Raw genomic sequence first — 54,952 nt, 5'->3', positions numbered from 1 at the left:
GGCGTCGGGCTCGGCCTCTCGCGCGGCAGCATCTACGACGGCTACTGAGACGCGGCGTCCAGGTCCCGCGTCCAGGTCCCGCGTCCAAGTTCGATCGGTTCGCCGGGGCATGTCCCCGGCGATCTTGATTCGGGCCCACGTCGCCACAGGTCACGGCGTATCGGGGAGGCGCGCGATGGCGACGTTCAAGGCGTGGGTGGTCGAGAAGGGGGCGGGCGGCCAGAGCCTGACCTTCCGCGACTTCGACGAGGCCGACTTCATGGACGGCGACGTCACCGTCCGGGTCACCCATTCCGGGCTGAACTACAAGGACGGGCTGGCGCTGACCGGGCGCTCGCCGGTGGTGCGCCGCTGGCCCATGATCCCCGGCATCGACTTCGCGGGCGTGGTCGAGACCTCCGACGATCCCGCCTACCGGCCGGGCGACACCGTCGTGCTGACGGGCTGGGGCGTCGGCGAGACCCATCTCGGCGCCTACGCGGAGAAGGCCCGCGTGAATGGCGCGTGGCTGGTGCCCCTGCCCGCCGGTCTCAGCGCGGAGCAGGCCATGGCGATCGGCACGGCGGGCTACACCGCGATGCTGTCGCTGATGGCGCTCGAGGCGCACGGCCTCACGCCCGAGCACGGCCCGGCCCTGGTCACGGGCGCCTCGGGCGGCGTCGGCTCGGTCGCGGTCGCGCTGCTGGCCCGCGCGGGCTGGCATGTGATCGCCTCGACGGGGCGCGATGCGGAGGCCGATTACCTGCGCGGGCTCGGGGCCGCCGAGATCATCGACCGGGCCGAATTGTCGGTGCCGGGCAAGCCGCTCGCCAAGGAGCGCTGGGCGGCCGCGGTCGATGCGGTCGGCTCGACCACGCTCGCCAACGTGCTGGCCTCGACCCGGGCGGACGGCGCGGTCGCGGCCTGCGGCCTCGCCCAGGGCATGGACCTGCCGACCTCGGTCGCGCCGTTCATCCTGCGGGGCGTCGCCCTCTTGGGCATCAACAGCGTGACGACGCCGCAGCCGAAGCGCCGCGAGGCCTGGGCCCGGCTAGCGGCCGAGCTCGACCTCGACAAACTCGCCGCCATGACGACGCGGGTCGGCCTTCAGGACGTCGACCGGCTCGGTGAGGAGATCCTCTCGGGCAAGGTGCGGGGCCGCACGGTGGTGACAATCGCCTGAGGCTGCCCGCGGAACCCGTATCGCCCGTGCGGCATTGCCGTTTTCATGAGCATTGCATTCGTCCGCGAGAAGGAGGGCGGGGAGGCCTTCGAGGATCTTCCCGACCGTCCGATCTCCCCGCACACCAACTTCGTGACGCCCGAGGGGCTCGCCCAGATCGAGGGGGAGGTCGCGCGCCTGCAGGCCGAGGTCGGCCGCCTCGCTCCGGATGACAAGGCGGGTCAAGCCCGCCTTGCGCGGGACCTGCGCTACTGGACAGCCCGCCAGGGCTCTGCCCAGCTCGTGGAGCGGGTCGAGGGCGAGACGGTCCATTTCGGCTCGACCGTGACGGTCCTGCGCGAGGACGAGAGCCGCCAGACCTTCCACATCGTCGGCGAGGACGAGGCAGATCCTGCGAAGGGTTCGATCTCCTACGTCGCCCCGCTCGCCCGGGCGATCACTGGCAAGAGCGTCGGCGACGTGGTCGAGGTGAACGGCCAGGAGGTTGAGGTCACCGAGATCCGCTGATCCGGGAGTGACACCGGATCGTGGCGTGCGCGCAACCTATACTTGCATGCGATAGGGCGAGGACGGTGAAGTCCGAGCTTCCGCTAAGGACCACGCAGGGGGGCCTCGCAGGCGCCCCCGGGCAGCGAGCTGCGCGGTTCCCCATCTCCTGCCGTGTTCCGATTGAAGGGTCCGGTCAGACTGTCACCACCCTCATTCCGGGGCGCTGAAGGCGAGACCGGAATCCATGAACACCGTCGTTCCAGAGCTCGAAGCTTCGGTGTGCATGGATTCCGGGCTCCGCTTCGCGGGCGCGCGCGGGACGACGGGGTCGAAACGGTACCGAGGCAATCTTCCGCAAACGGTCTCAGGCCGCGTTGCTGGCCAGCTGGTCGAGGCTCGCGCTGATGCTGCCGAGCTCGCCCGCGGCGGCGTGCATGCTGCCGGAGATCTCCCGCGTTACCGCGCTCTGCTCCTCGATCGCGCTGGCGACGCCGGTGACGTAGCCCTGTACCTCATCGACCGTCAGGCCGATCGCGTGAAGCATCCCGGCGACCTCGTCGGAGATCGTCTGCATCTGCGCGATCTGGTTCGAGATCTCCGCCGTCGCGGCCGTGGTCTGGCTCGCCAGCGCCTTCACCTCGGTGGCGACCACCGCGAAGCCCTTGCCGGCCACGCCGGCGCGGGCCGCCTCGATCGTGGCGTTGAGCGCCAGCAGGTTGGTCTGCTCGGCGACCTTGGTGATCGTCTGGACGACGCCGTCCATCGCGCGCGCGGCGTCCCGCAACTGCCGGGTGAAGGCATCGGAGGCACGCGCCTTGTGGCTGATCCCGTCGACGGCCTCCTTCGAGCGGGACATGTTGGCGCTGATCTCCATCACGGAGGCGCTCAGCTCCTCGGCGGCCGCGGCGACGGCCTGGACGTTGCCGAGGGTGAGGCGCGTCGCGTCGGTGGCGTGGAGCCGGGCCTGGGTCGTGGCGGTGATGTCGGCGGCGAACTTCATCACCCTGTAGGGCCGGCCGGCGGCGTCGAGGATCGGGTTGTAGCTCGCCTGGAGCCAGACCTCCCGCCCGTTCCGGCCGCGGCGCCGGAAGATGCCGCTGCGGAAGCTCCCGCGGCGCAGATCCGCCCAGAACGCCGCGTATTCCGCCCCGGCCGCGTAGGCCGGATCGACGAAGATGCGATGGTGCTGCCCGACGATCTCGTCCGCCCGATAGCCGACCGCGTCGAGGAAGTTGCGGTTCGCCTCCAGGATCGTCCCGTCGAGGTCGAAGGCGATGACGGCCTGCGAGCGGCAGATGGCCTCCGTCTGGCCGCGGACTTCCGCGTCGCGCAGCCGCTGCGCGGTGACGTCGGTGCCGTACTTCACGACCTTGAACGGCCGGCCGGCCTCGTCGAGGATCGGGTTGTAGCTCGCCTGAAGCCAGATCTCGCGGCCGCCCTTGCCGTGGCGCATGAACACGTCGGTCATGTGCTCGCCCCTGTTCAGGCGTTCCCAGAAGGCCTCGTAATCCGCCCCGGTCGTGCCCGGCGGCATGAACATGCGGTGGTGCTGGCCGCGAATCTCCTCGATCCGATAGCCCATCGTGTCGAGAAAGTTGCGGTTCGCGTCGAGAACCCGGCCGTCGAGGCCGAGATGAATCACCGCCTGCGTCTCGTCGATCGCGCCGATCTGGCCTTTCAGGTCGAGGTGCCCACGGAGCCAGTCGGTGGCATCGCTCGCCTGGACCATCACCCGGTCCACCCTGCCGCGGGCATCCGTTACCGGCAGGTAGAGGGCCTGCAACCAGATCGTACGTCCATCCTTGGCGACGCATTGCACGGTCTCGTCACGGCGCTCCCCGCGCGCGAGGGCCGCCCAGAATTCAGCGCTTCCGGTCTCCACGCTCTCGGCGAACTGGCGGTGATGCCGGCCGACGAGCTCGCCGGAAGCGCGGCCCAGCAGGGCGCAGAGGCGACCGTTGACGGCGATGATCGTTCCGTCCGGCGCCAGTTCCGCCGTCAGCAAAGCGCTGTCCAACGCCGCGAGCTTGGCCGCAATCCGGTCTCGTCCGCGAATGGCGCTGAACATCGTTGCTCCTCCCGAATTGCGGCCGACTTGGCAGGTGTCGGGAGCCGAACGCTACCTCCATGGGTAGGTGCCCCGCCCCGGAGGCTGCAACGACAGACTTAGTCGGGAGCGGTTAGGGAATTGCTAATATCGCAGGGCATCAAGCTTTCGTGAAACTGATCCCTTGCCCTATTCGATCGCTCTATCGTGCTGATAAGCTTCGGCTTGCTTCAGCGTGTAGTTGTTGGTGCTAATCTACTGGTGGTTGTAAATCGAATGCCGCCGCAAGGGTGCCCTCGAAGGCGGGTCGCTGCCCGGCGATCGCCTCGGCGGCAAAATCCATGAAGGCCCGCACCCGCGGGGCGTGCCGGAGATCCGGGTGAGTGAGGAGCCAGAGGTCGGCACCGAGTTCCGGTTCAACGGCGCCGAGCCGGCGGAGCGCCGGGTCGGCATCGCCCGCGTAGCAAGGCAGCGGCCCCACCCCGATCCCCGCCGCGACGGCCTCGCGCAGGCCCATCACCGTGTTCAGCTGCAGCACGATCCGGTCGGCGGTGGCGCGGGACCGGACGAAGCGGGCGTAGCGTCCCCCCGCGACGGAATCCGAGAGGCTCACCCAGGGAGGGTCCGACGCGTCGGATTCGTCGGCACGCCCGTACACCGCCCAGGCTATCCCTGAGAGCCGGCGCCCCACGAGGTTCGGCGGTGGATCGTTGCCCGCGCGCAGCGCGACGTCGGCATCGCGGCGCGAGAGGTTCAGGGCTTCCTCGGCCACCACCAGATCGGCCCGCACCTCAGGGTATCGTGCCAGGAAGCGTCCCAGCAGCGGAACCAGCAATGTGGGAACGAAGCTCGCGGCCGCGGTAACGCGCAGCAATCCGGCCGGCGTTGACGCACGGCCCGCGACCGCGCGGCCGAAGCCGGCGACGTCCTCCTCCATGCGCCCGGCCGCAGCGACCATCGCTTCGCCCGCCGGGGTGGGCACGTAACCGGTGCGGTGGCGCTCGAACAGCGTCGTGCCGAGCGCCGCCTCGATCTGGTGCAGGCGCCGGAACGCGGTCGAGTGGTTGATGCCGAGATGGGCCGCGGCCTGCGTGAGGGCGCCGCGATCGGCGATCGCCTTGACCAGGCGGAAATCGTCCCAGACGAGCGGGTCCTTTGCAATCATGCAAGGATCATCTTGCATACGAGGGCATTTCCGCAAGCGCCCGGGCGTATGATATCCGGCTCGCCCAGCCGGAGGCCCGGCTCGACGCGTCATGAGGAGAAACCGCGATGGCGAAGGTTCTGGTGCTCTACTACTCGTCCTGGGGCCATGTGGAGCAGATGGCGCAGGCCGCCGCCGAGGGCGCGCGCGAAGTCGGCGCGGAGGTCACGGTCAAGCGCGTGCCCGAGCTGGTGCCGGATGAGGTCGCGCGGCAGTTCCACTACAAGCTCGACCAGGCGGCCCCGATCGCCAGCCCGGACGAGCTCGATCAGTACGACGCGATCATCTTCGGCACACCGACCCGCTACGGCAACATGGCCGCCCAGATGAAGCAGTTCCTCGACCAGACCGGCGGCCTCTGGGCGAAGGGCGCCCTCGTCGGCAAGGTCGGCTCGGTCTTCACCTCGACCGCCTCTCAGCACGGCGGCCAGGAGACCACGCTGACGAGCTTCCACACCGTGCTGTTCCACCACGGCATGGTGGTGGTCGGGCTGCCCTACAGCTTCCAGGGCCAGAACGGGGTCGAGGCGGTGAAGGGCGGCTCGCCCTACGGCGCCACCACGATCGCGGCCAATGACGGCTCGCGCCAGCCGAGCGCGGTGGAGCTCGACGGCGCCCGCTTCCAGGGGCGCCACGTCGCGACGATCGCGGCCAAGCTCGCTTGAGGCAAGAAAAAAGGCTCGGATCGCTCCGAGCCTCTGAAGGGTAAAGGCCATTGGGGGCTGAACTGGCCTTCGTGATGGAGAAACGGCCCGTCCCGACCCTGGTTCCGCGGCGGCGCGAAAAAATTTCAGCGCGGCGCCGCAGCCCGTTCCAGGCGGTCGCGGATCGCCTCGCCGAGCCCCGTCCCGGGGATCGGCGACACCGCGATACAGGGCGCGCCCGTGGCGTCGAGTTCGCGAAGTGCCCCGAACAGGCGCGCGGCGGCTTCGGCGAGATCGCCGCTTGGGCTGAGGTCGAGCACGGCGCGCGCGCCCGCCAGCCCGTCAGGCCCGGCGCCGCCGAAGAGGAGCGCCGCTTCGCCGGGCTCCAGCGCCGTCGCGTCGAGGCGCACGCGGGCCCGCGGCGCGTAGTGCGAGGCGAGGAGGCCGGGTCCCACCGGCCGGGCCGTGTCCTCGGCCTCCGCCGTCTGGGGCTCCCGCCCCAGCACCCCGGCGAGCGCCGCGCGGGTGATTCCGCCGGGCCGCAGCAGGCGCGGCGCGCCGCCGAGACAGGCCACCACCGTCGATTCCACGCCCACCCGCGTCGCGCCCCCGTCAAGCACCGCCGCGATCCGCCCGTCGAGATCGGCGCGCACGTGGTCCGCCGAGGTCGGGCTGACCCGGCCCGAGCGGTTGGCCGAGGGGCCGGCGAGGGGGCGCCCGAAGGCCGCCAGCAGGTCGCGCGCGAGCGGGTGGCCCGGCACCCGCAGGGCGACGCTCGGCAGGCCGGCGCGGGCGAGGTCGCAGACCGTCGTCCCGTCGGTCGCCGGCACGACCAGCGTCAGCGGCCCGGGCCAGAAGGCCTCGGCCAGCGCCTCCGCGAAGGCGTCGAAGCGCCCCTGGCGCCGCGCCGCCGCGAGATCCGGCAGATGCGCGATCAGCGGGTTGAAGCGCGGCCGCTCCTTGGCGGCGAAGATGCGCGCGACGGCCGCCGGATCGGTCGCGTCGGCGCCCAGGCCGTAGACCGTCTCGGTCGGGAAGGCGACGAGCTGCCCCGCCCGCAGGAGCCGGGCGGCTTCCGCGACGCCGTCCGGGTCCCCGGGCAGGCTCACGGAGTCCTGGGGCGCCGTTGACGCGAGATCGTTCATATATAAACTATCTCCGGTCGTGACGGAGGCCGCGGCTTCGGCTTATGTCGGCGCGAGCGCGTCCGACTAGCCCCAGGGGCTAGCTCCTGAGGCCCGCGCCCGTCAAACGAGCGGACCGGCGCCAAGCCGGCCGGGAGGGACATCCGTGAGCTACCGCGCGCCCGTATCCGAGATGGTGTTCACGCTGGTCCATGTCGCGGGCCTGCCCGAGGCGGAGGTGAGCCGCGCCGACGCCGAGGCGATCCTGAACGAGGCCGGGCGGCTGGCCGCCGACGTGCTCGCGCCCCTGAACCGCGTCGGCGACCGTCATGGCGCGACGCTCAGCGGGGGCGCGGTGACGACGGCGCCGGGCTTCGCGGACGCCTACCGGGCCTTCGTGGACGGGGGCTGGAACGGGCTCGCCGCCGATCCGGACCACGGCGGCCAGGGCCTGCCCCAGCTGCTGGGTGCCGCCGCGACCGAGATCTGGAACGGGGCGAACCTCGCCTTCAGCCTCTGCCCGCTGCTGACCGCGGGCGGCATCGAGGCGCTGGTCGCGCACGGCTCGGACGACCTCAAGGCGCGCTACCTCCAGAAGCTCGTCTCCGGCACTTGGACCGCCACCATGAACCTCACCGAGCCGCAGGCGGGCTCGGACCTCTCGGCCCTGCGCACCCGGGCCGAGCCCGCGGGCGACGGCAGCTACCGGATCACCGGCGCCAAGATCTACATCACGTACGGCGAGCACGACATGGCGGACAACATCGTCCACCTCGTGCTGGCCCGGCTGAAGGACGCGCCCGCCGGCACCCGCGGCATCTCGCTCTTCCTCGTGCCCAAGGTGCTGCCGGATGGCAGCCCGAACGACCTGCGCTGCTCGGGGCTGGAGCACAAGCTCGGGATCCACGCCTCGCCGACCTGCTCGATGGCCTTCGGCGACAACGGCGGCGCCACCGGCTGGCTCATCGGCGAGGAGAACCGGGGGCTGGCCTGCATGTTCACGATGATGAACGCGGCCCGGCTCAATGTCGGCCTCCAGGGCGTGGGCGTCGCGGAGGCCGCCACCCAGCGGGCGCTCGCCTACGCCCACGAGCGCCGCCAGGGGCGGGCACCGGGCGCCGCCGAGGCGAGCCCGATCGTGAGCCACGCCGACGTGCAGCGCACGCTGCTGACCATGAAGGCCTACACGGCGGCCGCGCGCGGCATCTGCTACCTCACCGCGGCGGCCCTCGACGCGGCGCGCGGGCCGGAGGGGCAGGGGGCGAGCGACCGCGCCTCGCTTCTCACGCCCGTCGCCAAGGCCTTCTCGACCGACATCGCCAACGCGGTGACCTCGATGGGCGTCCAGGTCCATGGCGGCATGGGCTTCGTCGAGGAGACGGGCGCCGCCCAGCTGATGCGGGACGCGCGCATCCTGGCGATCTACGAGGGCACCAACGGCATCCAGGCGATCGACCTCACGAGCCGCAAGCTCCCGCTCAACGGCGGCGCCACCGTGCGCGCCCAGATCGCCGCCATGCGGCGGACGGCCGAGGGCCTCCTGAAGAACGCCGACCCGGCCTTCGGCCACGCGGCGGCCCGGCTGCGGGCCGGGATCGAGAGCCTCGACCGGGCGACCAGCCACCAGCTGGCCGCGCTCGCCTCGAACCGGCCGGAGACGGCGCTCGCGGGCGCGACGCCCTACCTGCACCTGTTCGGCCTCGTCCAGGGCGCGGCCTGCCTCGCGACGGCCGCGCTCGCGGCCCGCGCGGCGCTCGCCGCCGGCGAGACCGATCCGGCCCACCGGGCCCGCATCGCGCTCGCCCGCTTCTTCGCCGAGAACCTGCTGCCGGCGGCCTCCGGGCTGGAGATCGAGGTGATCGACGGCGGCGCCTTCGTGGACGAGGCCGCGCTCGTCCTGGCGCAGTGAGGAGCGTGCGATGACCGAGCATGTCCGCGTCGAGGACCTTGAGGGCGGCGTCCGCCTCGTCACCCTGGATCGTCCCGAGAAGAAGAACGCGCTGACCGGCGCGATGTACGACGCGATGCGGGGCGCCCTGGAGGGCGCGGACGCCTCCGAGGCGGTCGGTGCGGTGGTCTTCGCCGGCCAGCCCGGCGCCTTCAGCGCCGGCAACGACATCGCCGACTTCGTCACCCGGGTCGACAGGCCCTTCGGCGAGGCGCCGTCGCTGCGCTTCATCCGACAGCTCGCCCGCACCCGGACACCGATGGTCGCGGCGGTGGACGGCGTGGCGGTCGGCGTCGGCACGACCCTGACGCTGCACTGCGACCTCGTCTACGCGAGCCCGGCGGCGCGCTTCCGCACCCCCTTCGTGGAGCTCGGCCTCGTGCCCGAGGCGGCCTCCAGCTACCTGCTGCCGCGCCGGGTCGGGCGGCTCAAGGCCACCGAGATCCTGCTGCTCTCCGAGATGTTCGGGGCCGAACAGGCCGAGGCGCTGGGCTTGGTCAACGCCGTCATGCCCTCCGACATGCTGGTCGAGCACGCGGTCGCGCAGGCCGCCCGCCTGGCCGCCCTGCCGCGGGGGGCGCTCCAGGCCGCGCGGGCGCTGATCCGGGGCGATCAGGCCGCGGTCGAGGCGGCCGTCGAGTCCGAGGCCGCGGCCTTCGACAGCCGCCTGCGGACCGAGGAGACGCAGGCGATCTTCCGGGCCTTCCTCAACCGCGCCCGGCCCGCTTCCGCGTGAGCGGGCGCGTGAGCCCTCCGGACCTGTCCGGCAAGGTCTGCCTCGTGGCGGGTGCTTCCCGCGGCGTCGGGCGGGGCCTCGCCCGCGGCCTCGGCGAGGCCGGCGCCACCGTGATCGTCACCGCCCGCTCCAGCGAGACCGGGCCCCGCACCGAGATGCGGCCCGAGGCGGTCGAGGACACCGCCCGCGAGGTCGACGCCGCGGGCGGCGAGGGCCATCACTATCTCTGCGACCACCGGAGCGAGCGCGCCGTGGACGAGCTGGTGCGCTGGACGCTCCGCCGCTTCGGCCGGATCGACGTGGCGGTGTCGAGCGTCTGGGGCGGCAACGAGGGCTACGACGGCGACCGCTATCCCGACGGGGCCGCCTGGGGTACGCCGTTCTGGCGCCGCTCGGCGGAGCCCTATCTGGGCTTCCTGCAGAGCGGCCCCTTGGCGGCGCTGCTGCTCGCCCGCGCGGTCGCGCCCGCGATGGTCTCGGCCCGCTCGGGCCTCCTCGCGCTCGTCTCCTTCGACACGGCGGACGGCTATCTCGGCGACGTCTTCTACGACGCGGCCAAGGCGGCGACGAACCGGCTGGCGCTCGCCTGCGCGGCGGAGCTCGCACCCCACGGCGTGACCGCGCTCGGCCTCTCGCCGGGCTTCGTGGCGACCGAGCGCGTGCGCGACCTGGGGCAGGGGGATCTGGCGACGGAGAGCCCGCTCTATGCCGGCCGGGCGCTCGCCGCGCTCGCGGCCGACCCGGAGGTCGCGGCCCATGCGGGCGCGGTGCTGCACGCGGGCGACCTCGCCCGCCGCTACGGCTTCACCGACGCGGACGGCACGCAGCCGGAGCGGTTCCGGGTCGGGGAGGCCGGGTGATCGTGGCGGAGCAGGGAGCGTCGGCCCCTCACGCGACCCCTGCTGACGCAGGGCCCACCCTCCCCCGCAGAGGGGGAGGGGGAATGACGGGCTTCGCCGCTACCGCCCCGCAAACGAACCCACCCGACCCCGGAGGACACGATGAGCGGCACCCTGTCCGGCAAGACCCTGTTCATCACCGGCGCCTCGCGGGGCATCGGCCTCGCGATCGGCCTGCGCGCCGCGCGCGACGGCGCGAACGTGGCGATCGCCGCCAAGACGGCCGAGCCGCACCCGAAGCTCGCGGGCACGATCTACAGCGCCGCCGACGCCGTCGAGCAGGCGGGCGGCCGCGCGCTGCCCCTCGTCGTGGACGTGCGCGACGAGGCGGCGGTGCAGGTCGCCCTCGACCGGACGGCCGAGCATTTCGGCGGCCTCGACATCGTGGTGAACAACGCCAGCGCGATCTCCCTCACGCCGACGCCGCAGACGGAGATGAAGCGCTTTGACCTGATGCACCAGATCAACACCCGCGGGACCTACATGGTCTCGAAATACGCGATCCCCCATCTGGAGAAGGCCGAGAACCCCCACATCCTGATGCTGTCGCCGCCCCTCGACATGGCGGAGCGGTGGTTCGCGCCCCATCTCGCCTACACGATGGCGAAGTTCGGCATGTCGATGTGCGTGCTGGGCCTCGCGGGCGAGCTGCGCCGGAAGGGGATCGCGGTGAACGCGCTCTGGCCGCGCACCACCATCGCGACCGCCGCGATCGAGAACCTGCTCGGCGGCGAGGCCATCATGCGGGCGAGCCGCACGCCCGAGATCATGGCGGACGCCGCCCACGCCCTGTTCCTCAAGGAGGCGCGCGCGGTGACCGGACAGTTCCTGATCGACGACACGTTCCTCGCGGCCGAGGGCGTCACGGACTTTTCAAAATACCGCGTCACACCCGGGATACCCCTTGCGCCGGACTTCTTCGTGCCGGATGCGAGCCCAGCCCCTCCCGGCGCGCTCGCCTGAGCCGCCTGACACCTTGAGCCCCGCGTGATCTTCATTCACCAGCCGGTCACCGGTCCCGGTCAGACGCAGCTTGAGCGCCGCGCCCTCGAACTCCAGGACCCCATCCCCGACGACACCGTGTGGCTCGACCTCGTCCGTCCGAGCCGCGAGGAGGAGCTGAAGGTCGAGGGGTTCTCGGGCATCGAGGTCCCGACCCGCGAGGAGATGAAGGACATCGAGCCCTCCGAGCTCCTCTACGTCGAGGACGGGGCGCGCTACATGACCGGCCGCGTGCTCTCGAAGGTGAGCGATTCCGACGAGCCGGGGCTCGCCGGCATCACCTTCGTGCTGCGCGGCAACCGGCTCGTCACCGTGCGCTACGAGGAGCCGCAGGCCTTCCGGATGTACACGCAGCGCGCGGGCCGGACGACGGGCAACGGGCCGACGCGCGTGGTCTCGGGCGAATCGATCCTCGCCGGGCTGATCGAGGCGGTGATCGACCGGGCGGCGGACGTGCTTCAGCTCCAGGGCGAGCGCATCGACCGCCTGTCGCGGAAGATCTTCGAGGAGCAGGACGACCCCTCCGCCCGCAACACCGCCATGCAGGAGACCCTGAGGGCGCTCGGTCGCCACAACGACCTGATCTCGAAGCAGCGCGAGAGCCTCGTCTCGATGGAGCGCATCCTGCTCTCGCTCTCGGCGACCTACCGCACCAACAAGGCGCCGCGGGAGCTGCGCGAGGACATCCGCTCGACCCTGCGCGACCTGCAATCGCTCGAGGAGCACGCCACCTTCCTGTCGACCAAGATCAACTTCCTGCTCGACGCGACGCTCGGCCTCGTGAACCTCGAGCAGAACAACATCATCAAGCTGTTCTCGGTCATGGCGGTGGTGTTCATGCCGCCGACGCTCATCGCCTCGATCTACGGCATGAACTTCAAGACGATGCCGGAGCTGGAACTGCCCTTCGGCTATCCCATGGCGGTGCTGATGATGATCGTGGCGGCCGTGCTGCCCTACGCCTTCTTCCGCTGGAAGCGCTGGCTGTAGGGCCATGTGCGGACGCTTCTTCATCGCGCAGGCGCCGGAGGTCTTCGCCGCGTTCTACGGCTACCCGGAGCGTCCGAACTTCCCGGCGCGCTACAACGTGGCGCCGACCCAGCCCGTGCCGGTGGTGCTGCACGAGCAGGGCGGGCGGCACTTCCGGCTGGTGCGCTGGGGCTTCTGGCCCGGCTGGCTGAAGGACCCGAAGGATTTTCCGCTGATCATCAACGCCCGGGTCGAGACCGTGCTGGAGAAGGCGACCTTCCGCGGAGCGATCCGGCACCGTCGCTGCGTCTTCCTGGCGGACGGCTTCTACGAGTGGCGCCGCGAGGGGACGGGCCGCGCGGCGACGAAGACGCCCTTCCTGATCCGGCGGGCCGACGGGGCGCCGATGGCGCTGGCCGGCCTGTGGGAGGGCTGGATGGGCGCGGACGGCTCGGAGGTCGACACTGCCGCCATCGTCACCACGGGGGCGAACGGCACGCTGGCGGCGGTCCACGACCGGATGCCGGCGATCCTGGCGCCCGATCAGGTGGAGCGCTGGCTCGACGCCCGCGCCACCGACGCCATGGAGGCCGCCGCGCTCTGCCGCCCCTGCCCGGACGACTGGCTGCGGATGGACCCGGTGAGCCCCCGGGTCAACGACGCGCGCAACGACGATGCCGGGCTGATCGAGCCCGTGGCGCGCCCGCGGGCGGGGACGGCCGATCCGGGCGGGCCACCCGCGGAGAAGCCGCGCTCGTCCGACGAGGACGCGCAGGGCCGCCTGTTCTGAGGGCGCTTCACGGCCATCGGCGGCGTGTCAGCCCCGCCAGAACGGCTTGGCGATCTCGGCCCGCAGGCGGAACGCGTCGAGGCCGGCCTCGCGAACCTGATCCGGGTGCAGGGCGGCGAGCGCCCGCCGGGCGCGGATCCGGCCGAGCCAGAGGCGCAGGAGCGGGGGGCGGGCGGATGTCGCGCGCGCAGGGAAGGCGTCCGCGCGGGTGGGCGATAAGGTCGTGGCGGGCATGGCCGATCCTCCGGTTCGTGGTCAGGGCAGTCCGGCCGGGATTGCGCGGGCAGGATTGATCCGATACGCATCTCGGATCAATCGAAACATTGACCTCGGAGCAATTATGCGGGCGGCCGATTTCCGGGACGTGGCCGACGCAGTGGCCGCAGAGATCGCCGCGGGCGGTTTAAGGCCCGGCGATCGTCTGCCGCCGCAGCGGGACTTCGCCTACGCCCGCGGCATCGCGGTCTCGACGGCGAGCCGGGTCTACGCGGAACTCGCCCGTCGCGGGCTGGTCACGGGCGAGGTCGGGCGCGGCACCTATGTGCGCTCCGACCTGAACGGCCCCGGGCCGATCCAGTCCGAACCGCCGCCCGCCGCGGTCGATCTCCAGCGCACCCACTCGCACCTGCCCGAGCAGGAGGCTCTGCTCTCCGAGACCCTGGCGGCGCTCGCGCGCGGGGGTGGGGCGGAGGCGGCCCTGAACCAGTTCGGACCGGCCGGGACGCCCGCCGCCCGCCGGGTCGCCGCCGCCTTCCTCGGCCGCGACGGCTACGCGCCCGATCCCGCCAGCCTGCTCTTCACCGGCAACGGGCGGCAGGGGCTGGCCGCCGCGCTGGCCGCCTTGGCGCCGCCGGGCGAGCGCATCGGCTGCGAGCCGCTGACCTACCCGGTCGTGAAGGGCATCGCGGCCCGTCTCGGCATCGGGCTGGTGCCGCTGGCGATGGACGCGGAGGGCGTGCGCCCCGAGTCGATCCTGCAGGCGCACCGCGCCACGCCGCTCTCCGGCCTCTACCTGCAGCCGACGCTGCAGAATCCGCTGGGCGCCACCATGGGGCCGGACCGGCGCGCCGCGATCGCCGCGGTGCTGGCCCGGACCGGGCTCACGGCGATCGAGGATACGGTCTACGGCTTCCTCTCGGACGCCGCCCCGATCGCGGCGCTGGCGCCCGCGCGCACGATCCTGGTCGACAGCCTGTCGAAGCGGGTGATGCCGGGCCTGACGATCGGGCTGATCGCGAGCCCGCCCGACCTCGTCGACCGGCTCGCGGCCTCGGTCCGGCAGGGCGGCTGGTCGGCCACGGGCCTGCCGCTGGCCGCCGGCGTGCAGTGGATGGGCGACGGCTCGGCCGCGCGCCTCGTCGCGGCCAAGCGGGCGGACGCGGCGGCGCGCCAGGTGATCGCCCGCGCGAGCCTCGCGGGCCTGGCGGTCGCGGGCGATCCGAGCGCCTACCATCTCTGGCTGGAACTGCCCGAGACCTGGCGGGCGGAGGCCTTCGCGGCGGCGGCGCTGCGCCGCGGCATCGCGCTGATCCCGGCGGCCTCCTTCGCGGTGAACCCGGGCCACGCCCCGAACGCCGTGCGGCTCGCCCTCGCGGTGCCGCCGCGCGACGGCTTGGCGCGCGCGCTCGAGGACCTGCGCCGTCTCGCGCTCGCCGGGGACGACCACGCGGTCGAGTAGGACAGGCGAGCAGGACGGGGCGCGCCCGGATTGCCGGGCGCGCCCCGTCCACGATGCGGGGAGCGTATGGCCCCGCCCGCCCCCTCGGCGACCGGGCCGCCGGAGGGCGGCCCGGTCGCGGACCGGCCCGGTTACTTGGCCGGCGTGCCGCTCTGCGTGGAGCCGGTGGTGTTCGGCGCGGCCTTCGCGTTGGTCGTTGCCGCAGCGGCCTTCGGGGCGCCGACCGCGTCGATCACGTCGAAGCGCATCCGGTTCTCCGTGGTCTTCAGGAGCGCGTTGGCCTCGTAGTACTTGCCCTGGTCGATCAGCGTGGCGGCCTGGTTCACGTCGGCCGCGGTCTTGTCGAGGGGCAGAACCGCCACCGTGAAGTTCACGTCGATGTCGGCGAGCTTGAGCTTCTGGAGGGCGGCCTGCTTGTCGCCCTTCTGGAGACTGGCGTTCGCGTCGGTCACCGCCGCGGCCTTCTGGGGCGTCGCCACGAAGTCCTCGCCCAGCGTCAGCTGCGCGTCGATGGGCAGCCACGCGACCTTCTCGGCGGAGGCCGTCTTGGCGTCGGCCTTGCTGTCCGCCGTGGTGCTCGTCTGGGCCGACGCCTTGCCGGACGCGTTATGGAGCGCGCTCATATCCGCCGTGTTCTTGAGGTCGGCCTCCGCCTTGATGAACACGGCCTCGTCCGACTTCGCCTTGGTCAGCGCGGCCTGGGCCTTGCCGATCAGGTCCTTCGCCTGCGTCGGATCGGCGTCGAAGATCGCGAGGCGGGCGAGGTGCATGTCGCGGAACGCCTGGATGCCGTCCTTGGAGAGCTTGCCGACATCCGCGGCCGCCGTCCGCTGGGCCTGGGTCTCCTGCGTCATCGCCGGCCGCGCGGCCTGATCGGCGGCGAAGGCCGCACCGCTCAGAACAGTGGTGGCAACGAGAGCCGCGGCGAGAGATTTCCGATAGCTCATGATCCTGTCTCCAATCTCTGTCGAAGTCGGGAACTGATGTCCCGAATTCGATGGGGTTGATTTACAGGTGAAGAACGCCGGATGTCTTTTCGTGTTTCGTGTCCGAAAGATTAAAAGAAATTCATCCCGCTGCAGGGCAGCTGGTCTCCGTGAATACAACTGAAAATTGCCGAGTGCTGGATTTGCCCCGTTCCGGGCGGGCCGCGCCGGTCGCGGAGCCGCACGGGGGGCCCCCCGGGCGTTCCTGCTTGCGCGAGAAGCGCGGGATGGCGCGCTCCCGCGCGTCGTCCCCCGCGCAGCCCCGCCCGTCCGTCGATCCGGACGCGGATGCGCCTCAGGCCGCCTTGCGCGGCACCAGCGCCTCGACGGCCCCCACGAGCTCCGCGAAGTCCGAGATGACCCGGTCCGGCCCGAGCTGGTCGACCGGCGTGTCGGTGTAGCCGAAGGTGACGGCCACCACCGGCACGCCCGCGGCCTTGGCGGCGTCGATGTCGGCGCGCGAGTCGCCCACCATCACGGCGCGGGCGGGATCGCCCCCGGCGCGCGCGATGGTCTGCGTGATGTGGCGCGGGTCGGGCTTGTGGAACGGGAAGGTCTCGCGCCCGCAGATCGCCGCGAAGCGCCCCGCGATGCCGAGCTTTTCCAGGAGATCGACGGCGAGGCCCTCGACCTTGTTGGTGCACACCGCCAGCCGGAAGCCCTCCGCCTCCAGCCGGTCGAGCGCCTCGATGAGGCCCGGATAGAGGTAGGACTTCTCGCAGATGTGGCGGCCGTAATGCGCGATGAAGTCGAGGAAGAGCTGGTCGTGCCGCTCCGGCGTCAGCGTCGCCCCGGCCACCGCGAAGCCCCGCGCGATCAGCGCCTTGGCGCCCGCGCCGATCAGGTCGCGCGCCTCCGCCAGCGGCAGTTCCGGCAGACCCTCGCGCGTGAGGAGCGCGTTCAGCGTGCCGATGAGGTCGCCCGCCGTCTCGGCGAGGGTGCCGTCGAGGTCGAACACGGCGATCGGGGGGAGGGACATCGGTGCTCTCGGATTCGGCGGACCGCGCCCTCGCTAGCGGTGCGGCGCGGCGGGGGCAACCCGCGCTGACCGCGCGCAGGGCGTCCGCCCGCTCCCGCGCGCCGGCCCCCGCGCGCCCCACTCGTGCCCGAAATTCCGCCGACACGGGGGCTCCCCTCTCGAGATCCGGCCCCATGACCCGTCGCGTCCCGCTCGCCCTCCTCCTTCTCGGCCTCGCCACGACGGGGGCCTCGGCCGCCTCCTACGAGTTCGTGCCCGCACCCCAGGCCGACCTGAACCGGATGTACCGGGTCGACAAGGTGACGGGCGAGGTCACCTCCTGCCAGTACGGCCTTCAGGAGAGCGGCGGCGGCATCGGCCTCACCGTCTGCTTCGCGGCCGGCGAGGGCGCGGGGCCGCAGACGCCCTCCGAGTACGGGCTGGTGGCCACCCGCCACACCCGCGAGGCCGGCGTGTTCCGGGTCAATTACCGCACCGGCGAGATGAGCATCTGCTTCGTGCTGGTGAAGAAGGAGCAGGTGGTCTGCACCCAGCAGGCCAACCCGCCGGCCGAGGCCGCCGCCGAGGCGGCGCCCCCCGCCCCGGGCCGGGCGGGGGCGGGCGCCACGCCGGCGCAGGGAGGCCGTCCTTGAGGCTCGCCCTGACGAAGCCCCCGCACTCTCGCCCGACGGCCGTTCCGATCCCGGCGCGGCCGTGCTAGGGCCCGCCGAATTGGATCTCGCCAGGGATCTTGCCACGATCTTCGATCGCGCCAGGGATTGTCGCCGATGACCCGCCCCAGCCCCGCCGGAGCCTCCCGTTGAGCGGGCCCGACCTGCGCCGCGCCGCCGCCGCCCGCGCCCTCGACCTCGTCGAGCCGGGCATGAAGCTCGGGCTCGGCACCGGCTCCACGGCCGCGGCCTTCGTAACCCTCCTCGGCGCGCGGGTGCGCGACGGGCTCGACGTCGTCGGCGTGCCGACCTCCGAGGCCACCCGCATCCAGGCCGAGGCCGAGGGCATCCGCCTCGCCACCCTCGACGAGATGCCCCAGCTCGACCTGACGATCGACGGGGCCGACGAGGTCGACGGGCAGCTCCGCCTGATCAAGGGCGGCGGGGCGGCGCTCCTGCGCGAGAAGATCGTGGCGTTCGCCAGCACCCGCATGGTGGTGATCGCCGACGCGGCCAAGCGTGTCGCCACGCTCGGCGCCTTCCCGCTGCCGATCGAGGTGAACCCCTTCGGCCGCACCGCCACCCGCATCGCCGTCGAGGCCGCCATCGCCCGCGCGGGCTGCACCGGCGCGGTCCGGCCGCGCCTCGCCCCGGACGGCGCGCCCCTCGTCACCGATGGCGGCCACCACATCCTCGACGCCCATCTCGGCGCGATCCACGATCCCGAGGCGCTCTCGGCCGGGCTCTGGGCGGTGCCGGGCGTGGTCGAGCACGGGCTGTTCCTCGGGCTCGCCACCGCCGCGATCCTCGCCGAGGACCGGGCCGGACAGGCGCACGTCACCGTGCTGGGCCGGATCGGCTGAGCGCGCCCCCGCCCCGCATGCGACCCTCCACGGATAGGCTTCCATGACCCGCCGCCTCGCCGCCGCCCTGGCGATCCTCGCCGCCGCCCTGCCGGGCCTCGCCAGCGCCCAGGCGCCGAAGCCCGCCGCGAGGCCGGCCGCGCCCGCCGCCCAGCCCGCGCCCGCCGCGCCGAACGCGAACCACCTCGCGCTCGCCCGCGAGGTGATGCTCTCGTCGGGGATCGCCCGCTCGTTCGACTCGATCATCCCGGCCTTCGCCGACCAGATCCGCCAGCAGGCGGTGACCCGGCCGGAACTCGCCAAGGACCTCAACGAGGTCCTGGCGGCGCTCCAGCCCGAGATGGAGCTGCAGAAGCAGCGCATGGTCGACACCGCGGCCAAGATCTACGCCGACAAGCTCACCGAGGCGGAGCTGAAGGACATCGCGGCCTTCTTCCGCTCGCCCGCGGGCAAGCGCTACGTCGAGTCCCAGCCCGCCGTGCTCGACGAGATGGTCCAGGCCATGCAGAGCTGGACCCAGGAGGTCTCCGAATACGTGATGGTGCGGGTGCGCGCGGAGCTCGGCAAGCGCGGCCACCAGCTCCAGTAACCGGTGAGCCCGACCCATCCGGCGAGCGCGCGCCTCTACGGTGCGGGCGGCGCCGCGCTCGCCCTGGTGCCGCTGGCGATGGCGCTCGCCAACCGGTCTAGCCCGGCTCTCGTCGCGGTGGCGGCCCTGTGCTTCCTGGCCGGGCGGCTCGCCGAGGATGCTTTGGGGGCGGCCCGGGAACTCGCGGCGGCCCTCCGCGCGCCGCTCGGGCTCGTCGGGCTGGCGCTCATGGCCTGGGCGCTCGCCTCCTTCGCCTGGACGCCGTTCCCCGCCGTCTCACTCCGGGCGCTCTCCGAGTTCGCGCCGACGCTCCTCGCCGCTGTCCTGCTCGTCCGGCTCGCGCCGGGACGGATCCCGGCCTTCGCCGGCCCGCTCGCCTGCGCATCCGTCGTGCTGGCGGCGCTCGTCATGGCGGCGAGCCTCGCCACCGACCTCCGGGTGCAGGCCTGGCTCGGGCAGCGCGACGCCGCCTTCGTGTTCAACCGCCCGGCCATGACCCTGGTGCTGCTGACCGGGCCCGTCGCGCTGGTGCTGTGGCGGCGCGGGCGGCGCGTCCTCGCGGCTCTGGCGCTCGGCCTCGCGATGGTCGGCGCGCTCCGCTCGATCAGCGGCGCCGCCGCGATGGGGCTGATCGCCGGCCTCGCCATGGCGGCGCTCGCGGCGATCCTGCCCCGGCGGATCGCGGTCGGCATCGCCGGGCTCGGCCTCGGCCTCGCGGTGGCGCTCGCCCCCGTCGAGGGCGACCTGCTGGAGCGGCTGATGCCCGAGGCCGCCCACGCGCGGCTGGTCCAGTCCTCCTCCCGCGCCCGCGTCGCCATCGCGCGGAGCTTCGGCGCGGCGGTCGCCGCCGATCCGTGGCGCGGGGCGGGGTTCGGCGTGGCGCCACGCTTCGCCGAGACGCCGGTCGCCGCCCGCATCGATCCGGAGCTGCGGCCGATGCTGGCGGTCGGGCACCCGCACAACACGTTTCTCCAGGTCTGGGCGGAGCTCGGCCTGCCCGGCGCCGTGCTGCTGGCGCTCGCGCTCTTCCTGGGTCTGCGCCCGGTCGTGGGACTGCGCCGGCCCGAGGCGGTGGCCGCGCTCGGCCTCGCGGCGGCGGCGGCGGCGATCGCCTTCGTGGAGCACAATGCCTGGGCGGCGTGGTGGACGGCGTCGCTCGGCGCTGCCATCACGTGGCTGCGCGAGGCGACGAAACCCGAGAGCGGATCCGCATGAGCGACTTCGACTGCGACCTCTTCGTCATCGGCGGCGGCTCGGGCGGCGTGCGGGCGGCGCGGATCGCGGCCGGCTACGGTGCCCGGGTGCGGCTCGCCGAGGAGTACCGGGTCGGCGGCACATGCGTGATCCGCGGCTGCGTGCCGAAGAAGCTGATGGTCTATGCCGGCCGGTTCAGCGACGCCTTCGAGGACGCGGCGGGCTTCGGCTGGAGCGTCGGGCAGCCCCGCTTCGACTGGTCGGTTCTGAAGCAGCGCCGCGACGCCGAGGTGACGCGGCTGGAGGGCATCTACGACGCCAACCTGATCCGCGCCGGGGTCGAGATCCATCCTGAGCGCGCCGTGATCGAGGACCCGCACACGGTCCGGCTGGTCCAGTCCGACCGCCGCATCACCGCGGCCCACATCCTCGTGGCGGTGGGTGCCCATCCGGTGAAGGAGCCGGCGATCCCGGGGGGCGAGCTCGGCATCACCTCGAACGAGGTGTTCGAGCTGGAGAGCCTGCCCGAGCGCATCCTCGTCGTCGGCGGCGGCTACATCGCGGTGGAATTCGCGGGTGTCTTCGCAGGCCTCGGCTCCAAGACCACCCTGCTGCACCGGGGTGCGAAACTCTTGCGCGGCTTCGACGAGGAGGTGCGCGACGCGCTGGGCGAGGCCTACGCGCAGCGCATGGACCTGCGCCTCGGCCGCACCCTGCAGCGGTTGGAGCGGGCGGAGGGCGGCATCCGCGCCACCCTCGACGACGGAACGAGCCTCGTGGTCGATCAGGTGCTGGTCGCGACCGGCCGGCGCCCGAACGTCGCCGGGCTCGGGCTGGAGCGGGTCGGCATCGAACTGGACAGCGCCGGGGCGATCCCGGTCGATGCGTGGTCGCAGACCCGCGTGCCCTCGATCTACGCGGTTGGCGACGTCACCAACCGGGCGAACCTCACGCCGATCGCGATCCGCGAGGGCCACGCCTTCGCCGACACGGTGTTCGGGGGCAAGCCCGCGCAGGTCGATCACCGCCTGATCCCGACCGCGGTATTCTCCACGCCCGAGATCGGCGTGGTGGGCCACAACGAGGACACGGCGCGGGCCTGCTACGGCGCCATCGACGTCTACCGCGCGGCCTTCCGGCCGATGATGGCGACGCTGTCGGGCCGGCAGGAGCGGGTGCTGATGAAGGTGCTGGTCGAGCCGGAGAGCGACCGGGTGGTCGGCGTCCACGTCGTCGGGCACGACGCGGGCGAGATCATCCAGGCGGTCGGCATCGCGGTCACCATGGGGGCGACCAAGGCCGATTTCGACCGCACCGTGGCGGTCCACCCGACGGCTGCCGAGGAGCTCGTCACCATGCGGGTGCCGGCGGTGACGAAGCGCCCGGTCGGCGTCGGATAGCCGACGTCGCGGAGAGGACTCGACGCCGGGCGGCGGCGGTCTAGATCAGCCGCATGGGCAAGCGGCCGACCAAGAAGGACCAGCCGGATCGGGACGACGCGCACGCGCGTCGCCAGGCGATCATCGACGGCTTGCTCGAAGCGGCGCTCCGCCCGGCCTTCACCTACCGCTTGCCGAGCCTCGACGCGCTGCCCGCCGACATCCGCCGGGCGGTGGACGCGCTGCTGGCCAAGGCCGAGCGCCAGCGCAGCCGAGCCCTGACCTACGAGGATCTCGAGGAGGCGCTGCCCCCGCGCGACGTCTCGGCGGAGGACCTAGAGGCGATCTTCTGGATTCTGGCCGAGCACGGCATCGAGGTGGAGGACGGCGAGGGCTGAGGCGCCGCTTCGCGAGGCGACCGAGCCGGGGCCCTTCCGTCCATCCTCGGATGGCGCGGACCCGTGATGGCTCGTCGCGCGATGGTGCGGTCTCACCCGGAAGCCGCATGACACGGGCTCGGGACCGCGCGGATGTCCGGCCTCATGGGCTGCGGTGCGGCTCGTCTCGCCGCAGAGCAGTGGGAACGGCGTCACACCCGGAGCACCGGGGCGTCCGGACCGCCGGGCCTGCGCAGCGGTCCTACGCCCCGTTCAGATCTCTGCGGCGAGCCCTTCGTGCCCGAGGGCCGAGAGCGTGAGGTGATCGGCGCCGACCTCGGCGCCTGAGTAGCCCAGCATGTGCGCAAGCTGGTCCCGGGCGCGCCAGACGCGGCTCTTCACGGTGCCGATTCGGCACTTCAGGATCTCGGCCGCCTCCTCGTACGAGGCGTTCTCGACCGCGACCAGGATCAGCGCCTCGCGCATCACGGCCGGCAGGCGCTCCAGGGCCGCCTGCACGTCCTGAAGGTCGAGATGGCCGCCCTGCGCCGGGACGGTCGCGAGGCGGGCGGCGTGGTCGCCGTCCGTGTCCGAGACCTCGCGGGCCTGCTTGCGGTGGACGCTGTAGAAGGCGTTGCGCATGATCGTGAACAGCCACGCGCCGAGATTCGTGCCGGCCTTGAAGCTCCCCCGGCTGCGCCATGCCCGCAGCAGGGTATCCTGCACGAGGTCGTCCGCCGCGGTCGGATTGCGGGTCAGCGAGACCGCGAAGTTGTGCAGGCTCGGCACCGCCTCCAGCAGGCCGGCGCGGAAGGCCCGCTCGTCCGCGTCCTGCGCCTTGGCCAGGGCCGCGTCGAGCGTGGCGACGAGGTCCGCGATTCGGGCGGAGGGCGGTTCGAGCCGCAGGGCCGCGTAGGCTTCCTGAAGCTGCGTGCCGAGATGCTGGCGGATCCCCTCGGACAGGGCGGGCGCAGCGGCTACGGCTGTGTCTGTCAGACAGATCTTGCCGGACATCGGACCTCGTGCGCTGGAACGGTGATCGAGAAGCGGTGGCGCCGCTCCCTCGGTGATCGTCCTGTTGTCGCTCCATGCCGGAGGCGCTGCAGCAACATAGGTTACCGGTCCTGTCTCAAGATTTCCTGCAAATATTCGACCTATGCTGGAACTTTTGGGTATTTGCTTGCGCGCGGCCCGCAAGTGGCTCGCTTAACCCTTGTTTATGACGCCCGAATCAACGTGAACACGCTGCGCCGCAGCAACCCCGTGCAACTCGATGGGAGGGACCTCGGGCTGCTCGCGTCCGGGCTGCCGTGGCCGAGCTGCGGGGTGTCCGTGCGCGGATCGAGGCTCGCACCGCACCATAACAGTGCGTCGCAAAACCGTTATGCTCAGTCTCAGCATATCTGGACAGACGCGGCCGGCCCGCCTAAGTTAGGCGGCGCAATGCTCAAAATGAGCATAATGGAGGACGCCATGGCGGCGACCAGTCAACCTGTCTCCCGCGGCCCCGTTCCGGGCGGCTTGGCCCCGCAATCCCTGCCGCTTCCGGAGATCTTCGCCCGCGTCAGCCGGCACGTGCCGGCGATCGAGTGGCCGGCACTCGCCCCCGACATCGAGGCGATCCTGCGGCTCAAGCGCGAGAGGAACGCGGTGATCCTGGCCCACAACTACCAGGCGCCCGAGATCTTCCATACGGTCGCGGACATTGTGGGCGACAGCCTCGCGCTCGCCCGAGAGGCGGTGAGCGTCGATGCCGACGTGATCGTGCTGGCGGGCGTGCACTTCATGGCCGAGACGGCCAAGCTCCTGAACCCGGCCAAGACCGTGCTGATCCCCGACATGGGCGCCGGCTGCTCGCTCGCCGACTCGATCACGGCGGAGGACGTGCGCGGCCTGCGCGCCCGCTATCCGGGCGTGCCGATCGTGACCTACGTGAACACCTCGGCGGCGGTGAAGGCCGAGTCCGACCTCTGCTGCACCTCCGGCAACGCGGTTGAGGTCGTGCGCTCGCTGAACGCTCCGCGGGTGCTGATGATTCCCGACGAGTTCCTCGCCCAGAACGTCCAGGCCGAGGTGCCGGAGGTCGAGATCCTGACCTGGGCCGGGCATTGCGAGGTGCATGAGCGCTTCACGCCCGCCGACATCCGCGACGTGCGCGAGAGCTATCCGGGCGTCACGGTGATCGCGCATCCCGAATGTCCGCCGGACGTCGTGGCCGAGTCCGACTTCTCGGGCTCGACCGCCATGATGATGAACTTCGTCATCGAGAAGCGGCCGGCTCAGGTCGTGCTCGTCACCGAGTGCTCGATGGCCGACAACATCGCGGCGCAGAACCCCGACATCGAGTTCATCAAGCCCTGCAACATGTGCCCGCACATGAAGCGGATGAGCCTGAAGAACATCCGCCGCGCCCTTGAGACGATGACCCACGAGGTGACGGTCGATCCGGCCCTGGCCGAGCGGGCGCGGGCGGCGGTGGAGCGGATGCTGGCGGTGCGCGCCCGATGAACGCGCTCACCCGCAACCCAGCCGACCGCGTCGTCGTGGTCGGCGCGGGCGTGGCCGGCCTCGCGACGGCCCTGCGCCTCGCGCCGCGCCCCGTGACCCTCGTCAGCGCGAGCCCGCTCGGGCTCGGCACCGCCACCGGCTGGGCGCAGGGCGGCATCGCCGCCGCGATCGGCGCCGACGACGCGGCCGAACTCCATGCCGCCGACACGCTGGCGGCGGGCGCCGGCCTGAGCGAGCCCGAGGTCGCCGCGCGCGTCGCCGCCGAGGGCCCGCACCTGATCGACTGGCTGCGCGGCATCGGTGTCGCCTTCGATCGGGCCGAGGACGGGGCGCTCGCGCTCGGCCTCGAAGCGGCGCACGGGCGGCGACGTATCGTGCGGGCGGGCGGCGACGCCACGGGCGCCCGCGTGCTCGAAGGTCTGGTGCGCGCCGTCCAGGCCGCGCCCTCGGTCGAGGTCGTGGTCGCCACGGTCCGCGACCTTCTGCGCGACGCGGACGGCGCCGTCGCGGGCGTGGTCTGCGCGCGGGACGGCGTGCCCTTTCGCATCCCGGCCCGGGCCGTGGTGCTGGCCACCGGCGGGCTCGGCGCACTCTACGCCGCGACCACCAACCCGCGTGGCGCCACGGGCCGCGGCCTCGCGCTCGCCGCGCGGGCGGGCGCCGTGATGCGCGACATGGAATTCGTGCAGTTCCACCCGACCGCCATCGCGGCCGGCGCCGACCCGATGCCGCTCGCCACCGAGGCGCTGCGGGGGGAGGGCGCCCGGCTCGTGGACGAGCACGGCGAGCCGGTGATGGCCGGCGTCGCGGGCGGCGACCTCGCGCCCCGGGACGTGGTGGCGCGCGGCATCTTCGGGGCGCTGGCCCGGGGCCGCACCGTCCATCTCGACACGCGCGGGGCGCTGGGCAGCCGCATGGCGACGCGCTTCCCCACCGTGGCGGCGCTCTGCGCGGAGGCCGGCATCGACCCGGCCGTGCAGGCGATCCCCGTGCGCCCGGCGGCGCACTACCACATGGGCGGCGTGAAGGTGGACGCCCGCGGCGCCACCTCGGTGCCGGGGCTCTACGCCTGCGGCGAGGTGGCCTCCACGGGGCTGCACGGCGCGAATCGGCTCGCCAGCAACTCGCTCCTCGAAGGGCTCGCGTACGCGGGCTTCGTCGCGGACGGGCTCGACGCGGCGTCCGGCCCGGCCCTGCCCGAGGCGACGCCGCCGCGCGCGTCCGGCGACCTCGCCCCGATCCGCGCTCTGATGGAGGCCCGGGTCGGCGTGGTGCGGGACGAGGCCGGCCTGCGCGAGGCCGTCGCCCGCCTCGCGCCGCTGAGCCCGACCTGCGACGCTGCTCTCGTGGCGCTCCTCGTCGCCCACACGGCGCTCGGCCGGCGCGAGAGCCGCGGCGCGCACTGGCGCAGCGACTTCAGCGGGTCGGCGCCCGCCCGCCACAGCGAGATCACCCTCGGCACCGTGCTGGCCGAGATCGAACCGGCGGCCCGCGCGGCCGCGGAGGCCCTGGCCCGATGACCGACCTTGTCCCTCTCCCGCGGCTCCTCGTGGAGCCTGTCGTGCGCGCTGCCCTGCTGGAGGATCTCGGCCGGGCGGGCGACATCACCACGGACGCGATCGTGCCGCCCGAGGCCCGCCTCCAGGGCGTGATCGGCGCGCGCCAGAACGGCGTGATTGCGGGCGTGGACTGCGCCCGGATCGCATTTGAGCTGATCGACCCGGCGGTCTCCGTCACGGTCGAGCGGCCGGACGGCGCCCGCGTCGCGCCCGGCGACGTGGTGCTCCGCCTCGACGGCCCGGCGCGCGCCATCCTCACCGCCGAGCGCGTCGCCCTCAACCTGCTCTGCCGCCTCTCGGGGGTCGCCACCGCCACCGCCGGGCTGGTGGAGGCCGCGCGCCCGCACGGCAAGGCCGCCATCGTCTGCACCCGCAAGACCACGCCGGGCCTGCGCGCCCTGGAGAAGCACGCCGTGCGCGCCGGCGGCGGCTCGAACCACCGCTTCGGCCTCGACGACGCGGTGCTGATCAAGGACAACCACGTTGCGGTCGCGGGCGGCATCGTGCCGGCGATCGAGCGGGCGCGAGCGCGCGCCGGCCATCTCGTGAAGATCGAGGTCGAGGTCGACACGCTGGCCCAGCTCGAAGAGGCGCTCTCCGTCGGGGCCGACGCGGTGCTCCTCGACAACATGGATCCGGCGACGCTCGCCCGCGCTGTCGCGATGATCGACGGCCGGGCCCTCTCCGAGGCCTCGGGCCGCATCACCCGCGAGACGGTGGGCGCCGTGGCGGCCTCGGGCGTGGACCTGATCTCCTGCGGATGGATCACCCACAGCGCCGCGATCATCGATCTGGGCCTGGACGCCTGACCTGAGAAAGACGCGCGCGCCTCCGCGAGGACGGCCGCGGGAGGATCGCGCGCTTCTGAGGTGGCCCGCGGTCTCAGGGGACGGGCGCGATCACTCAACCGTGATTCGCCGTCCAGATCAGCCCTCTTCGCGCGATGATTGTATACATTATGCCGAGCCTGTCGCCTTTCGGGCGGGAGCGGCGCTTTATTCCCGTCTTACGGCTAAGCTGCCACAGTGTTGCCACGGGGTCACGAGCGCGGCGGAAGCGTGGCCGGGGCTGGTTTCAAGCTTGGCTTTGCGCGGGGGTCGTTTACCCGTTGGCGAGACGTCGCGCGCCATCGTGCATGCCGACACCTGTCGCGTCCCCGAACTTCCCGCCTGCCTTCGAGAGACCTCGATGCGTCGTTCCGCCACCGCCCTCGTCGGGCTCGCCTGCGCTGCTGCGGCCTGGGCATCGCCCGCGCTCGCCTACGAGATCGATCCGCTGACCCGTCAGCCCCTCGACAATGCCCTGACGGTGCGCGTGCGCCCGCAGGCCGTCGAGACCGTCGCCGTGCCGGTCGCCAACGCCTCGCTCAACTCGGCCGACCCGCTGGCCGCGACGGTGCCGCAGATGTCGGCGATCCCGCGTGAGACGGTCGCCTATAGCGGCCCCTACGGCGCCGGCACCATCGTGGTCTCGACTGCCGAGCGGCGGCTCTACTACGTGCTCGGCGGTGGTCAGGCCCTGCGCTACGGCGTAGGCGTCGGCCGTCCGGGCTTCACCTGGGGCGGCGTGCAGACCATCACGATGAAGCGCGAGTGGCCGGATTGGCGCCCGCCGGCCACCATGCTGCGCCGCCGGCCCGACCTGCCGCGCTACATGAAGGGCGGCCTCGAGAACCCGCTCGGCGCCCGCGCGATGTATCTCGGCGGCTCCATCTACCGCATCCACGGCTCGAACGAGCCGGAGACCATCGGCACCGCCGTCTCCTCCGGCTGCATCCGCATGACCAACGAGGACGTCACCGACCTCTACACCCGCGCCAAGGTCGGCACGAAGGTCATCGTCCAGCGCTGAGGCGCGGGCGAACCGTTGTTTTCGAGGGGGCCGGCAGAGATGCCGGCCCATTTCTTGTTCTCGTCCGGACGATGCTGGAACCCTCGCTGCGCGGGGGGAGGCCCTCGCGATTGAGCGGATGCGGTCTCAGTGGCAGCCGCAGGAGCCGCCGCCGCACCCGCCGCCCTGGGCGGCCTTCGCCTTGAGATCCGCCTGCCCGCGCGTGTCGCGGTCGAGACCGCGCTCGGCGAGTTCTTTCAGATAGCTCTGCCAGCGACTGCAATACTGCGCCCCCAACTCGTGGAGGTAGCCCCAGCCGTAGATGCCGGTGTCGTGCATGTCGTCGAAAGCGAGCTTCACCGCGTAGTTGCCGATCGGCTGCACCGACAGGATCTCCACGTTGCGCTTGCCGCCGATGATCTTGCGCTCGGCCGGCGAGTGGCCCTGCACCTCGGCGGACGGGCTCGAGACCCGCAGGTACTCGGCCGGCAGATCGAAGTGGCCGCCGTCGTCGAAGGCCAGTTTGAGGACGCGCCTGTCCGCGGACAGGCGGATCTCGGTCGGCCAGCGTTCCTCACTCACGCTCGAATCTCCCTGGAACGGTTCCGTGCCCACGCTTGCTCCGGGGCGCGCGTCCCCTCATATGCCAAGACATGCTAGGTTCGTCACGCGACGCCTCTTCCCTCCCGCAGCAGAGCACCGAGTCCCATATGTGGGGTCCGCGCACCGACACCGCAGCGCCCGTGATGCCGCTGATCGACCCGTTCCAGCGGGCGATCACCTATCTGCGCATCTCGGTGACGGATCGCTGCGATCTCCGCTGCGTCTACTGCATGGCGGAGGAGATGAACTTCCTGCCCAAGCGCGACCTGCTCACGCTGGAGGAGCTGGATCGGCTCTGCGGCGTGTTCATCGCGCGGGGCGTGCGCAAGCTCCGCATCACCGGCGGCGAACCGTTGGTCCGGCGCGACATCATGCACCTGTTCCGGCGGCTCTCGCGCCACCTCGATTCGGGGGCGCTGCAGGAGCTGACGCTGACCACCAACGGCACTCAGCTCGGCCGCTTCGCCGGTGAACTCGCCGATCTCGGCGTGCGCCGCGTGAACGTCTCGCTGGACACTCTCGACCCGGACAAGTTCCGGGCGATCACCCGGCGCGGCGACCTCAAGGTCGTGCTCGACGGGATCGCGGCCGCGCGCGACGCCGGCATCAAGGTGAAGATCAACGCGGTGGCGCTGAAGGGCGTCAACGAGCACGAGATCGCTGACATGATCGCCTGGGCCCACGGGCTCGGCATGGAGATGACCCTGATCGAGGTCATGCCGCTCGGCGAAGTCGAGGGCGACCGCACCGATCAGTTCCTGCCGCTCTCGGTGGCGCGGCAGCGCCTGGAGGAGCGCTGGACCTTGACCCCGCTGCCCGACCGCACCGGCGGCCCGGCCCGCTACGTCCGGGTCGAGGAGACGGGCGGCCGGCTCGGCTTCATCACGCCGCTGACGCACAATTTCTGCGAGAGCTGCAACCGGGTGCGCCTGACCTGCACCGGCAAACTCTACATGTGCCTCGGCCAGGAGGACGCGGCCGACCTGCGCGCGGCGCTCCGCGCCTCGTCCGACGACGCGCTCGTGACGCAGGCGGTGATCGACGCCATCGCCCGCAAGCCGAAGGGCCACGACTTCGTCATCGCGCGCCAGCGGCCCGCGGCGGTGCCGCGCCACATGAGCGTGACCGGAGGCTGAACCGGTCAGGTCGACTGTGCGAGGTCCGGCGGCAGGTAGGGCTGGCCCTCCGCCGTCAGCGCCCGGTCCACGGCCTCGATGGCAAGGAGGATCCGGGTGAGGTCCTCGGCCATCGTGACGGGCGCCAGATCCATGCCGGCGATGCGCCGAGCCAGCGCGTCGCGTTCGCGCACGAGGCTCGCCCGCGCCCGGTTCAGGGTATGGATCGCCTCACCACTCATGCGCCCCCCGCTCGTCCCGACGTAAAGAACGGCCCCGCACGCCGTCGCGTACGGGGCCGGCCGACAACCTGGCGGATCCGATGCCTCAGGGGCAGGAGCGCCGCACGCCGCCCTTGGCGATGTAGGTGCCCGTCCGCGGGTCGTAGGTGCGGAAGCGGCGGGCACAGGCCTCCTCGGCCGAGCTGTCGGAGGTGACGGTCTCCGTCTCGGCGTAGCCGTAGTTCACCGGGGCGTAGCCGTAGCCGGCGGGCGCGTAGCCGCCGTAATAGCCGTCATCGTAACCGTAGCCCGGATAGCCGTAGCCGCCGTAGAGGCTGCTGGCCGCGAGGCCGCCCGCGAGGCCGAGCCCGACACCGACGCCGAGGCCCCCGAGGCCGTAGCCGCGTCGGCCGTAGCCGTACCCGTAGCGATTGCCGTAATAGCCACGGTTGAACCCGTAGCCCCGGTTCAAGCCGTAGCCGCGGCCGGCCAGACCGGCACCGCCGAAGCCGACGCCGCGATTGAAGCCGCCCCCGCCGATTCCGACGCCGCCGCGGTTGAAGCCGCCGCCCCCGATCCCGACACCGCCGCGATTGAAGCCACCGCCGCTGAAGCCGCCGCCGATGCCGCGTCCGGCGAAGCCGCCGCCGGCGGCCGGGCCGCTGAAGCCGCCCGCGAGCGCGTTGCCGCCACGGAAGCCCGAGATGTTCTGAGCCTCGGAGGCGGCCGGGACCAGGGTGAGCGTGCCGGCAATCGCCGACGCGACCAGGAGAGAATGCTTGACCATACGAACCTCGTCGAACGCGATGACTGTCTTGCCGGTCAACGTTCGATCGCGGGATCGTATGCCTGCTACACTTTGTCCGAAGCCCGACAGCGCATGACCCGGCGCGGGCGGACGGTCACTCGACGAACTCGGCCGCGGCGTAGCCCTGCAGGTAGAGCAGCGCCGTCAGGTCGCCGTGGTCGATGCGCACGCGGGCGGCCTCCGCGACCGCGGGCTTGGCCCGGAAGGCGACGCCGAGGCCGGCCTCGCGGATCATGTCGAGGTCGTTTGCGCCGTCGCCGACCGCGAGCGTCTCGGCCGGATCGAGACCGAGGCGGGTGCGCAGATCGATGAGCGTCGCGCGCTTCGCCTCCTTGCCCACGATCGGCTCCTCAACCGTGCCGGCGAGCCTGTCGCCCGCGAGCACGAGACGGTTGGCGTGGTTCTCGTCGAAGCCGATCGTGTCCGCGACCGGGCCGGTGAACAGGGTGAAGCCGCCCGAGACGAGGCAGGTGCGTGCGCCGTGCGCCCTCAGCGTGCGCACCAGGGTGCGGCCCCCGGGGGTCAGGGTGATGCGCTCGGCGATCAGCCCGTCGATCGTGCCGATCGGCAGATCCTTCAGCAGGGCGACGCGCTCGCGCAGAGCCGGCTCGAAGGCGATCTCGCCGCGCATCGCGCGCTCGGTGATCGCCGCGACATGCGCCTTCAGGCCGACCTCGGCGGCCAGCTCGTCGATGCATTCCTGCTCGATCATGGTCGAGTCCATGTCGGCCAGGAACAGGCGCTTGCGGCGGTGGGCGTCGGCCGGCAGCACCGCGAGGTCGATCGGCTCGGAGCCCAGCGCCGCGCGGAGCCGCTCGGTCAGCGCCGGGGCCGCGGCGGGCGCGCCCGGCACCAGGATCTCGGCGGCCACCTCGCCGTGCAGGGGGCGCGGCTGATGCTCGGTCGCGAGAACGCGCCGCGCCTCGGCCAGCACCGCGTCGGTGATGGCGGGCCGCTGCGGGTTTGATATCAGGACCGCGACGAGGGTCATCGGAGGAAGTCCAAGCTGGTGTCGGGAAGCGTCGAGTCACTGGAGCCGCCCGGCGACCGGCCGGCGGCGATCCTCATTGCAGGGCCGACCGCCTCCGGCAAGTCGGCGCTGGCCGCCGCCCTGGCCCTCCGGCACGGCGGCGTCGTGATCAACACGGACTCGATGCAGGTCTACGCGGACCTGCGCGTGCTCACCGCGCGGCCCGAGGCGGCCGAGGAAGCCCGGGTGCCCCACAGGCTCTACGGCCATGTCGATGGGGCGGTGAACTACTCGGCCGGGCAGTTCGCGCGGGACGTCGCCGCGCTGCTCCCCGCGCTCGACGGCCGGATGCCGGTCTTCTGCGGCGGGACAGGTCTGTATTTCCGCGCCCTGGAAGAGGGCTTTTCCGAGATGCCGCCGGTGCCCGAGGCGGTGCGCTCCGCGGTGCGGGACCGCGCCGCGGACCGTCCGACCGAGGCGCTGCACGCCGATCTCGCCGCGCAGGACCCGGAGGGCGCTGCCGCTCTGCGCCCGAGCGACCGCGCCCGGATCCTGCGGGCGCTGGAGATTCTGGCGGCGACCGGCCGGCCCATCGCCGCCTTCCGGGGCGAGCGCGTGCCCGGCCCGCTCGCCGGCCGGCCCCTGAGAAAGATCTTCCTCGCCCCGAACCGCGACGTCCTGCGCGCCCGCATCGACGCGCGCTTCCGCACGATGATCGCGGGCGGCGCGCTGGACGAGGTGACGCATCTGCGCGCGCGCCGGCTCGATCCGCTCCTGCCGATCATGCGGGCCCATGGGGTGCCGGCGCTGACCGCCTATCTCGACGGAACGATGGACCTGGAGGACGCCATCGTCCGTGGGCAGGCCGATACACGCGCCTACGCCAAGCGCCAGTTCACGTGGTTCCGCAACCAGATGGGGACGGACTGGGCCTGGCTCGATCCGGAGACTGCGGGGCGGATGGTGGGGTGATCGAGTGCGGGCCGGTCCCTGCGGACGGCGTGCCCCCCACGCCCTCCCTCCACCGTCTGCGGGGGAGGGAGAGCGGGGTGGGATCCGACGGTGCAGGTCCTGCCGACGCTCAGCGCTCCAGCCGCGCGACGAGGCTCGACGTGTCCCAGCGGCCGCCGCCCATGCTCTGCACCTCGGCGTAGAACTGGTCCACCAGGGCGCTGACGGGGAGCTTGGCACCGTTGCGGCGGCCCTCGTCGAGCAGGATGCCGAGATCCTTGCGCATCCAATCGACCGCGAAGCCGAAGTCGAACGTGCCCGCGTTCATGGTCTTGCCGCGGTTCTCCATCTGCCAGGAGCCGGCCGCGCCCTTGGAGATCACCTCCAGCACCGCCTCCACGTCGAGGCCCGCGCGCTTGGCGAAGTGCACGCCCTCCGACAGGCCCTGGACAAGGCCCGCGATGCAGATCTGGTTGACCATCTTGGTGAGCTGTCCGGCACCCGCCGGGCCCATCAGCCGGGAGGCGCGGGCGAAGCTCATGATTGCCGGCTCGACCTTCGCGTAGGTCTCGGCCTCGCCCCCGCACATCACGGTGAGCACGCCGTTCTCCGCGCCCGCCTGCCCGCCCGAGACCGGCGCGTCGACGAAGCCGATCCCGGCTTCCGCGGCGGCGGCCGCGAGCTCGCGCGCCACCTCGGCGGAGGCAGTGGTGTGGTCCACGAAGGTGGCGCCCCGCTCCATCCCGGCGAGTGCGCCGTCCGCGCCCAGCACGACGCTGCGCAGGTCGTCGTCGTTGCCCACGCAAGCGAAGACGATCTCGGCGCCACGGGCGGCCTCACGCGGCGTCGTCGCATGCGCGCCGCCGTGCTTGGCCACCCAGGCCTCGGCCTTCGCGGAGGTGCGGTTGTAGACCGTGACGTCGTGGCCCTTGGCCGCGAGGTGGCCGGCCATCGGGCTTCCCATCACACCGAGGCCCAGAAAGGCAACTTTCGCCATCGTATCGTCTCCCGCAAAATTCCAACCGGCGCCAGCGGTCTAGATTTGGCCGTGCGGCCGGTCAAACCACACGGCCGAGTGGTCCCACGCTCCAGCGATGCCGCTTGAGGTGGTGCCGGATTTGTTCCCGAAAATTAACCGCTCCCTGTTCTCCCGACCCCGATTTTGCGACAGAAGGGGCGCAGTTTGCCGGCCGCGGAAGAGCCGGTTTGTGGAGTGGGACGCCGATGGGCGCGATCAGCAAGCACGGGCCCTGGGCCCTGGTGGGGGCGCTCGGCGCCGCCGCACTCTCCATCGTCGCGGTGGAGCGCGGCGAGGCCGTCAACGCGCTCTGGCTCGTGGTAGCGGCGGTCTGCGTCTACCTCATCGCCTACCGCTACTACTCGCTCTTCATCGCCGAGAAGGTGATGCGCCTCGACCCGGCGCGCGAGACCCCGGCCGTGCGCCACAACGACGGCCTCGACTACGTCCCCACCAACAAGACCGTGCTGTTCGGCCACCACTTTGCGGCGATCGCGGGCGCGGGCCCGCTGGTCGGCCCGGTGCTCGCCGCCCAGATGGGCTACCTGCCCGGCATGCTCTGGATCCTGGCCGGCGTCGTGCTGGCCGGCGCCGTTCAGGACTTCATGGTCCTGTTCGTCTCGATGCGCCGCGACGGGCGCTCGCTCGGCGAGCTGATCCGCTCGGAGCTCGGCACGATCCCCGGCATCATCGCCCTCATCGGCACCTTCCTGATCATGGTGATCCTGCTCGCCGTGCTGGCGCTGATCGTCGTGAAGGCGCTGGCCGAGAGCCCCTGGGGCACCTTCACGGTGATGATGACCATCCCGATCGCGATGCTGATGGGCATCTACACCCGCTACATCCGCCCGGGCAGGATCGGCGAGGTGTCGATCATCGGCTTCGTGCTGCTGATGGCCGCGATCATCTACGGCCAGAACGTCGCCGCGAGCCCGGTCTGGGGCCCGGCCTTCACCTTCACGGGCACCCAGCTCTGCTGGCTGCTGATCGGCTACGGCTTCGTCGCATCGATCCTGCCGGTCTGGCTGCTGCTCGCCCCGCGCGACTACCTCTCGACCTTCCTCAAGATCGGCACGATCGTCGGCCTCGCGCTCGGCATCGCCGTCGTCGCCCCGCACATGCAGATGCCGGCGATGACGAAGTTCGTGGACGGCACCGGCCCCGTCTGGTCGGGCCAGCTCTTCCCCTTCCTGTTCATCACCATCGCGTGCGGCTCGGTCTCGGGATTCCACTCCTTGATCTCGTCCGGCACCACCCCGAAGCTGATCGCCAACGAGCGGGACGCCCGCTTCGTCGGCTACGGCGGCATGCTGATGGAATCCTTCGTGGCCATCATGGCGCTGATCTCGGCCTGCGTGATCGATCCCGGCGTGTACTTCACCATGAACACGCCCGCCGCGATCGTCGGCACCACGCCTGAGAGCGCGGCCGCCGCGGTGACCAAGCTCGGTTTCCCGATCACCGCTGAGACGATCACCCAGACCGCTCAGGATGTCGGCGAGCACACCATCATCTCCCGCGCGGGCGGCGCCCCGACGCTGGCGGTCGGCATGGCGCACATCATCTCCTCGGCGGTGGGCGGCAAGGCCATGATGGCCTTCTGGTACCACTTCGCGATCCTGTTCGAGGCGCTGTTCATCCTCACGGCGGTCGATGCGGGCACGCGCGCCTGCCGCTTCATGGTGCAGGACCTGATCGGCCTAGCCGTCCCCTCGTTCAAGGACACGGCCTCGTGGGTGCCGAGCATCGTGGCGACGGCGATCGCAGTCGGGGCCTGGGGCTACTTCCTGTATCAGGGCGTGACGGACCCGCTCGGGGGCATCAACACCCTGTGGCCGCTCTTCGGCATCTCGAACCAGATGCTGGCCGCGGTGGCGCTGACGCTCTGCACGGTCGTGATCTTCAAGATGAAGCGCGAGCGCTACGCCTTCGTCACCATCATCCCGACCCTGTGGCTCTGCATCTGCACCCTCACGGCCGGCTGGCAGAAGATCTTCTCCGCCGACCCGCGCATCGGCTTCCTGGCCCATGCCGACCGCTACGCGGCCGCCGCCGCCGAGGGAAAGGTGCTGCCGCCGGCCAAGAACGCCGACCAGATGGCGCAGATCATCTTCAACGACCGGATCGACGCGGCGCTCGCCGTCGTGTTCATCGGCCTCGTCCTGGCGATCGGCGCCTTCGGCGTGCTCTCCTGCATCCGGGCGCTGCGCGCGGTCGGCTGGACGGCGCGCGAGAGCGACGCGACCGCGGGCGGCCGTCCGGTCCCTGCGGAGTGAGGCCATGGGATCGTCGCAGAGCCTGATGGAGCGCTGGAAGACGCTGCAGAAATGCGTCTGCGACGGCGCCCGGCTGATGGTGGGGCAGGGGGATTACGCGGCCTATGCCGAGCACATCCGCCGCACCCACCCGGACCAGCGGCCGATGAGCGAGGTGGAGTTCTTCCGAAACCGGGAGAATGCCCGCTTCGGCGTCGGCAACACCAGCGGCTTCCGCTGCTGCTGACGCCCGTCTCGGCCGCCACGGAAAGAAAACCGGCGCCCGTGCGTTCTCACGCGCGGGCGTTTTTCGTGCCCGCGATTCGATAGGGGGCGAGATGGTGGCTGATCACGCCGACGAAGCGCCGGAGCCGCGGGCGGTGAACACGTCCGAGCCCTGGGAGAGGGCCTACTGGGCGCGCCGCTTCATGGTGCCGGTGGAGCAGGTGATCGCCGCGGTGGCCGCGGTGGGCGACGATCCCGCCCAGGTGGCGAGCCATCTCGGTCGCGACTGGCCTGGCCACGAGACCATCACCTGACGTGTCTCCCGGCTGCGGGTCTTGACTCGGCCGGGACAATCGCCGTCCTTCCACCGCGGGAGAACCGCATGAGCATCCTACAGGACGCAATCCTTCGCTTCGGCCGCACGATCATGTCCTACGCGGGCGACGCGGTATTCCTCGAGGCTGCGGTGTCGGCCGCGGCCAACGTGATCGTGGCCGACGGCGACATCGCCGAGGAGGAGGTCGAGTCGGCCATCGCTGGCATGCGCGCCAACCCGATCCTCGAGAAGTCCTACGACACCCTCCGCATCGAGCAGGAACTCTATGAAGGCATCGCCCGGGCCAAGACCCGCGCTGGCCGGGTCGAGAATTTGCGCCTCGTCGAGGCGGTGGCCGACCGCCCGGTCGAGCAGCGCCAGGACATCTTCCTGATTGCGGCGGATGTCGCCGATGCCGGCGGCATCAAGGAGACCGAGCACCGGGCGCTTAGCGAGATCGCCGCGAGCCTGGACGTGGACAAGGACGCCCTGCTGGGCTGAGGCGGATCCCGCGTCACGGGGCCCGGCCGGTCCCCATCCGAGGGGGCGGACATTCTGCGGAAACAATCGTATCGCTGGTTGAATCGCCGGGCTCGGACATCGCCCGGGATCCGGTAGCGACATGGGCCTCGTTCAGTACGCGCTGAAGTTCCGCATCACCGTCTACGTGCTCGCCGTGCTGATGATGCTCGGTGGCGCGGCGGCGGTCGTGACGACGCCGAAGGACGTGCTCCCCGTCGTCGACATCCCGGTCGTCGTGGTGGTCTGGACCTATACGGGCCTCTCGACGCCCGAGATGGAGCGGCGCGTCACCACCTACGCGGAGTTCTCGCTCTCCAACAACGTCAACAACATCAAGCGGATGGAATCGACCACCCTGCAGGGCACGGCGATCCAGAAGATCTATTTCGACGACGCGGTCAGCATCGATCTGGCGATCTCCCAGACCGTCTCGGCGATGAACTCGATCCGCGCGGCGATGCCGCCGGGCATTCAGCCGCCGATCGTGCTGCGCTTCTCCGCCTCCTCGGTGCCGGTGATCCAACTCGCGCTCACCTCCACGAAGGAGAGCCTGACCAAGGTCAACGACTACGCCCAGTACCGCATCCGCCAGCGCCTGACCCAGGTGCCGGGCTCGACGCTGCCCTCGCCCTTCGGCGGCACGCCGCGCCAGATCATGGTCGATCTCGACCTGCACGCCCTCCAGGCGCTCGGGCTGACGGCGCTGGACGTCACCAACGCGATCACGGCCCAGAACCTCACTGTCCCCTCCGGCCTCGCAAAGATCGGCGAGCAGCAATACCCGATCCAGCTCAACGCCACGCCCGACGCCATCGAGGCGCTGAACACCCTGCCGATCAAGACGGTGGCGGGCCAGCCGGTGCTGGTGCGCGATGTCGCCCAGGTCCGCGACGGCGGTCCCCCTCAGGTCAACGTGGTGCGGGCGGACGGCATCCAGTCGGTGCTGATGCGGGTGTTCAAGAACGGCACCGCCTCGACGCTTGACGTCGTCAACAACGTCAAGAAGGCGCTGCCGGAGATCCGCGCGGCGGCGCCCGAGGGCCTGCAGATCACGCCGCTCTTCGACCAGTCGGTCTTCGTCACGGCGGCGATCGAGGGCGTGCTGCACGAGGCGATGATCGCGGCGGGCCTCACCGGTCTCACCATCCTGCTCTTCCTCGGCTCCTGGCGCTCGACGCTGGTGGTGCTGATCTCGATCCCGCTCTCGATCCTCACCTCGCTGGCGGTGCTGGCCGCGCTCGGCCAGACCATCAACGTGATGACGCTGGGCGGCCTCGCCCTCGCCATCGGCATCCTGGTGGACGACGCCACGGTCGCGGTCGAGAACACCTACCGGCTGTTCGAGGAGGGCGAGCCCTTCCGGAAATCCGTGGTCGAGGGCGCGGCCAGCATCGCCAAGCCGACGCTGATCTCGACGCTCTCGATCTGCGCCGCCTTCACCTCGGTCTTCGCGCTCGCCGACACGCCCCGCTACCTGTTCACCCCCCAGGCGCTCGCGGTCGTGTTCGCGATGCTGACCTCCTATCTCCTGTCGCGCACCCTGGTGCCGGTGCTGATCGACGTGCTCGTGGCGCGGGAATACGCGCAGCACCACGGCGGCGGCACGGAGCCGCCCCGCACCCGGATCGGGCGGGCGCTCGGGCTCGTCGGGCGGCCGGTCTTTCGGGCGGCCGGCGCCTTCCGGCACGGGTTCGAGGCGCGGTTCAGTCGCTTCCACCGCGGCTATCTCGGGCTGCTGCACGCGGTCCTGCGGCGGCGCGTGGTCACGCTCGTCTTCGTCGGCCTTATCTTCGCCGGGACGGGCGTGCTCTTCACCTTCGTCGGCCGGGACTACTTCCCGCAGGTCGCGTCGAGCCAGATCACTCTGCACCTGCGCACCCGCCCCGGCATGCGCATCGAGACCGCCGTGCAGACCTTCGCGGCGGTGCAGGGCGTGGTGCGGGAGGTGATCCCCGAGGGTGAGATCGAGCAGGTGCTCGACAATATCGGCCTGCCCTCGAACAACTACAACTTCGCGTTCTCGGACGGCTCCTTCGTGGCCTACAATGACGGCCAGATGCTGATCAGCCTGAAGGAGGGTCACGGCTCGACGGCGCTCTACACCAAGCGCCTGCGGGAGGTCCTGCGGGAGCGCTTTCCCGACCTCGTCGTCTACACCCAGCCCTCCGACATCATCACCCAGATCCTCAATTTCGGCACGCTGGCGCAGATCGACATCCAGGTCTCCGGCCGCAACACCGAGAAGGACCTCGCGGTCGCCCAGAACATTGTGCGCCGTCTCAAGGAAGTGCCGGGCGCCGTCGACGTGCACCTGCACCAGATCGTCGGCACGCCGCAATTCTTCGTGGACGTCGATCGCCGTCTCGCCTCGGAACTCGGCCTGACGCAGCAGCAGATCGCCCAGGGGCTCAACGTCTCGCTCGCCGGCTCCTTCCAGGTCACACCGAACTTCTGGTCGGACCCGAAGACCGGCATCCCCTACCAGCTCTGGGTGCAGACGCCGGAGTACCGCAACGACTCGCTGACGAGCTTGCGCAACACGCCGCTGATGGTTCGGGGCGAGGGCGACCAGCCGGGCGTGCTCACGCTCCTCTCAAGCGTGGCCGACTTCCGCCGGCAGGGCATCCAGACGGTGATCAACCACGTCAACACCGCGCCGACCTTCAACGTCTACGCCTCCGTGCAGGATTCCGATCTCGGCTCGGTAGCGGCCGAGATCCGGAAGATCGTGGACGACGAGCAGAAGAACCTGCCGGCGCCCGACAAGATCACGGTGCGCGGCCAGATCGAGAACATGGATTCGGCCTTCTTCCGGCTCGGCATCGGCCTCTCGATCGCGCTGGTCGCCGTCTACCTGCTGATGGCGGTGAACTATCAGAGCTGGGGCGATCCCTTCGTGGTGCTGCTCGCGCTCCCGCTCGCCTTCTGCGGCATCGTCTTCAGCCTCTTCGTCACGGGCACGAGCTTCTCGATTCCCTCGCTGTTCGGGGCGATCATGTCGGTGGGCATCGCGTCCGCGAACTCGATCCTGCTCGTCACCTTCGCGCGCGAGCACCGGGAGGCCACGGGCTGCTCGGCCGCCGAGGCGGCGCTGCTCGCGGGCGACACGCGCCTGCGCCCGGTTCTGATGACGGCGGGAGCGATGTTCCTCGGACTGATCCCGATGGCGCTCGGCACCGGCGAGGGCGGCGAGCAGAACGCGGCGCTCGCCCGCGCGGTGATGGGGGGCATCGCCTTCGGCACGCCCGCGACCCTGCTCTTCGTGCCCTTCCTCTACACGCTGCTGCGCAGCGCGCCGGTGCGGGCGCCGAGCGACTATCTGGAGGGCGCCGAGCCGGCGTGAGGCGGCTTTTCGGTCGATCAGGCCGGGGACCTATGAAGCCCCCGTGCCGTCGTGGGGGAGAGTGAGACCCCCGGCGCCGGCAGGGATCGACCGGCGCGCGCTCAATCCTCGCAGCCGGTGCAGATGCTGTTCTCGATGCGATCGATCACGCGCTCTTCTCGGCGCTCTGCTGCGGCCGAGGACATGTCGCGGGGGCCGAGCGCCGCGCCCGGCGGCTTCGTCACGCCCTCCCGGTTGGTGTAGGGCGCGGTGATCGTGGTCGTGGGACCGCCGCCAGTCCCCGTGAGGTCGGGAGCTTGTGCCTGTGCCAGTGCCGAAATGGGCAGGCCGGCGAGCAGCAGGGCGACCGGAAGCGTCGGGCGAGCGAGGGGCATGGCGGACCTCCGTCGAGGACGAGGCAAGTCTACCACGGGATCGATATCAGTAAATCCCTGGTTCAGCGCGGGCGGCGCAGGCCGGGCTTCCGCCGCTCGACTGTACGGCGGAATACGCCGACCATCTCGAGATGGCCCGAATACCGGAACTGGTCCACGGGCGTGACCGCGTCCAGGCTGTAGCCGCCCGCAACCAGGGTCGCGGCGTCGCGCGCGAAGGTGCCGGCATCGCAGGCCACACCCACGACGAGCGGCACCCGCGATTCGGCGAGCTGGTGCACCTGCGCCTGGGCGCCGGCCCGGGGCGGGTCGAGCACCACCGCGTCGAAGGCGTTGAGGTCGTGGGCGAGCAGCGGACGGCGGAACAGGTCCCGGCGCTCGTGGGTGAGCCGATGCAGCCCGCTCTGGGCGCGGAAGGCCCGGTCGAGACCGGCGAGCGGCGCGGCCTCGCCCTCCACCGCATGGACGTCGCACGTCCGCGCCATCGCGAGGCTGAACGGCCCGCACCCGGCGAAGAGGTCGGCCGCGCGGCGCACCTTCTTCGGGAGAGCGTCGAGAACCAGGGCGGTCAGCGCGGCCTCGCCGGCCGCGGTCGCCTGGAGGAAGCCCCCCGGCGGCGGGTAGAGCCGGGCGGGGCCGGACGGGACGCTCGGGGGCGTGCGCTCCACCACCACGTCGCCGTGCAGCGAGAGCCGCGCGAGGCGAAGCTCCTCCGCCAGCCGCACCAGGACCGCGCGCACGCCCGGGGCGACCGGGCCGTGCCCGCGGATGTCCACATCGAGTCCCGGCTCGGTCGCGGTCACGGCGACGTCGAGGGGCTTGCGGCCGTGGCCGAGGGGCGCGCTGAGCGCCCGCGCGATCGCCGGGGCCGGGTGAAGCGCCGGCACGGTGATCGGGCAATGGTCGATCGCCACGAGGTCGTGGCTGCGCGCGGCCATCAGCCCGGCCTCAGCCCGGCCGTCGCGCTCGCGCACGTGGAGCGTGATCCGGCGGCGCCCGTCCCCGTGCGCATCGATCAGCGCCCCGGGCTCGACCGGGAGCCCCGCCTGCGACAGGGCCTGGGCGAGCAAGCCCCGTTTCCAGGCCGCGTAGGGCTCGCGGGCGATATGCTGCGTCGCGCAGCCGCCGCAGCGACCGTAATAGGGGCAGAACGGCTCGATCCGGTCGGGAGAGGCCGCCTCGACTGCCTCCAGCACCCCGCGCCCGCCCTCGCGGCGGATCGCGACCCGCTCGCCCGGCAGGGCGCCGGCCACCGGCGTGCCGTCCTCGGCAATGCCGTCGCCGCGCGCGCCCAGACGGCTGATCGTGACGGTCTCGCTCATGTCGTGTCTCTCAAGGCCGGCCGGCGGGCGCCGACCAGGAATTCGGTGTTGCCGTCGCCGCCCTGGATCGGAGACGGCAGGAGGCCGAGGATCGCGAAGCCGAGGCCTTCGAGGGCGGCCCGCACCTCGGCGCAGACCGCATCGTGCACGGCCGGGTCGCGCACGATGCCGCCGCGCCCGACCCGGGCCCGGCCCGCCTCGAACTGCGGCTTGATCAGCGCGACGAGATCCGCCCGCGGCGCGAGGAGGTTCGCCACCGCCGGCAGGACGAGGCGCAGCGCGATGAAGCTGACGTCGATCCCGCAGAGATCGGGTACCGGATCGAGCGGGCCTTCGAGTGCCCGGATATCAGTGCCCTCGCGGCACGAGACACGCGGATCGGCGCGCAGCGAGGCGTGGAGCTGGTCGCGCCCGACATCGACGGCGTGGACCACGGAAGCGCTCCGTCGCAGCAGCAGATCGGTGAAGCCGCCCGTCGAGGCGCCGACATCGAGGGCGGCGCGGCCCGCCGGATCGAGTCGGAACGTGTCGAGTGCCGCCTCAAGCTTGAGGCCGCCGCGGGAAACGTAGGGGTGCGGCGCCTCGGCCTCGACCCGGGCCCCGGCCGGGATCGGCTCGGAGGCGCGGGCGAGCACGCGGCCGTCCACGCGCACGAGTCCCGCCGCGATCGCGGCCTGCGCCCGCGCCCGGCTCTCGAAATGCCCGTGCTCCACCAGGAAACGGTCCGCCCGGAGGCGCTCGCCCGTCATCGTCCCTTGCTACCTGCGTGTTCGTGCGCCCTGTCGGGGCGACCAAGTCGGCCTAACTAGCCCGGCACCGAGAGGAGAGCCATCGCATGACACGCATCCTGCCCCTGCTCGCGCTCGCCGCGGGCCTCGTGCCCGCCGCGGCGCTCGCCCAGGAGCCGGCCAAGCCCGCCGAATCCACCAAACCGGCCGAGCCGCAGACCTACGAGACGCAGATCAAGAACAACAAGGGCGAGACCATCGGCACCCTGAAGCTGCGCGACGGGGCCAACACCCTGGTCGCGCGGGTGACGATCCAGCCCGGGGGCCTGCCCCCCGGCTGGCACGGGATGCACTTCCACGCGGTCGGCGACTGCTCCGACACCGAGAAGTTCGAGAAGTCCAAGGCCCACGTGAACCACGACCAGAGCAAGCACGGCCTGCTCAACCCGGACGGCCCGGACGAGGGCGACCTGCCGAACCTCTACGCGGCGCAGGACGGCTCGGCCAACGCCGAGGTGTCGAGCGAGACGCCGATGACCGGCGAGGGCGGCCTGAAGGACGGCGACGGCTCCGCACTGATCATCCACGCCAACGAGGACGACCACGCGAGCCAGCCGATCGGCGGCGCGGGCCCGCGGATCGCCTGCGCGGTGATCAAGTAGGAGCAGGAACGGCCCCGGGCATGCCCGGGGCCGGCGATCTCCGCCCGCGAGGCGACCTGTTCAGGCGTGGGCCAGGGCGCGCTTTTTGCCGAGGGCCTCCTCGACGGTGCCGGCGCCGTCGAGATAGCCGTGGACCTTGGGGTTCGGCATGAGCAGCGAGGCCACGAAGGCGATGGCCAGCATGCCGGTGACGTACCAGAAGAACGTCGATTCCATGCCGCTCTCCTTGAACCAGAGCGCCACGTACTCGGCCGTGCCGCCGAAGGTCGCGTTGGCCAGCGCGTAGGAGAGACCGACGCCGAGCGCCCGCACCTTCGTGGGGAACAGCTCCGCCTTCACGATGCCCGAGATGCCCGTGTAGAAGCTCACCGCGAGTAGCCCGAGGGTGATGAGGCCGAAGGCGACGTAGGGGTCTTGGTTCGCGCCGATCGCCGTCATCAGCGGCACCACCATCAGGGTGCCGAGACCGCTATAGGCGATCATGTTGGCCTTGCGGCCGATCCGGTCGGAGAGCCAGCCGAAGAACGGCTGCACCGCCATGTAGACCAGCAGAACCGCCGTCATCGTGCGCGAGGCGACCGCCTTGTCCATGTGCGCGGTATTGACGAGGTACTTCTGCATGTAGGTCGTGAAAGTGTAGAACACCAGCGAGCCGCCGGCCGTGTAGGCCAGCACGACGCAGAAGGCGCGCCAGTGCTTGAACAGCTCGCTGAACGTGCCGGCATCCTCCTTGTCGGAGCCGCCGGTCTCGGCGAGCGAGCGGCGCAGGTAGAGCGCCACGATCGCGGCCGCGGCGCCGATGAAGAACGGGATGCGCCAGCCCCAGGCCGTGATCTGCTCGGCGGGCATCACCGACTGCATGGTGATCAGGACGAGCGAGGCCAGAAGCTGGCCGCCGATCAGCGTGACGTACTGGAACGAGGCGAAGAAGCCGCGATGGCCCTTGATCGCCACCTCGCTCATGTAGGTTGCGCTCGTGCCGTACTCGCCGCCGACCGAGAGGCCCTGGAGCATGCGGGCGAGGAGCAACAGGACGGGGGCGAGCGAGCCGACCGTCTCGTAGGTCGGCAGGATGCCGATCATCAGCGAGCCGAAGCACATCATCAGCACCGAGATGACCATCGAGGTCTTGCGGCCGACCCGGTCGGCGATGCGGCCGAACAGCCAGCCGCCGATCGGGCGCATGAAGAATCCCACCGCGAAGATGCCGGCGGTCTGCAGGAGTTGGCTGGTCGGGTCGCCCTTCGGGAAGAAGGCAGGCGCGAAGTAGAGCGCGAAGAAGGCGTAGGTGTAGAAATCGTACCACTCGACCAGGTTGCCCGATGACGAGCCGACGATGGCCTTGATGCGGCGTCGGCGGTCCGCGGCGACCTCGGCCGCGGACGGGGCGATCCCGATCGAGTCTGACATGGCGTCTCCCTGACCCGCGATCGCGGGCCGTCTGTTTGTGCCGGTCGGGGTAGCATGCCGAATCGGCGGACGGCCAGGGTGACGCCGGGCAAGGAGATAATTCCGCGCGCACATTGTCACGCGCCGCAGAATTGAAGGGGGATGTGCTGTCGATCCCGCCGAGCGGCCTGGATGTTCTCAGCGATGTCCGTCGAGAAGCCGGGAGACCACTCGGGCGGTGTAGTCGACCATCGGCACGATGCGGGCGTAGTTCAGCCGCGTCGGGCCGATCACGCCGACCACGCCGACGATCTTCTGCTGCCCGTCGCGAAAGGGTGCGGCGATCATCGAGGAACCGGAGAGCGAAAACAGCTTGTTCTCGGAGCCGATGAAGATTCGCACGCCGTCCCCGTCCTCGGCGCGGGCCAGGAGGTCGATCACGTCCTTCTGCGTCTCCAAGTCGTTGAACAGCAGGCGGATGCGCTCGAGATCCTCGGCGGCCCGCAGATCATCCAGCAGGTTCGCCTGGCCCCGCACGATGAGCTGGCGCGCCTCGGAGGGGCCGACCGTGGTGGCCAGCCCCGCATCGACTAGGCGCTCGGTGATCGCGTCGAGCTCGCGCTTCATCGCCTGTCGCTCGGTCTCGATCTGCTGGCGCAGGGTGCCGAGCGTCCGGCCCTGCAGGCGGGCGTTGAGGTAGTTCGAGGCTTCCTGCAGGGCGCCGGCGGGCAGGCCCGGCGGCAGGTCGAGCAGGCGGTTCTCCACCGAGCCGTCGTTCGACACCAGCACGACGAGGGCTCGGGCGGGGTCGAGCCGCACGAACTCGATGTGCTTGAGATGCACGTTCGATTTCGTGGTGAGGACCACGCCGGCCCCGCGCGAGACGCCCGAGAGCAGGATCGAGGCCTCGGCCAGGGCGGACTCGAAGGTGTGGCCGGAGGCGGCCGCGCGCATCTGCGCCTCGATGCGCTCCTGCTCGTCGCGACCGACATCGCCGAGCTCCATCATCGCATCGACGAAGAAGCGCAGGCCGAGCTCGGTCGGCAGGCGACCGGCCGAGGTGTGAGGCGCGAAGATCAGCCCGGAATGTTCGAGGTCCGACATCACATTGCGGATCGAGGCGGGCGAGAGCGCCATCGGCAGGATGCGCGCGAGGTTGCGCGAGCCGACCGGCTCGCCGGTCGTCAGGTAGCTCTCGACGATCTGCCGGAAGATCTCGCGGGCACGCTCATTGAGGACGTTGAGCGGCGGGGCCGGGGCGGGGAGGGGATTCTGATCGGTCACGGCTCTGATCCTGGAGCGGCGATTGTGTCCCGGGGGCGGCGCGCGATCAATCTGTTCACCGTCCGGGCGCTTTCAGGGCGTCGGTGCGCGGGCGCATGGGACGGTATGGCCGAACCGTGCGTTGTACCGGTAGGGCCCCGGACACACCGGCGCCCGCTAGGACGCGCTCACGACATCCTCAAGGGAGACCAACGCATGCGCCTCGGTGCACGATCGATCCTTCTCAAGTTCGCCACCGTCTTCCTGCTTCTCGTCGGCCTGGGCGTCGCGGGCGCGCCCCGCACGGCGGAAGCCGCGCCGCTCGCCGTCCCGTCGGCGGTCGAGGCACCGGTCTCGGGCGTCGAGACGGTGCAGTACCGCCATCACCACCGGCATCACGGCCTGCACCGCGGCTGGCACCATCGCCGCCACTTCCACCATCACCGCCGGCACTTCCGGCCCCACCACTTCCACCGCCACCACCACCATCACCGCCGCGGCTTCTACCGCTACTGAGGCGCTCGCATAGGCCTTTGCCGCGGGGGCGGGTTGCCGCCCGCGCCCGCGGCCCTTAAGAGCCCGGCCTCGATCACCGACAGAGGAGCGGGTCATGCGGCCCTCGAAGCGCGCGCCGGACGAGCTGCGCAAGGTCACGCTCGAGCGCGCCGTGGCGCGCTACGCCGAAGGCTCCTGCCTCGTCAGCTTCGGCGAGACCAAGGTGCTGTGCACCGCCTCCCTCGAAGAGCGCGGACCGCCCTGGCTGCGCGGCTCCGGCAAGGGCTGGGTCACGGCCGAGTACTCCATGCTGCCGCGGGCGACCCACACCCGGACGCGCCGTGAGATCTCCTCGGGCAAGCCGTCCGGCCGCACGCACGAGATCCAGCGCCTGATCGGCCGCTCGCTCCGTGCCGTCACCAACCTGCCGGCGATCGGCGAGCGCCAGATCACCGTCGATTGCGACGTGATCCAGGCCGATGGCGGCACCCGCACGGCCGCGATCACCGGCGCCTGGGTGGCGCTGCACGAGTGCTTCAGCTGGATGCGCGGCCGCTCGATCATCTCGGTCGATCCGCTGCGCGACCATGTCGCCGCGGTCTCGTGCGGAATCTCGAAAGGAACGCCGGTGCTCGACCTCGACTACGCGGAGGATTCGGCCGCCGAGACCGACGCCAATTTCGTGATCACGGGTTCGGGCGGCCTCGTCGAGGTCCAGGGCACCGCAGAGGGCGCGCCCTTCTCGGAGGCCGAGCTCCTCGACCTGCTGCGCCTCGCGAAGGCGGGCGTCGCCGATCTCGTCGCCCTCCAGAAGCAGGCGATCGCCTCGTGAGCCGCATCCTATCGGACAAGGTCGTCATCGCGACCCACAACGCCGGCAAGCTCGTGGAGATGCGCGAGCTCTTGGCCCCCTTCGGCGTCGCGGCGGTCTCGGCGGGCGAACTCGGCCTGCCGGAGCCCGACGAGACCGGCACGATGTTCGCCGAGAACGCGGCCATCAAGGCGCACGCCGCCGCGCAGGCCTCGAGGCTACCCGCCTTCGCGGACGATTCCGGGCTCTGCGTGGACGCGCTCGACGGCGCGCCCGGCATCTTCTCGGCGCGCTGGGCCGGCCCATCCAAGGACTTCTCTGGGGCGATGGCCCGCATCCTCGCCGAGCTCGACCGCCGCGGCGCGACCGACCGGCGGGCGCATTTCGTGTCGGCCCTGGTGCTCGCCTGGCCTGACGGCCATACCGAGCTGTTCGAGGGCCGCGTCTTCGGCGATCTGGTCGAGCCCCGCGGTACGGCCGGGTTCGGCTACGACCCGATGTTCCGTCCCGATGGGTTCGACCGGACCTTCGGCGAGATCTCGTCGGAGGAGAAGCACGGGGTCGACTGGCAGAACGGCAACGCGCTCTCGCACCGCGCCCGCGCCTTCGTGGCGCTCGCCGCCGCCTGCCTGCGGCGGCCGGGCTGATTGCGGGGACGGCCGGCGGCCCTCACATCCGGACGATGACAGCCTACCCCGAGCACCCGACCCGCGACGCGGGATTCGGGGTCTACCTGCACTGGCCCTTCTGCGCCGCGAAGTGCCCGTACTGCGACTTCAACAGCCACGTCCGCCACGCCCCCGTTGACGAGGCGCGCTATCTCGCGGCCTTCCAGGCCGAGATCGCCCACGTGGCGGCGCGCACGCCGGGGCGGCGGGTCTCCAGCATCTTCCTCGGCGGCGGCACGCCCTCGCTGATGCGGCCGGAGACCGTGGCCGGGCTGATCGAGGCGGTGGACGGCGCCTGGGGCATCTTGCCCGATGCCGAGATCACCCTGGAGGCCAACCCGACCAGCGTCGAGGCCGGACGCTTCCGGGGTTATCGCAGGGCCGGCGTGAACCGCGTCTCGCTCGGCGTGCAGGCGCTGGACGACGCCTCGCTGAAGGCTTTGGGCCGGCTGCACAGCGCGGCGGAGGCCTTCGCGGCGGTCGAGATCGCGCAGACGACCTTCGACCGTACCTCATTCGATCTCATCTACGCCCGGCCGCACCAGACGCCCGAGGCGTGGCGGGCGGAACTCGCCGAGGCGATCCGGCGCGCGGCCGAGCATCTCTCGCTCTACCAGCTCACCATCGAGCCCGGCACGCCCTTCTACGGGCTCGCCGCCGCGGGCCGGCTCGTGCCGCCCGACGAGGAGAGCGCGCGCATCCTCTACGACGTCACCCAGGAGGTCTGTGGGGCGGCCGGCCTTCCCGCCTACGAGATCTCGAACCATGCCCGCCCGGGCGCGGAATCGCGGCACAACCTGCTCTACTGGCGCTACGGCGAGTACGCGGGCATCGGCCCCGGCGCGCATGGCCGCCTCGTCACCGAGGCAGGCCGGATCGGCACCGTCACCGAGCGGGCACCCGAGGCGTGGCTCGCGCGGGTGGAGGCGGACGGCCACGGCATTGCCGAAACCGAAACGATTGCCGCACCCGACCAGGGCGACGAGTTCCTGATGATGGGCCTGCGCCTCGGCGAGGGGATCGACCCCGGCCGCTACGCGGCGCTCAAGGGGCGCCCGCTCGATGCCGCGCGGCTCGACGCCCTGGTGGCGGATGGTCTGGTGGCCCGGCTCGGCAACGGCCGCATCGCCGCGACCGCCCGGGGCGCGCCGGTGCTCAATGCCCTGGTGGCGGAACTGGCGGCCTGACGCGGGCTTCGATCTGCGCCGACCCGATCAGCCGACACCGCTTTCATCCTGGGGCGCCGAAGGCGGCCCGGTCAGGTCCCGGGCTTTCCGAGCGCGCGGGGGGCCGGGCTCACCGCCGTAACGGCGTTGTTGCGGATCTCGTAGACGGCGAGCGCCCGCTCGCTCAAGCCCTCGGGCAGCAGCCGGAAGGTGCCGTCCGTGCCGGCAAAGCCCGCACCGGTGGTCAGCGTCTCCTCGGCGAAGCGCTGGCTGCCGTAGCGGCGGGTCAGCGCCGCGGCGAGCGAGACCGCGTCGTAGGCCAGCGAGGCGACCCGCGGCGGGTTCGTGCCGAAGCGCGCCTGATAGCGCCCGGCAAACCCCGTGAAGCCCGCCGTGTCGGGCGCGGCGAAGCGCCCGCCCTGCAGCGCGGGCAGGGCGAAGAGACGCGGCTCGTTCCACACCGCCGTCCCGACCGGGCGCACCCGGCCCGGCGCGTAGCCGGCCTTGCTCAGCGCGGCGGCGAGCGCCGGCATCCCGTCCGCGGTCTCGGGCAGGAACAGTGCGTCGGCCTGCGGCGCCGGTCCGGCGATGACGCGGGAGAGCCGCTCGACCGCCGGCCCCGGCGCGCCGGCAGGATACCGCTCGATCGCCACGACCCGCGCGCCCTTCCGTGCCACCGCCTCGCGGAACTGCGCCTCGACGGCGTTGCCGTAGGCGGTCTCGGGGATCAGCGCCGCGAAGGAGCGCCGGCCGTCGGCGACCGAGGCGTCGACGATCCGGTCGACCTCGGGCTGGGGCAGGAAGCTGAGCAGATAGACGCCGCGCGCCGCCACCGCCGCGTCGGTGGAGAAGGCGATGACAGGCTTGCCGGCGTTGCGCGCCGGAAGCGCCGCGGCCTGGACGTTGGCTGCGAAGACCGGACCGAGCACGAGGTCGGCCCCCTCGGCCAGCGCCGCCTGCACCGCCTCGCGGGCGCCCTCGGGGCTCGCGCGGTCGTCCTTCACCAGGATCTGAAGGTCCGGCTGCTGGAACTCCTCGTAGGCGAGTTCGGCGGCGTTGCGCATGGCCGCACCGAGCGCGGAGCCCTGGCCGCTCAGCGGCAGGATCAGCGCGACCTTCACCGAACCGGAGCCGATACGACCCGGGATCGCGCCGGGCGAGGGCGGCAGCGCCTCGGCCTGGGGCGGCGGCGCGGCGCGCGTGCTCCGCGGGCCATCCGGCCCACCGATGCAGCCGCCCAGCGGCAGCGCCAGGGCGCCGAGCAGGGCGAGCCGTCCGAGAAGCCCCGGACCGGTTGCCGGCAGCTTTGGGCGCGCCATCGCGGATCTCCTCGGCGATCAGGTCACGGCCACGCTAAAGTCTGCCGGTGAAAAGTAAACGCGCGGGCCGGAAAGGCACCGCGTTCTCCCCGCGTCCGTGGCATTGTCGCCGCAATGAGCCAGCGACCCGACCCCGCCCGCCGCCCGCCTGCCGGCACAGCGCCGCGCCGCGAGAGCCCGACGACCTTCACGGCCTTCGGGCTCGCCAGCGAGGCCGAGCCGCTCGCGCCAGGCCTCCACGTGGTGGCCACCCCGATCGGGAACCTGCGCGACATCACCATCCGGGCGCTGGCGACGCTCGCCGCCGCCGACGCGGTTCTGGCCGAGGACACCCGCGTCAGCCGCACGCTGCTCGCCCATTACGGCATCACCACGCCGCTGCTCGCCTACCACGAGCACTCGACGGACGCGGTGCGTGCCCGGATGGTCGAGCGCCTGAAGGAAGGGCAGGCCCTGGCTCTTGTCTCCGACGCGGGCACGCCGCTCGTCTCGGATCCCGGTTTCAAGCTGGTCCAGGCGGCGATCGAAGCGGGCATCCCGGTGACGCCCGTTCCCGGCGCCTCCGCCGTGATGACGGCCCTCGTCGCCGCAGGCCTGCCGACCGATCGCTTCTTCTTCGAGGGCTTCCTGCCGCAGAAGGCCGGGGCGCGGCGCAACCGCCTGGAGGCGCTGATGGGGCTGCCGGGCACGCTGGTGCTGTTCGAGTCGCCCCACCGCTTGCCCGAGATGCTCGCCGATGCCGCCGAGGTGCTGGGAGCCGAGCGGCCGGCGGCGGTGACGCGGGAACTGACGAAGCTCTACGAGACGGTCCGGCGCGGGACGCTGGGCAGCCTCGCGGCTCTCTTCGGCGAGGAAGGGGCGCCCAAGGGCGAGATCGTCGTGCTGATCGGTACCGGTCCTGAGGCTGCACCGGAAGCGGATGGCGACGCCGCGCTCGACGCTGCGCTCCGGACCGCGCTCGCCCGCCACTCGATCAAGGATGCGGCGAGCCTCGTCTCCGACGAGACCGGGCTGAAGCGGCGCCTCGTCTATGCCCGCGCACTCGCGCTCAGCCGCCAGGAGACTGAGGACAAGACCGGAAACGAGGCGGGGGATGGCTCGGACGACACCTGATCGAAGCGCCCGCCGCAGGGCCCATGCTGCCGGGCGCCGGGCGGAGTGGATCGCGCTCGCGTGGCTGATGCTGAAGGGCTACCGGCCGCTCGACCTGCGGGTCGCTCTGGCGGGCGGGGAGATCGACCTCGTGATGCGTCGCGGCACCACCCTGGCGTTCGTCGAGGTGAAGGCGCGGGCCGAGCTACACGCCGCCCGGGAAGCGATCGACGGGCGCAAGCGCCGGCTGTTCTCGCAGGCGGTGCGTGCCTGGCTCGCGCGCCACCCCGGCTGTGCCGGCCTTACCCTGCGGGCGGACGCGGTGTTTCTCGGGCGGCGCGCCTGGCCGGAGCACCTGCCGGACGCCTTCACGATCGAGGGGATGACGTAAGCGGCTTAGGGTCTCAGCCCCGGGCGGTGCGGATCGCGGAGATCAGCGTGCGCTTGAGGTCGGCTTGGCTGAACGGCTTCTGCACCACCGGGCGGTCGCGGAACGGCTCACGGATGCCGGCCCCACCGTAGCCCGTGGAGAAGATCAGCGGCAGGGCGCGTTTGGCGATGGTCTCGGCGACCGGGTAGATCGGCTCGCCGGCGACGTTCACGTCGAGGATCGCCACGTCGAAGCTCTCGCCCTCGGCCATTTCCAGCGCGGTGGCGAGGCGGGCGGCGGGCCCGACGACATCGCAGCCGAAATCGAGCAGCATGTCCTCGAGAAGCATCGAGATTGCTGCCTCATCCTCCACAACGAGGACGCGGGCGCCCTGGAGAATGTCCTCGTTCGGTTCCGCAGTCACGCCGAGATGTCTTTCCTTCGATCTCGCCCCGAGACCCGGAGCACTGCCGTGCGGTTGGCGCCGGAACCGCGAAAGGCAGCGGCCGTAACCCTCCGAAACGCGCACCCGCAAGCCTGTGCGACCCGCGGGACAGTTTGAGCCGTCGCCCGGAAAGCCGGGCGTGTCAAGCGTTCGCGAGGGTGGCGTCCCCGCGACCGAAAGGCAATGTTATGCCCCGATACATTTTGTCCGGGAGCGCGGCATCGCTGCCGCAGCAGGGGTTGCCTCAGCCGTCCTTGAAGCTCACCCGGGCGCCCTTGGCGACGTGCAGCCCGAGGGCACGCGCGTCCCAGTTGGTGAGCCGGATGCAGCCGTGTGACTCCGTCTTGCCGACGTTCTCCGGCTCCGGCGTGCCGTGGATGCCGTAGGACTCGATGGCGAGATCGATCCAGACCGCACCGACCGGGTTGTTCGGGCCCGGCTTGATGGTGAACTTGCGGCGCGCTTTGACGCCCTTGAAGGCGTATTTCGGGTTGTAGGTGTAGGTCGGATCGAAGGCGACACGCGTCACCTTGGTCTCGCCGCTCGGGGCGGGCTTCTCGGCGCTGCCGATCGAGGCCGGGTAGTAGGCCAGCAACTTGCCGTCCTTGTCGAGGGCCCGCACATCGCGGCTCGCCTTGTCGACCTCGATGCGCTCGACCTTCGGCTCCTGCGGAAGCTCCTTCGGGTTCGGCCGTCCGCCCTCCAGCGGCGTCACGGCGGCCACGAGCAACACCGTCCCCGCCTTGTCGAAGGGCTTTCCGGGATTGAGCGCGCTCAAGAGGTCGCGGCTCATGTGGAAGCGCTCGGCCAGCATCTCGCGGGCATTGGTGTAGCCGAGGCTGTCGAGGTCGGCCTGCTCCTCCAACTCGCGGGGCACGCGCTCGACGAAGGGCGTACGCACGTCCGCCTCGCTCACCGTGTACTCCGCGACGACGGGCTTCGAATCCGTCTGCAGCTTCTCGAGCAACGCGGGCGTCGGTGCACGCGTCGCGGGCAATCCCTGCGCCGCGGCGTAGGCCGCGATCGCACCCTTCAGGTTATCGCCGTCCCGCCCGTCGATCGCGCCGGGCGAGAAGCGCGCACGGTCGAGCAGGACCTGGACCTTCACGAGGAGTGGATCGGGGCGCCCGGACTTGCCGGCGGCCTTCCGGTCCGCGGCCTTCCCTGCCTTCGTCCCGGCCTTGTCCGCGGCGGCGTCCGCCGCCAGCGCCGCGCCGTTGATCGCCTCGGCGGTCAGCGGCGGCGGCTCCGGCGCCTTCGGCGGGTTCTTCTTGGCGAGGGCCGGGCCGGAGAGCGCCGCCAGCGCGAGGGCGGCGAGGCCCGCCCGCATCCTGAACCCCTGCATCATCCGCGTCCGAGACTCCGGGAGCGTGGCGCTCCGCCGCGGTAAAGTCGCGGGTCGAGCGGAGCGTTCCGCCGATCCCGCAGGCCGCCTACTGGCAGAGACGGTGGCCGGCGTTGCGCTCGCGCTCGTCGAGGTGGAGGTGGTCGGCGTGGGCCGCGTTCGAGCCCGGCCCCAGCACCGTCCGGAAGAACGCGCAGGCCCGGCCGCGCACCGCGTCGATGAAGCGGCCCTCCTCGGAACCGGCCGCCTTGGCGGCCACCATGATCGGCGCCCGGCCCTCGACGCCGAAGCTCATCACGTCGATGCCGTTGGCGAAGGCGTGCTCGCTGAGCTTGGCCTCGACGTCGTGGTTCTGGCCGCGGCACTCGTAGGAGGTGCCGATGGCGATCGAGCGCAGCGGCTGTTTCAGCTCGCGCTCGGCCGCGACCTGCACCTCGGTAGCCCAGCGCGTCAGAGCCTCCGCGGCCGCGCAGGTCAGTGTCGCCGATTGCGGCAGGGCGATCCCGTCGAGCGCCGTCAGCTTCAGGGGCAGCGGGGCGCCGCACTGGCCGTTCGCGATGGCGGGCAGCGGCTCGAAGGTCGCGCCGAGACGCTTCAGGCGGGTGCGGCAGGCGGTGTCGTCGGGGGGCGCCACCTTGAGCGCGAGCGCCGCCTCGCCGGAGAGTTCGGGCGGGCGTGCCGGAGGCAGAGGCGTGGGTTGCGCGGCCTCCGGTTTCACGGGCTCCGCGGCGGGAGCGGGCGCCTCCGGCTTCGCTTCGGGTTTCGTGTCCGCCCTGGTCTCGGGCTTCAATTCGGCCGGCCGCTCGGGCGGTGTCGGTGCGGCCTTGATCGCCTCACCGGGCGCAGGCGGGGGCGTCAGTTCCTGCGGGCGCTCCGGCGGGACCGGCGGCGGCAGCGGCACGCTGGCCGCCGGGGCGTCCTGGGGCGCGGCGCGGCAGGGTAGGGGGACTGCAAGGAGCAGGGCGAGCGCCAGGACGCCCCCTGCTCCGGTGCGCGGCGCGGCGCCCGTTTGCCGGCACAGGTTCATGACGTCGTCTCCCCAGCGCCTGCCGGCATCGTGCTTCTTGCCGGAACGATCGGGCGCTGTCCCCGCCGCGGCAAGAGCGGTGCTGCAACGCTCGGCCGGGATCGTGCTAGGCTCGGACACCTTTGCGGCGGCCGGATCGCGGCCCCATCTGCTAGCCAGACCGAACGACGAGGACCGAATGACGTCATCCAGCGCAGGGCTTCCCACCCTCGATCCCGAGAACCCGTTCTCGGCTGCGCGCTGGGAGACGCCCCACGCGCTGCCGCCGTTCGAGCGGATCCGTCCGGAGCACTACCTGCCGGCCTTCGAGGCCGCGATCGCCGCCCACGAGGCCGAGATCGCCGCCATCGCGAAGGATCCCGCGGCCCCGGACTTCGACAACACCGTCGCGGCCATGGAGCGGGCAGGCCTCGCCCTCGATCGGGTGGCGGGCGTCTTCTACAATCTCACCGGCAGCCATACGAACCCGGAGCTCCAGGCGATCGAGCTTCGGCCCGACCGTGCGCTCGATCGCCTGGAGCTC

General features: G+C 71.7%; 56 protein-coding genes and 1 pseudogene (1 of these 57 cut by a window edge). 36 read left to right on the top strand and 21 right to left on the bottom strand.

Going from position 1 to position 54,952, the window contains the following annotated elements; translation table 11 throughout:
• The 3 genes from MFF54_RS09735 to greA all read left to right on the top strand — a co-directional run.
• A protein-coding gene (locus MFF54_RS09735) for a hypothetical protein (protein ID WP_238302408.1) crosses the window boundary here: on the top strand, positions 1–48 show its 3' end. Its footprint begins 543 nt before the window's first position; the window shows 48 of its 591 coding nt (coding positions 544–591); its start codon lies beyond the left edge, outside the window; the stop codon is at positions 46–48.
• 127 nt (positions 49–175) lie between these two features.
• Positions 176–1,162 (top strand): acrylyl-CoA reductase (NADPH), encoded by a 987-nt coding sequence (gene acuI, locus MFF54_RS09730; protein ID WP_238302407.1) that lies wholly within the window; start codon positions 176–178, stop codon positions 1,160–1,162.
• 45 nt (positions 1,163–1,207) lie between these two features.
• Positions 1,208–1,669 carry a transcription elongation factor GreA gene (gene greA, locus MFF54_RS09725; RefSeq protein ID WP_238302406.1) on the top strand — a complete coding sequence of 154 codons (462 nt, stop codon included), beginning with the start codon at positions 1,208–1,210 and terminating at the stop codon, positions 1,667–1,669.
• Positions 1,670–2,015: 346 nt separating this feature from the next.
• On the opposite strand, the gene MFF54_RS09720 is transcribed toward greA, so the two are convergent.
• Positions 2,016–3,719 carry a methyl-accepting chemotaxis protein gene (locus tag MFF54_RS09720; protein WP_238302405.1) on the bottom strand — a complete coding sequence of 568 codons (1,704 nt, stop codon included), beginning with the start codon at positions 3,717–3,719 and terminating at the stop codon, positions 2,016–2,018.
• Between the two features lie 229 nt (positions 3,720–3,948).
• A complete protein-coding gene (locus tag MFF54_RS09715; RefSeq protein WP_238302404.1) occupies positions 3,949–4,863 on the bottom strand; it encodes a LysR family transcriptional regulator in 915 nt (304 codons plus the stop codon).
• A gap of 107 nt (positions 4,864–4,970) precedes the next feature.
• Between MFF54_RS09715 and wrbA the strand changes: the two genes are divergently transcribed.
• Positions 4,971–5,567, top strand: coding sequence for an NAD(P)H:quinone oxidoreductase (wrbA, locus tag MFF54_RS09710; protein ID WP_238302403.1), 597 nt, complete (start codon positions 4,971–4,973; stop codon positions 5,565–5,567).
• 125 nt (positions 5,568–5,692) lie between these two features.
• Here the strand turns inward: wrbA and MFF54_RS09705 are convergent, their stop codons facing one another.
• The gene (locus MFF54_RS09705; protein ID WP_238302402.1) at positions 5,693–6,691 is read right to left on the bottom strand and encodes an L-threonylcarbamoyladenylate synthase; all 999 of its coding nucleotides are present in this window, start codon (positions 6,689–6,691) and stop codon (positions 5,693–5,695) included.
• 145 nt (positions 6,692–6,836) lie between these two features.
• Here MFF54_RS09705 and MFF54_RS09700 point away from each other — a divergent pair, with 145 nt between their 5' ends.
• The 6 genes from MFF54_RS09700 to MFF54_RS09675 all read left to right on the top strand — a co-directional run bounded on the left by MFF54_RS09700 (position 6,837) and on the right by MFF54_RS09675 (position 13,014).
• The gene (locus tag MFF54_RS09700; RefSeq protein WP_238302401.1) at positions 6,837–8,579 is read left to right on the top strand and encodes an acyl-CoA dehydrogenase family protein; all 1,743 of its coding nucleotides are present in this window, start codon (positions 6,837–6,839) and stop codon (positions 8,577–8,579) included.
• Between the two features lie 10 nt (positions 8,580–8,589).
• Positions 8,590–9,354 (top strand): enoyl-CoA hydratase-related protein, encoded by a 765-nt coding sequence (locus tag MFF54_RS09695; RefSeq protein ID WP_238302400.1) that lies wholly within the window; start codon positions 8,590–8,592, stop codon positions 9,352–9,354.
• Positions 9,355–9,398: 44 nt separating this feature from the next.
• On the top strand, positions 9,399–10,214 hold the full coding sequence (locus MFF54_RS09690; RefSeq protein WP_238302458.1) for an SDR family NAD(P)-dependent oxidoreductase: 816 nt from the start codon (positions 9,399–9,401) through the stop codon (positions 10,212–10,214).
• A 141-nt stretch (positions 10,215–10,355) separates the two neighbouring features.
• On the top strand, positions 10,356–11,216 hold the full coding sequence (locus MFF54_RS09685) for an SDR family oxidoreductase (RefSeq protein WP_238302399.1): 861 nt from the start codon (positions 10,356–10,358) through the stop codon (positions 11,214–11,216).
• Positions 11,217–11,240: 24 nt separating this feature from the next.
• Positions 11,241–12,245: a magnesium transporter CorA family protein gene (locus tag MFF54_RS09680; RefSeq protein WP_238302398.1), complete on the top strand. Its 1,005-nt coding sequence runs from the start codon at positions 11,241–11,243 to the stop codon at positions 12,243–12,245.
• Positions 12,246–12,249: 4 nt separating this feature from the next.
• A complete protein-coding gene (locus MFF54_RS09675) occupies positions 12,250–13,014 on the top strand; it encodes an SOS response-associated peptidase (RefSeq protein ID WP_238302397.1) in 765 nt (254 codons plus the stop codon).
• A 27-nt stretch (positions 13,015–13,041) separates the two neighbouring features.
• On the opposite strand, the gene MFF54_RS09670 is transcribed toward MFF54_RS09675, so the two are convergent.
• The gene (locus MFF54_RS09670; protein ID WP_238302396.1) at positions 13,042–13,248 is read right to left on the bottom strand and encodes a translation initiation factor IF-2; all 207 of its coding nucleotides are present in this window, start codon (positions 13,246–13,248) and stop codon (positions 13,042–13,044) included.
• A 106-nt stretch (positions 13,249–13,354) separates the two neighbouring features.
• Here MFF54_RS09670 and MFF54_RS09665 point away from each other — a divergent pair, with 106 nt between their 5' ends.
• Positions 13,355–14,692 carry an aminotransferase-like domain-containing protein gene (locus MFF54_RS09665; RefSeq protein WP_238302395.1) on the top strand — a complete coding sequence of 446 codons (1,338 nt, stop codon included), beginning with the start codon at positions 13,355–13,357 and terminating at the stop codon, positions 14,690–14,692.
• A gap of 131 nt (positions 14,693–14,823) precedes the next feature.
• Here MFF54_RS09665 and MFF54_RS09660 read toward each other — a convergent pair whose 3' ends face one another.
• Positions 14,824–15,639, bottom strand: a complete 816-nt coding sequence (locus tag MFF54_RS09660; protein WP_238302394.1) for a YfdX family protein — start codon at positions 15,637–15,639, stop codon at positions 14,824–14,826.
• A 334-nt stretch (positions 15,640–15,973) separates the two neighbouring features.
• A complete protein-coding gene (locus MFF54_RS09655; RefSeq protein WP_238302393.1) occupies positions 15,974–16,657 on the bottom strand; it encodes an HAD family hydrolase in 684 nt (227 codons plus the stop codon).
• 173 nt (positions 16,658–16,830) lie between these two features.
• On the opposite strand from MFF54_RS09655, the gene MFF54_RS09650 reads away from it, so the two are divergent.
• From MFF54_RS09650 to MFF54_RS09625, 6 genes are all read left to right on the top strand, one after another.
• Positions 16,831–17,289: a hypothetical protein gene (locus MFF54_RS09650; RefSeq protein WP_238302392.1), complete on the top strand. Its 459-nt coding sequence runs from the start codon at positions 16,831–16,833 to the stop codon at positions 17,287–17,289.
• Between the two features lie 167 nt (positions 17,290–17,456).
• Positions 17,457–18,170 (top strand): ribose-5-phosphate isomerase RpiA, encoded by a 714-nt coding sequence (rpiA, locus tag MFF54_RS09645; RefSeq protein WP_238302391.1) that lies wholly within the window; start codon positions 17,457–17,459, stop codon positions 18,168–18,170.
• A gap of 43 nt (positions 18,171–18,213) precedes the next feature.
• The gene (locus tag MFF54_RS09640) at positions 18,214–18,759 is read left to right on the top strand and encodes a DUF2059 domain-containing protein (protein WP_238302390.1); all 546 of its coding nucleotides are present in this window, start codon (positions 18,214–18,216) and stop codon (positions 18,757–18,759) included.
• Between the two features lie 78 nt (positions 18,760–18,837).
• Entirely contained in the window at positions 18,838–19,974 is a 1,137-nt protein-coding gene (locus MFF54_RS09635; protein WP_238302457.1) for an O-antigen ligase family protein, read from the top strand.
• Positions 19,971–21,353, top strand: a complete 1,383-nt coding sequence (gene gor, locus MFF54_RS09630) for a glutathione-disulfide reductase (protein ID WP_238302389.1) — start codon at positions 19,971–19,973, stop codon at positions 21,351–21,353. Before MFF54_RS09635 ends, gor begins: the two co-directional genes overlap by 4 nt.
• Positions 21,354–21,406: 53 nt before the next feature.
• Complete coding sequence (locus MFF54_RS09625) at positions 21,407–21,730, top strand: RNA polymerase sigma factor region1.1 domain-containing protein (protein ID WP_238302388.1); 324 nt, start codon at positions 21,407–21,409, stop codon at positions 21,728–21,730.
• Between the two features lie 252 nt (positions 21,731–21,982).
• Here the strand turns inward: MFF54_RS09625 and MFF54_RS09620 are convergent, their stop codons facing one another.
• A complete protein-coding gene (locus tag MFF54_RS09620; protein WP_238302387.1) occupies positions 21,983–22,723 on the bottom strand; it encodes a sigma-70 family RNA polymerase sigma factor in 741 nt (246 codons plus the stop codon).
• A 459-nt stretch (positions 22,724–23,182) separates the two neighbouring features.
• Here MFF54_RS09620 and nadA point away from each other — a divergent pair, with 459 nt between their 5' ends.
• The 4 genes from nadA to MFF54_RS09600 all read left to right on the top strand — a co-directional run bounded on the left by nadA (position 23,183) and on the right by MFF54_RS09600 (position 27,627).
• A complete protein-coding gene (gene nadA / locus MFF54_RS09615) occupies positions 23,183–24,217 on the top strand; it encodes a quinolinate synthase NadA (protein ID WP_238302386.1) in 1,035 nt (344 codons plus the stop codon).
• Entirely contained in the window at positions 24,214–25,737 is a 1,524-nt protein-coding gene (locus MFF54_RS09610; RefSeq protein WP_238302385.1) for an L-aspartate oxidase, read from the top strand. The genes nadA and MFF54_RS09610 overlap by 4 nt, the downstream gene beginning before the upstream one ends.
• Positions 25,734–26,585, top strand: a complete 852-nt coding sequence (nadC, locus tag MFF54_RS09605; RefSeq protein ID WP_238302384.1) for a carboxylating nicotinate-nucleotide diphosphorylase — start codon at positions 25,734–25,736, stop codon at positions 26,583–26,585. The genes MFF54_RS09610 and nadC overlap by 4 nt, the downstream gene beginning before the upstream one ends.
• 379 nt (positions 26,586–26,964) lie before the next feature.
• Positions 26,965–27,627 carry a L,D-transpeptidase gene (locus tag MFF54_RS09600; protein WP_238302383.1) on the top strand — a complete coding sequence of 221 codons (663 nt, stop codon included), beginning with the start codon at positions 26,965–26,967 and terminating at the stop codon, positions 27,625–27,627.
• A 126-nt stretch (positions 27,628–27,753) separates the two neighbouring features.
• On the opposite strand, the gene MFF54_RS09595 is transcribed toward MFF54_RS09600, so the two are convergent.
• A complete protein-coding gene (locus MFF54_RS09595) occupies positions 27,754–28,188 on the bottom strand; it encodes a gamma-butyrobetaine hydroxylase family protein (RefSeq protein WP_238302382.1) in 435 nt (144 codons plus the stop codon).
• Between the two features lie 128 nt (positions 28,189–28,316).
• Between MFF54_RS09595 and moaA the strand changes: the two genes are divergently transcribed.
• Complete coding sequence (moaA, locus tag MFF54_RS09590; protein ID WP_238302381.1) at positions 28,317–29,345, top strand: GTP 3',8-cyclase MoaA; 1,029 nt, start codon at positions 28,317–28,319, stop codon at positions 29,343–29,345.
• Positions 29,346–29,350: 5 nt separating this feature from the next.
• On the opposite strand, the gene MFF54_RS09585 is transcribed toward moaA, so the two are convergent.
• From MFF54_RS09585 to serB, 3 genes are all read right to left on the bottom strand, one after another.
• Positions 29,351–29,566, bottom strand: a complete 216-nt coding sequence (locus MFF54_RS09585) for a hypothetical protein (RefSeq protein WP_238302380.1) — start codon at positions 29,564–29,566, stop codon at positions 29,351–29,353.
• Between the two features lie 85 nt (positions 29,567–29,651).
• Positions 29,652–30,332 (bottom strand): BA14K family protein, encoded by a 681-nt coding sequence (locus MFF54_RS09580; protein ID WP_238302379.1) that lies wholly within the window; start codon positions 30,330–30,332, stop codon positions 29,652–29,654.
• Positions 30,333–30,447: 115 nt separating this feature from the next.
• The gene (serB, locus tag MFF54_RS09575) at positions 30,448–31,344 is read right to left on the bottom strand and encodes a phosphoserine phosphatase SerB (protein ID WP_238302378.1); all 897 of its coding nucleotides are present in this window, start codon (positions 31,342–31,344) and stop codon (positions 30,448–30,450) included.
• A 39-nt stretch (positions 31,345–31,383) separates the two neighbouring features.
• On the opposite strand from serB, the gene miaA reads away from it, so the two are divergent.
• Positions 31,384–32,295 (top strand): tRNA (adenosine(37)-N6)-dimethylallyltransferase MiaA, encoded by a 912-nt coding sequence (gene miaA / locus MFF54_RS09570; protein WP_238302456.1) that lies wholly within the window; start codon positions 31,384–31,386, stop codon positions 32,293–32,295.
• Between the two features lie 109 nt (positions 32,296–32,404).
• On the opposite strand, the gene MFF54_RS09565 is transcribed toward miaA, so the two are convergent.
• Positions 32,405–33,271, bottom strand: a complete 867-nt coding sequence (locus tag MFF54_RS09565) for an NAD(P)-dependent oxidoreductase (protein ID WP_238302377.1) — start codon at positions 33,269–33,271, stop codon at positions 32,405–32,407.
• Between the two features lie 227 nt (positions 33,272–33,498).
• On the opposite strand from MFF54_RS09565, the gene MFF54_RS09560 reads away from it, so the two are divergent.
• From MFF54_RS09560 to MFF54_RS09540, 5 genes are all read left to right on the top strand, one after another.
• Positions 33,499–35,568: a carbon starvation CstA family protein gene (locus MFF54_RS09560; protein WP_238302376.1), complete on the top strand. Its 2,070-nt coding sequence runs from the start codon at positions 33,499–33,501 to the stop codon at positions 35,566–35,568.
• 4 nt (positions 35,569–35,572) lie between these two features.
• On the top strand, positions 35,573–35,794 hold the full coding sequence (locus MFF54_RS09555; protein ID WP_238302375.1) for a YbdD/YjiX family protein: 222 nt from the start codon (positions 35,573–35,575) through the stop codon (positions 35,792–35,794).
• Between the two features lie 91 nt (positions 35,795–35,885).
• Positions 35,886–36,086 carry a DUF3606 domain-containing protein gene (locus MFF54_RS09550; protein ID WP_238302374.1) on the top strand — a complete coding sequence of 67 codons (201 nt, stop codon included), beginning with the start codon at positions 35,886–35,888 and terminating at the stop codon, positions 36,084–36,086.
• Positions 36,087–36,154: 68 nt separating this feature from the next.
• Positions 36,155–36,589 (top strand): tellurite resistance TerB family protein, encoded by a 435-nt coding sequence (locus MFF54_RS09545; RefSeq protein ID WP_238302373.1) that lies wholly within the window; start codon positions 36,155–36,157, stop codon positions 36,587–36,589.
• 121 nt (positions 36,590–36,710) lie between these two features.
• On the top strand, positions 36,711–39,953 hold the full coding sequence (locus MFF54_RS09540; protein ID WP_238302372.1) for an efflux RND transporter permease subunit: 3,243 nt from the start codon (positions 36,711–36,713) through the stop codon (positions 39,951–39,953).
• Positions 39,954–40,054: 101 nt separating this feature from the next.
• Here MFF54_RS09540 and MFF54_RS09535 read toward each other — a convergent pair whose 3' ends face one another.
• The 3 genes from MFF54_RS09535 to MFF54_RS09525 all read right to left on the bottom strand — a co-directional run bounded on the left by MFF54_RS09535 (position 40,055) and on the right by MFF54_RS09525 (position 42,398).
• Positions 40,055–40,327 carry a hypothetical protein gene (locus MFF54_RS09535; protein WP_238302371.1) on the bottom strand — a complete coding sequence of 91 codons (273 nt, stop codon included), beginning with the start codon at positions 40,325–40,327 and terminating at the stop codon, positions 40,055–40,057.
• 62 nt (positions 40,328–40,389) lie between these two features.
• Complete coding sequence (locus tag MFF54_RS09530) at positions 40,390–41,649, bottom strand: class I SAM-dependent RNA methyltransferase (protein WP_238302370.1); 1,260 nt, start codon at positions 41,647–41,649, stop codon at positions 40,390–40,392.
• On the bottom strand, positions 41,646–42,398 hold the full coding sequence (locus MFF54_RS09525) for a TlyA family RNA methyltransferase (protein WP_238302369.1): 753 nt from the start codon (positions 42,396–42,398) through the stop codon (positions 41,646–41,648). The genes MFF54_RS09530 and MFF54_RS09525 overlap by 4 nt, the downstream gene beginning before the upstream one ends.
• An 86-nt stretch (positions 42,399–42,484) precedes the next feature.
• Between MFF54_RS09525 and MFF54_RS09520 the strand changes: the two genes are divergently transcribed.
• Entirely contained in the window at positions 42,485–43,039 is a 555-nt protein-coding gene (locus MFF54_RS09520; protein ID WP_238302368.1) for a superoxide dismutase family protein, read from the top strand.
• Positions 43,040–43,099: 60 nt separating this feature from the next.
• On the opposite strand, the gene MFF54_RS09515 is transcribed toward MFF54_RS09520, so the two are convergent.
• Both MFF54_RS09515 and hrcA read right to left on the bottom strand, forming a co-directional pair.
• Positions 43,100–44,449: an MFS family transporter gene (locus tag MFF54_RS09515; RefSeq protein WP_238302367.1), complete on the bottom strand. Its 1,350-nt coding sequence runs from the start codon at positions 44,447–44,449 to the stop codon at positions 43,100–43,102.
• Positions 44,450–44,626: 177 nt separating this feature from the next.
• Positions 44,627–45,712, bottom strand: coding sequence for a heat-inducible transcriptional repressor HrcA (gene hrcA / locus MFF54_RS09510; protein WP_238302366.1), 1,086 nt, complete (start codon positions 45,710–45,712; stop codon positions 44,627–44,629).
• Between the two features lie 195 nt (positions 45,713–45,907).
• Here hrcA and MFF54_RS09505 point away from each other — a divergent pair, with 195 nt between their 5' ends.
• From MFF54_RS09505 to hemW, 4 genes are all read left to right on the top strand, one after another.
• Positions 45,908–46,207, top strand: a complete 300-nt coding sequence (locus tag MFF54_RS09505) for a hypothetical protein (RefSeq protein ID WP_238302365.1) — start codon at positions 45,908–45,910, stop codon at positions 46,205–46,207.
• A gap of 94 nt (positions 46,208–46,301) precedes the next feature.
• Positions 46,302–47,018: a ribonuclease PH gene (gene rph, locus MFF54_RS09500; RefSeq protein WP_238302364.1), complete on the top strand. Its 717-nt coding sequence runs from the start codon at positions 46,302–46,304 to the stop codon at positions 47,016–47,018.
• Positions 47,015–47,644 carry an RdgB/HAM1 family non-canonical purine NTP pyrophosphatase gene (gene rdgB, locus MFF54_RS09495; protein WP_238302363.1) on the top strand — a complete coding sequence of 210 codons (630 nt, stop codon included), beginning with the start codon at positions 47,015–47,017 and terminating at the stop codon, positions 47,642–47,644. The genes rph and rdgB overlap by 4 nt, the downstream gene beginning before the upstream one ends.
• Positions 47,645–47,679: 35 nt before the next feature.
• Positions 47,680–48,852, top strand: coding sequence for a radical SAM family heme chaperone HemW (gene hemW / locus MFF54_RS09490; protein WP_238302362.1), 1,173 nt, complete (start codon positions 47,680–47,682; stop codon positions 48,850–48,852).
• Between the two features lie 71 nt (positions 48,853–48,923).
• Here the strand turns inward: hemW and MFF54_RS09485 are convergent, their stop codons facing one another.
• A complete protein-coding gene (locus MFF54_RS09485; RefSeq protein WP_238302361.1) occupies positions 48,924–50,150 on the bottom strand; it encodes a penicillin-binding protein activator in 1,227 nt (408 codons plus the stop codon).
• Positions 50,151–50,264: 114 nt separating this feature from the next.
• Here MFF54_RS09485 and rsmI point away from each other — a divergent pair, with 114 nt between their 5' ends.
• A complete protein-coding gene (rsmI, locus tag MFF54_RS09480; RefSeq protein ID WP_238302360.1) occupies positions 50,265–51,263 on the top strand; it encodes a 16S rRNA (cytidine(1402)-2'-O)-methyltransferase in 999 nt (332 codons plus the stop codon).
• Positions 51,244–51,633: a YraN family protein gene (locus tag MFF54_RS09475; protein WP_238302359.1), complete on the top strand. Its 390-nt coding sequence runs from the start codon at positions 51,244–51,246 to the stop codon at positions 51,631–51,633. The genes rsmI and MFF54_RS09475 overlap by 20 nt, the downstream gene beginning before the upstream one ends.
• 13 nt (positions 51,634–51,646) lie before the next feature.
• Here MFF54_RS09475 and MFF54_RS09470 read toward each other — a convergent pair whose 3' ends face one another.
• The 3 genes from MFF54_RS09470 to MFF54_RS09460 all read right to left on the bottom strand — a co-directional run bounded on the left by MFF54_RS09470 (position 51,647) and on the right by MFF54_RS09460 (position 54,429).
• Positions 51,647–52,036, bottom strand: a complete 390-nt coding sequence (locus MFF54_RS09470) for a response regulator (protein WP_066918148.1) — start codon at positions 52,034–52,036, stop codon at positions 51,647–51,649.
• A gap of 265 nt (positions 52,037–52,301) precedes the next feature.
• A complete protein-coding gene (locus MFF54_RS09465; RefSeq protein WP_238302455.1) occupies positions 52,302–53,402 on the bottom strand; it encodes a L,D-transpeptidase in 1,101 nt (366 codons plus the stop codon).
• Positions 53,403–53,490: 88 nt separating this feature from the next.
• Positions 53,491–54,429 carry an extensin-like domain-containing protein gene (locus MFF54_RS09460; protein ID WP_238302358.1) on the bottom strand — a complete coding sequence of 313 codons (939 nt, stop codon included), beginning with the start codon at positions 54,427–54,429 and terminating at the stop codon, positions 53,491–53,493.
• Positions 54,430–54,607: 178 nt separating this feature from the next.
• Here MFF54_RS09460 and MFF54_RS09455 point away from each other — a divergent pair.
• Positions 54,608–54,952: pseudogene (locus MFF54_RS09455) on the top strand (hypothetical protein); the annotation flags it as partial.

Source organism: Methylobacterium gregans (assembly GCF_022179245.1).
Taxonomy (GTDB): Bacteria; Pseudomonadota; Alphaproteobacteria; order Rhizobiales; family Beijerinckiaceae; genus Methylobacterium; species Methylobacterium gregans.
Note: the sequence above shows the minus strand (reverse complement) of the source record. Positions and strands in the feature narration are given on the sequence as shown.

Coding starts and splice junctions, on each gene's coding strand:
- hemW (WP_238302362.1), top strand. CDS start 47,680: ATGACAGCCTACCCCGAGCACCCGACCCGCGACGCGGGATTCGGGGTC.
- MFF54_RS09715 (WP_238302404.1), bottom strand. CDS start 4,863: ATGATTGCAAAGGACCCGCTCGTCTGGGACGATTTCCGCCTGGTCAAG.
- MFF54_RS09685 (WP_238302399.1), top strand. CDS start 10,356: ATGAGCGGCACCCTGTCCGGCAAGACCCTGTTCATCACCGGCGCCTCG.
- MFF54_RS09640 (WP_238302390.1), top strand. CDS start 18,214: ATGACCCGCCGCCTCGCCGCCGCCCTGGCGATCCTCGCCGCCGCCCTG.
- MFF54_RS09705 (WP_238302402.1), bottom strand. CDS start 6,691: ATGAACGATCTCGCGTCAACGGCGCCCCAGGACTCCGTGAGCCTGCCC.
- MFF54_RS09515 (WP_238302367.1), bottom strand. CDS start 44,449: ATGTCAGACTCGATCGGGATCGCCCCGTCCGCGGCCGAGGTCGCCGCG.
- MFF54_RS09695 (WP_238302400.1), top strand. CDS start 8,590: ATGACCGAGCATGTCCGCGTCGAGGACCTTGAGGGCGGCGTCCGCCTC.
- MFF54_RS09610 (WP_238302385.1), top strand. CDS start 24,214: ATGAACGCGCTCACCCGCAACCCAGCCGACCGCGTCGTCGTGGTCGGC.
- MFF54_RS09620 (WP_238302387.1), bottom strand. CDS start 22,723: ATGTCCGGCAAGATCTGTCTGACAGACACAGCCGTAGCCGCTGCGCCC.
- MFF54_RS09655 (WP_238302393.1), bottom strand. CDS start 16,657: ATGTCCCTCCCCCCGATCGCCGTGTTCGACCTCGACGGCACCCTCGCC.
- MFF54_RS09520 (WP_238302368.1), top strand. CDS start 42,485: ATGACACGCATCCTGCCCCTGCTCGCGCTCGCCGCGGGCCTCGTGCCC.
- serB (WP_238302378.1), bottom strand. CDS start 31,344: ATGACCCTCGTCGCGGTCCTGATATCAAACCCGCAGCGGCCCGCCATC.
- MFF54_RS09475 (WP_238302359.1), top strand. CDS start 51,244: ATGGCTCGGACGACACCTGATCGAAGCGCCCGCCGCAGGGCCCATGCT.
- MFF54_RS09535 (WP_238302371.1), bottom strand. CDS start 40,327: ATGCCCCTCGCTCGCCCGACGCTTCCGGTCGCCCTGCTGCTCGCCGGC.
- MFF54_RS09525 (WP_238302369.1), bottom strand. CDS start 42,398: ATGACGGGCGAGCGCCTCCGGGCGGACCGTTTCCTGGTGGAGCACGGG.
- MFF54_RS09625 (WP_238302388.1), top strand. CDS start 21,407: ATGGGCAAGCGGCCGACCAAGAAGGACCAGCCGGATCGGGACGACGCG.
- MFF54_RS09550 (WP_238302374.1), top strand. CDS start 35,886: ATGGTGGCTGATCACGCCGACGAAGCGCCGGAGCCGCGGGCGGTGAAC.
- MFF54_RS09565 (WP_238302377.1), bottom strand. CDS start 33,271: ATGGCGAAAGTTGCCTTTCTGGGCCTCGGTGTGATGGGAAGCCCGATG.
- wrbA (WP_238302403.1), top strand. CDS start 4,971: ATGGCGAAGGTTCTGGTGCTCTACTACTCGTCCTGGGGCCATGTGGAG.
- MFF54_RS09635 (WP_238302457.1), top strand. CDS start 18,838: ATGGCGCTCGCCAACCGGTCTAGCCCGGCTCTCGTCGCGGTGGCGGCC.
- MFF54_RS09545 (WP_238302373.1), top strand. CDS start 36,155: ATGAGCATCCTACAGGACGCAATCCTTCGCTTCGGCCGCACGATCATG.
- MFF54_RS09660 (WP_238302394.1), bottom strand. CDS start 15,639: ATGAGCTATCGGAAATCTCTCGCCGCGGCTCTCGTTGCCACCACTGTT.
- MFF54_RS09720 (WP_238302405.1), bottom strand. CDS start 3,719: ATGTTCAGCGCCATTCGCGGACGAGACCGGATTGCGGCCAAGCTCGCG.
- greA (WP_238302406.1), top strand. CDS start 1,208: ATGAGCATTGCATTCGTCCGCGAGAAGGAGGGCGGGGAGGCCTTCGAG.
- MFF54_RS09560 (WP_238302376.1), top strand. CDS start 33,499: ATGGGCGCGATCAGCAAGCACGGGCCCTGGGCCCTGGTGGGGGCGCTC.
- moaA (WP_238302381.1), top strand. CDS start 28,317: ATGTGGGGTCCGCGCACCGACACCGCAGCGCCCGTGATGCCGCTGATC.
- MFF54_RS09650 (WP_238302392.1), top strand. CDS start 16,831: ATGACCCGTCGCGTCCCGCTCGCCCTCCTCCTTCTCGGCCTCGCCACG.
- MFF54_RS09505 (WP_238302365.1), top strand. CDS start 45,908: ATGCGCCTCGGTGCACGATCGATCCTTCTCAAGTTCGCCACCGTCTTC.
- nadC (WP_238302384.1), top strand. CDS start 25,734: ATGACCGACCTTGTCCCTCTCCCGCGGCTCCTCGTGGAGCCTGTCGTG.
- rph (WP_238302364.1), top strand. CDS start 46,302: ATGCGGCCCTCGAAGCGCGCGCCGGACGAGCTGCGCAAGGTCACGCTC.
- MFF54_RS09665 (WP_238302395.1), top strand. CDS start 13,355: ATGCGGGCGGCCGATTTCCGGGACGTGGCCGACGCAGTGGCCGCAGAG.
- nadA (WP_238302386.1), top strand. CDS start 23,183: ATGGCGGCGACCAGTCAACCTGTCTCCCGCGGCCCCGTTCCGGGCGGC.
- MFF54_RS09600 (WP_238302383.1), top strand. CDS start 26,965: ATGCGTCGTTCCGCCACCGCCCTCGTCGGGCTCGCCTGCGCTGCTGCG.
- MFF54_RS09540 (WP_238302372.1), top strand. CDS start 36,711: ATGGGCCTCGTTCAGTACGCGCTGAAGTTCCGCATCACCGTCTACGTG.
- MFF54_RS09465 (WP_238302455.1), bottom strand. CDS start 53,402: ATGCAGGGGTTCAGGATGCGGGCGGGCCTCGCCGCCCTCGCGCTGGCG.
- MFF54_RS09580 (WP_238302379.1), bottom strand. CDS start 30,332: ATGGTCAAGCATTCTCTCCTGGTCGCGTCGGCGATTGCCGGCACGCTC.
- MFF54_RS09460 (WP_238302358.1), bottom strand. CDS start 54,429: ATGAACCTGTGCCGGCAAACGGGCGCCGCGCCGCGCACCGGAGCAGGG.
- rsmI (WP_238302360.1), top strand. CDS start 50,265: ATGAGCCAGCGACCCGACCCCGCCCGCCGCCCGCCTGCCGGCACAGCG.
- MFF54_RS09670 (WP_238302396.1), bottom strand. CDS start 13,248: ATGCCCGCCACGACCTTATCGCCCACCCGCGCGGACGCCTTCCCTGCG.
- acuI (WP_238302407.1), top strand. CDS start 176: ATGGCGACGTTCAAGGCGTGGGTGGTCGAGAAGGGGGCGGGCGGCCAG.
- MFF54_RS09585 (WP_238302380.1), bottom strand. CDS start 29,566: ATGAGTGGTGAGGCGATCCATACCCTGAACCGGGCGCGGGCGAGCCTC.
- MFF54_RS09485 (WP_238302361.1), bottom strand. CDS start 50,150: ATGGCGCGCCCAAAGCTGCCGGCAACCGGTCCGGGGCTTCTCGGACGG.
- MFF54_RS09555 (WP_238302375.1), top strand. CDS start 35,573: ATGGGATCGTCGCAGAGCCTGATGGAGCGCTGGAAGACGCTGCAGAAA.
- gor (WP_238302389.1), top strand. CDS start 19,971: ATGAGCGACTTCGACTGCGACCTCTTCGTCATCGGCGGCGGCTCGGGC.
- MFF54_RS09675 (WP_238302397.1), top strand. CDS start 12,250: ATGTGCGGACGCTTCTTCATCGCGCAGGCGCCGGAGGTCTTCGCCGCG.
- MFF54_RS09530 (WP_238302370.1), bottom strand. CDS start 41,649: ATGAGCGAGACCGTCACGATCAGCCGTCTGGGCGCGCGCGGCGACGGC.